Source organism: Amycolatopsis sp. NPDC004747 (assembly GCF_053601335.1).
The window spans coordinates 1-57,671 of the sequence record NZ_JBSGBQ010000028.1 but is presented as its reverse complement, the minus strand read 5'-3'; the positions used below and the strand labels follow the sequence as shown (position 1 = coordinate 57,671).

Below are 57,671 nucleotides of genomic sequence, written 5' to 3'. Positions count from 1 at the left end.
GCGGCTTCCAGCCGGTCCGCGGCCCGGCGGGCCGCGTCGCCGGCCTCCGCGGCCCCGGCCGAGAGGACGACGTCGGCCGCGGGCATGGTGCGGTCGTTGAAGCCGTGCAGCTGGACCTGGGGCAGGCCGCGACGGGCCAGCAGCGTGGTGACAACGTGGAAGACGGTCCGCGGGTCGTGCGCCGGGTCCTCCCGGTGGCGGTGCGCGCCGGCGACGGCCAGCACCGCGCCAGGCACCTGCCGGAAGAGCGCCAGGCCGATCAGGTCGGTCCGCAGGTCGGACGAGGCGTGCGGCACCTCGACGACCAGCGACGGCGGCGCGGACCGGTCGATCGCGTAGAGCCCCCACGCCCGCTCGGTGCCGGGCTCCTGGACGATGAGGTCTTCGTCCACGGAAAACCCCAGGTCGGCCAGGTGGTGGGGACGGCCGTCGAGCAGAGCGGCGAACCCGGTTCCGGCGATCTCGAGCTCGGCTGACGTGGGCCGTCGGTACGGCTGCCGGGTGGACTGGGCGGCGGTGAAGCTCCGGAGCAGGGATTCCAAGCCGCCAGGTTACCCGGGGCAACGTCACCTTGACGCGCCTCGACCGGCACCGGAGAGTGGGTGCGTTACCCACGCGTCGGCAGGTGGAGGAACCCGGTGGAAGTCCGGGGCGGTCCCGCCACTGTGACCGGAGACGGCGTTCTCCGGCAGCCAGGAACTCCGGCCGGCGCGCCCGTCGACCCGGGGCGCGGACCCCGAGGAGGAACCTCGTGATCCTGCTTCTGTCCACTTCGGACACCGATCTGCTCAGCGCCCGGTCCAGCGACCGCGAGTACCGGCTCGGCAACCCGTCCCGGCTCGGCGTCGCCGAGCTGCCGGGGCTGCTCGACGGCGTGCGCATCGTGATCGCGCGGATCCTCGGCACGCCGCGGAGCTGGCAGGAGGGCCTTGACACGCTGCGGGCGTCGGGCGCGCACGTCGTCGTCCTGGGCGGGGAGCAGACGCCGGACGCCGAGCTGATGAAGCTCTCCACCGTCCCGGCCGGGATCGCCGCCGAGGCCCACGCCTACCTCGCGCAGGGCGGCCCGGCCAACCTCACCCAGCTGCACCGGTTCCTCTCCGACACCCTCCTGCTCACCGGCGACGGCTTCGAGCCGCCCGCTCCGCAGCCCGCGTGGGGCGTGCTCGAGCGGCCCGCGAAGAGCGACGGCCCGGTCATCGGGATCCTCTACTATCGAGCGCACCACCTGTCCGGGAACACGGCGTTCGTGCACGCCCTCGCCGACGAGATCGAAGCCGCGGGCGGACGCGCGTTGCCGATCTACTGTGCTTCGCTGCGTACCCGCGAGCCGGACATGATGGCCGAGCTGGGGAAGGTCGACGCCCTGCTGGTCACGGTGCTCGCGGCGGGCGGCACGCGGCCGTCCGAAGTGGGCGCCGGCGGGGACGACGAGGCCTGGGACGTCGCCGAGATGGCCGCGCTCGACGTCCCGATCCTGCAGGCGCTGTGCCTGACCAGCGACCGCGAGACGTGGGCGGCCAACGATGACGGCCTCTCGCCGCTCGACGCCGGGAACCAGATGGCCGTGCCGGAGTTCGACGGGCGGCTGATCACGGTGCCGTTCTCGTTCAAGGAGCTGGACGAAGACGGCCTCCCCCGGTACGTGCCGGACGCGGAGCGCGCGTCCCGCGTCGCTCGCATCGCGCTGGCACACGCCCGGCTGCGGCACACCCCGCCGTCGGAACGCCGGATCGCGCTGATGCTGTCCGCGTACCCGACGAAGCACTCTCGCGTCGGCAACGCGGTCGGGCTGGACACGCCCGCTTCGGCGATCGAGCTGCTGCGACGGATGCGCGCGCAGGGCTACGACCTGGGGCCGGACGCCTTCCCGGGCGTCGACCCGACCGGCACCGACCAGCCCGACGGCGACGCGCTGATCCACGCGCTGATCGCCGCCGGCGGCCAGGACCCGGAGTGGCTGACCGAGGAACAGCTGGCCGGGAACCCGATCCGCGTCCCCGCCGCGCGGTACCAGGAGTGGTTCGACGCGCTGCCCGCCGAGCTGCGCGAAGGCGTCGAGGAGCACTGGGGGCCGGCGCCCGGCGAGCTGTACGTCGACAACGGCGACATCGTGCTGGCGTCCCTGCAGAGCGGCAACGTGATCATCATGATCCAGCCGCCGCGCGGGTTCGGCGAAAACCCGGTCGCGATCTACCACAACCCGGACCTGCCGCCGAGCCACCACTACCTGGCCGCGTACCGGTGGCTGGAGGAGGAGTTCGGCGCGCACGCCGTCGTCCACCTGGGCAAGCACGGGTCGCTGGAGTGGCTGCCGGGCAAGACCGCGGGGCTCTCGGCGTCGTGCGCGCCGGACGCCGTGCTCGGGAACCTGCCGCTGGTCTACCCGTTCCTGATCAACGACCCGGGCGAGGGCGCGCAGGCCAAGCGGCGGGCGCACGCGACGATCGTCGACCACCTGATCCCGCCGATGGCGCGCGCGGAGACCTACGGCGACATGGCGCGGCTGGAGCAGCTGCTCGACGAGCACGCGAACATCGCGGCGATGGACCCGGCGAAGCTGCCGGCCGTGCGCCAGCAGATCTGGACGCTGATCCAGGCCGCGAAGCTGGACCACGACCTCGGTGTCGAGGAACGGCCGCACGACGCGGAGTTCGACGACTTCCTGCTGCACATCGACGGCTGGCTCTGCGAGGTCAAGGACGCGCAGATCCGCGACGGGCTGCACGTCCTGGGTGCCGCGCCGACCGGAGAGGCCCGCGTCAACCTGGTGCTGGCGATGCTGCGCGCGTCGCAGATGTGGGGTGGCAAGCAGGGCGCGGTGCCGGGCCTGCGGTCGGCGCTGGGGCTCAAGGAAGACGCCCCGATGTCCGAAGTGGACGCGGTGGAGAAGACGGCGCGCGAGCTCGTGCGGACGATGGAGATGCGCGGCTGGGACCCGACCGCCGTCGCTTCGGTGGCGCCGGACGCGCAGGTCGCGAAGGTGCTTTCCTTCGCGGCCGAGGAAATCGTGCCCCGGCTCGCGGGGACGACCGCCGAGCTGGACTCGGTGCTGCACGCGCTGGACGGCGGGTACATCCCGGCCGGGCCGAGCGGGTCGCCGCTGCGCGGGCTGGTCAACGTGCTGCCGACCGGGCGGAACTTCTACACGGTCGACCCGAAGGCCATCCCGAGCCGGCTGGCCTGGGAAACCGGGCAGGCCCTCGCCGACTCACTGCTGAAGCGCTACCGCGAGGACACCGGCGACTGGCCGCGGTCGGTCGGGCTGTCGGTGTGGGGTACGTCGGCGATGCGGACGTCCGGCGACGACGCGGCGGAAGTCCTGGCGCTGCTGGGCGTCCAGCCGGTGTGGGACGAAGCTTCCCGGCGCGTCACCGGCATCGAAGCGATCCCGCTGGCCGAGCTGGGCCGCCCCCGGATCGACGTCACGATCCGGATCAGCGGGTTCTTCCGCGACGCGTTCCCGCACGTGATCACCCTCATGGACGACGCGGTGCGTCTGGTGGCCGGGCTGGACGAGCCTGCTTCGGAGAACTTCGTCCGGGCGCACGTGGCTTCCGACTTGGCTTCCCACGGCGACGCCCGGCGCGCGACCACGCGGATCTTCGGTTCGAAGCCGGGCGCGTACGGCGCCGGCCTGTTGCCGCTGATGGACAGCGGGAACTGGCGCGACGACAAGGACCTCGCGGAGGTGTACGCGGTCTGGGGTGGCTTCGCGTACGGCCGCGACCTGGACGGCCGCCCGGCGCGTGAGGACATGGAGAGTTCGTACCAGCGCATCGTGGTGGCGGCGAAGAACACCGACACGCGCGAGCACGACATCGCGGACTCGGACGACTACTTCCAGTACCACGGCGGGATGATCGCGACGGTCCGGGCGCTGACGGGCACGGCTCCGGCGTCCTACGTCGGCGACAGCACCTCCCCGGACGCGGTCCGCACGCGCACGCTGGGCGAGGAGACGGCCCGGGTGTTCCGCGCCCGGGTGGTCAACCCCCGGTGGCTGGCGGCGATGCGGCGGCACGGCTACAAGGGCGCGTTCGAGCTGGCGGCGACGGTGGACTACCTGTTCGGCTTCGACGCGACCGCGGGCGTGGTCGGCGACTGGATGTACGAGAAGCTGACCGAGTCGTACGTGCTCGACGAGGTGAACCAGGAGTTCCTGCGGCAGGCGAACCCGTGGGCGCTGCGCGGGATCGTGGAGCGCCTGAACGAGGCGGCGGACCGCGGGCTGTGGGCGGAACCGGATCCGGAGCTGCTGGAGAAGATGCGCGAGGTGTACCTGTCGCTGGAAGGCGACCTCGAGTCGGAGTAGAAACGCCCGGGAAATGCGGGCCGGAGTTGGGTGGCGGTCATGATCACCGCCGCTCCCCCGCGTACCCGCCCCTGGGCGCTTCCGCTCGTCTGCCTCGGCGCCGCCGTCCTCTACGCCTGGAAGATCGGCGACGGCCAGGTCGGGAACACCTACTACGCCGCCGCCGTCCGGTCGATGACCGGGAGCTTCACCAACTTCCTCTTCGGCTCCTTCGACCCCTACGGCGTCGTCACGGTCGACAAACCGCCGTTCGCGTTGTGGCCGCAAGCGCTTTCCGTGCTGGTCTTCGGCTACCACGGCTGGGCGTTGCTGCTGCCCCAGGTCCTCGAAGGCGCCGCGGCGGTGTTCCTGCTCCACCGCACCGTCCGCCTCTGGGCGGGCGAGAACGTCGCCCTGCTCGCCGCGGTGATCCTCGCGCTGACGCCCGTCACCGTGATCATCAACCGCGACAACAACCCCGACACCCTGCTCGTCCTCTTCCTCGTCGCCGCCGCGTACGCGCTCACCCGCGCGCTGCGGGACGGGCGGAGGTGGCTGTGGTGGTGCGCCTTCTTCGTCGGCTGCGGTTTCCTGACCAAGATGCTGCAGGCGTGGATCATCGTCCCCGCCCTGGTCGCCGCGTACCTCGCCGGGACGAGCGGGCCGCTCAAGCGGCGCCTGCTCGACGTCCTCGGCGCCGGGCTCGTGCTCGTCGTCTCCTCGTTCTGGTGGATCGCCCTGTACGACTGGTGGCCCGGCGCGAAGCCCTACATGGGCGGCAGCGAAGACGGTTCCGCGTGGGACCTCGTCTTCGGCTACAACGGCTTCGGCCGCCTCTCCGGCAACGGCGAAGGCGGCGGCATGATGATCATGCGCAACGGGCAGCAGACCGTGAGCTCCTTCGGCGGCGACCCCGGTCCTGGCCGGATGTTCAACGACGTCGTCGGCGGGCAGATCTCCTGGCTGCTGCCGCTTTCGCTGCTCGTGCTGGTCGTGCTCGGCCGCCGGTGGCGCGAGGCCGGCTGGCTGCTCTGGGGCGGCTGGCTGCTGGTGACGACCGTGGTCTTCAGCTTCGCCGGCGGCATCTGGCACCCGTACTACACGACGGCGCTGGCGCCGGCCGTCGCCGCGGTCTCCGCCGCCGGGCTGGCGCTGCTGTGGCGGCACCACCGGCGGACCCTGCTACCCCTGGCGATCGCGCTGACCGCGGCTTGGGCGTTCGTCCTGACGTCTCGCGACACGACGTTCCACGGCTGGACGCGCTGGGCGGTGCTCGGCACGGCTGTCGCGGCGGTCGCCTGGCTGCTCGTCGCACCGGATCGCCGGGCACTCGTCGCCGGGCTGGTGCCGCTGCTGCTCACGCCCGCCGTGTGGTCGTACGCCGCCGCGCAGAGCACCTCGGCCGGGACGTTGCCCGCCGCCGGACCCGCCACCGGTCCCGGGGCGCCGCCGGCCGCCGGACCCGCCACCGGTCCGGGGGCGCCGCCCCCGCCGCTGTCACCCGGTGGACCCCGGCGCCGGATCATGCTGTCCGGTGGCGACGGCACCGCCAGGCTGTCCGACGAGCAGCGGCGCATCCTCGACTACGCCCGCCGCGGCGGCACCGAGATCACCCTGGCCGTGAACGCCGAGGCCGGCGCGGTGGCGCCGTACCTGATCGACTCGGACGCGACCGTGATCGGCATGGGCGGCTTCGGCGGGCGGGATGATGCGCCGTCGGTGGCGCAGCTCGACCGCTGGCTCGCCGAGGGCAAGCTGCGGTTCGTACTGAGCAACGCGGGGCCCCGGCCGGGTCCGCCGCCCAGCCCGGCCCAGGCCGGACGTAAGCGCTGGATCGAGGCACACTGCACGACCGTCGACCCCGCGGCGTACGGCGGCGGGGGCGCGGACACGCTCTACCGGTGCCGCTAACGGCGAGGAAACACGGGCGCCGCGATCATCGGGGCATGCGGGTCCTGGTGGTGGAGGACGAGCCGATGCTCGCGGACGCGATCGCGGAGTGGCTGCGCGAGGACGCCCACGCGGTCGACATCGCCCACGACGGCGACGCGGCGCTCGAACGGATCGCCGTGCACGACTACGACGTCGTCGTGCTCGACCGGGACCTGCCGGTCGTGCACGGCGACGACGTCTGCCGCCAGGTCGTCGCGTCCGAGGCCGCGACGCGCGTGCTGATGCTCACCGCGGCCGTGGCGGTCACCGACCGCGTCGCCGGGCTCTCCCTCGGCGCCGACGACTACCTGACGAAACCGTTCGCGTTCCCCGAGCTGGCCGCGCGCATCCAGTCGCTGGGGCGGCGCTGCCGACCGGCCGCCCCACCGGTGCTGCGCCGCTCCGGCGTCACGCTCGATCCCGCGCGGCACGAGGCGTTCCGCGACGGGCGTCCCCTGTCACTGTCCAAAAAGGAGTTCGCCGTGCTCGCCGAGCTGCTGCGCGCGGACGGCGCCGCCGTGTCCGCCGAACACCTGCTGGAGAAGGTGTGGGACGAGCACGCGGACCCGTTCACCGGCGCGATCCGGCTCACCGTCCTGAAGCTGCGCCGGAAACTCGGCGACCCGCCGCTGGTGGAGACGGTCACCGGCGTCGGCTACCGGCTCCGGTGAACCTCCGGCTGCGGCTGACCGTCCTCTACGGCGGCCTGTTCCTGCTGGCCGGCGTGGCGCTGCTCGGCGTGACGTACCTGCTGTTCACCCGGCAGATCGGGCAGCGGGTCGCGGTGCTCACCGGCGACCCGCCGCCGGGCGCGCCGCCGCTGCCGTCCCTGGACGCCCTCGACGAGCAAGCCCGGCAGCTGCGCGCGGCGGCGACGACGTCGCTGCTGACGCAGGGCGCGCTCGCCCTCGGCGCGGTCGCGGTGCTGGCGGCCGGTCTCGGGTGGCTGGTGGCGGGGCGTGCCCTGGCGCCGTTGCGGCAGGTCACCGAGACGGCCCGGCGCATCGCCGCGGCGGCCGACCCGGGCGGGCAGGCGCGGATCGCCCTGCGCGGGCCCGACGACGAGGTGAAGAACCTCGCCGACGCGTTCGACGTGATGGTCGAGCGCCTCGACCGGTCGTTCGACGCCCAGCGCCGGTTCGTCGCGAACGCGTCGCACGAGCTGCGCACGCCCCTGACGCTGAACCGGTCGCTGGTCGAGGTGGCGATGCGCCGCGGCACCGACGTCCGGGAGCTCGGCGGGAAGCTGCTGCAGATCAACGCCCGGAACGAGAAGCTGATCAACGGCTTGCTGCTGCTGGCGAAGTCGGAGAGCGCGCCGACCTCGCGAAGCCCGGTGGACCTGGCGGCGCTGGCCGCGCAGGTGGCGCCGCCGGAAGCGGAGCGGTTCTTGGCCGAAGCGGTGACGAGCGGTGACGCCGTCCTGCTGGAGCGGCTGGCCGGCAACCTGGTGGAGAACGCGATCCGCCACAACGTGCCGGGCGGCTGGGTGCGCGTGACGACCCGGTCGGTGCCGGGGCGGGTGCAGCTCGAGGTGGCCAACAGCGGGCCGGTGATCCCGCCGGCCGAGGTGCCGGCGCTGTTCGACCCGTTCCACCGCCGGGCCCGGGTGGCGGCGGAAGGGACCGGGCTCGGGTTGTCGATCGTGCGGTCGGTGGCGCACGCGCACGGCGGCGACGTGACCGCGAGCGCTCGCGCGGACGGCGGCTTGGTGGTGGTCGTGTCGCTGCCCGCGGCGTGACTTTCCGCGTCGACACGGCTCGGGCCGTGGACGAATTTCGGATATTCCGGCGCTTTTCGCCCGCGCTTTCCGATTGACCGACTTTCGCGCCTTGACTTCGGCATTGGTCTAGTCCAATGATCTGTCCACCTCGATCCCCACCGGGAGGACAGCTCATGCGCAGGAGCAGACTGGCCGCCGCCGGGCTCGCCGCCGCCACTTTCGCCGCCACCGCCGTCAGCCTCGTGCTCGGCGCACCGTCGGCCACCGCGGCGTTGAGCAACAACTGGTACGCCGCGGCGCCGTACCTGATGCCCCAAAGCAACAACCCGCCGGACCCGATCACCGTGATGAACGCGACCGGGCTCAAGGCGTTCCAGCTCGCGTTCATCCTCGCGCCGAACGGCGGCGGGTGCAGCCCGACCTGGGACGGCACGTCGGCGGTCTCCTCCGACACCGCGGTCGCGAACGTGATCTCACGGATCCGCGGCGCGGGCGGCGACGTCTCGGTGTCCGTCGGCGGCTACGGCGGCACCAAGCTCGGCCAGACCTGCGGGACGGTGGCCGCGACGGCCGCCGCGTACCAGCAGGTCATCACGAAGTACTCGCTCAAGGCGATCGACTTCGACCTCGAAGAACCCGAATACGAGAACACGGCCGCGATCGCGAACGAGCTGGGCGCGGCGAAGACGTTGCAGGCCAACAACCCCGGCCTGTTCGTGTCGGTGACCATGCCGGGCACCGCGGCCGGCACCGGCTGGTTCGGCACGCAGCTGCTCGACCAGGCGAAGTCGATCGGCTTCGCGCCGAACAACTTCTCGATCATGCCGTTCGACGGCGGGTTCAACGGCGGCTCGTCGCAGGTGTCGGCCCTGGAAGCGCTGCACGGCCTGCTGATGTCGCACATGGGCTGGGACAGCGCGACCGCGTACTCGCACGAGGGCTTCTCCGGCATGAACGGCAAGTCGGACGCGGCGGAGATGTTCTACACCTCGGACTTCCAGACGGTGTACGACTACGCGACCAGCCACGGCCTCGGCCGCTTCACGTTCTGGTCGGTCAACCGCGACCGCGCCTGCGTCGGCACCACGGACAACGGCGTCTGCAGCAACGTCCCGCAGAACGACTGGGACTTCACGAAGTTCAGCGTCCGCTTCGCCGGCGCGACGCCGCCGCAGACGACGCCCCCGGTGACGACGACCCCGACCACGCCGGGCGGCGGCTCGTGCACCGCGGCGGAGTGGGACCGGACTAAGGTCTACGTCAAGGACAACGTCGTCTCGCACAACAGCCACAAGTGGACGGCGAAGTGGTGGACGCAGGGCGAAGAGCCCGGCACCACCGGCGAGTGGGGCGTCTGGGTGGACAACGGCGCCTGCTAGCGCCTCGTTGCGGGTCAGAAGTCGAGGTGGGTGTTCTCGCGCTGGACCTCCGGGGTCAGCGCGGGCACCTCGACCACGTGCCGCCCGGCCTGCCGCAGCAGCTCGGTGCCCTGGGCGTCGACGAACACCGCGGGCTCCCGCCAGGCGAACACCACCCGCGGGATGCCGGCGTCGAGGATGAGCTGGGTGCAGCTGCGCGGGTGCGAACTCCGGTGGCTGCACGGTTCCAGCGAGCTGTACACGGTCGCGCCGGCCAGGCGCGGGTCGCCGGCGCACTTGGCCAGCGCGGCCTCTTCGGCGTGGTTGTTCGGTTCGCCCTCGCCGGAATGCCCGGTGGCGACGACCTCGCCGTCGGCGTCGGTGATCACGGCGCCCACCCGGAAGGTGTGGCTGGGCGGGCACTCGGCGGCGAGCGCGATGGCTTCCTTGAGGCGCTGGACGTCCCGTCCGGTCGGTTCGGCGGCGGCGCGGTACTCGAGGATCGCCATGCCCTGCAGGGCGTTCGCGGCGGTCAGGACGAGCGGCCGCGGGTACCGGCCGGGCCCGGTGAACCGCGGCGCGTCCGGCTGGCCGACGAAGAACGGCGCGATCGCGAGCCGCAGTTCGTCGGCGAGGCCTTCGGTGAGGAAGCGCGTGTGGATCCCGCCGCCGCCCTCGACCAGCAGCCGCCCGATGCCGCGCGCGCCGAGGTCGTCGAGGATGCGCCCGAAGTCCGGCGGATTCCCCGCGTCGACGACGGTGGCGACGTGCTTGAGCCCGTCCGCGGCGCCGGGCGGGGCGTAGACGATCTTTTCGGTGTCCCCGACGGTGAAGAACTGTGCTTCCGGGTCGAGGCCGCGCGTGGTCACGGTGACCTTGACGGGTTGTTCGGGCTTTCCCTGGTCCAGCCGCCGCTGCCGCAGCTCGGGTGAGCGGACGAGCAGGCGCGGGTTGTCGGCCCGCACCGTGCCGGCCCCGACGAAGATCGCGTCGGCCTCGGCCCGCAACCGGTCGACGACCGCGAAGTCGTCCTCTGTGGACAGTACGAGCCGCTCGGGCGAGGTGTCGTCGAGGTAGCCGTCGAGCGACTGCGCGGCGGACAGCAGGACGTGCGGCCGGGAGATCACCCGGCCCAGTATGCCGTAACGCCGGGGGCGGTCTCCGCGTCCTACGACGTATCCCCCTGTCGTGCCCATTCCCCCGGAGCTGCCCAACATGACCACGCGAGGCTGGTACAAGGAGCGGACGCTCACCACGGTCGACACCGTCGGCCGGGAAGTGTCGGTGACGACCGGGCTCACCCGCGACCCCGAAGGCCGCCTGGTCGCGGCGATCGCGATCAGCGACGGACCGACGGCGATCTACCGGTATTCCAGCGACGCCGACGAGCGGACCGAGCTGGTCACCAACGCCGCGGAGACGGTCAAGGAGCTCCGCAAGCTGGCCGGCGTCCCGCCGACGCGCTGACCCGGTTTTCCGGCCGGTTCAGGCGGGCAGGACGGCGTACTGGCGGACGTAGAGGTCGGTGTAGGTCACCGGGCCACGGGGCCCGGGGACCTTGTCGAGGTTGATGCCGGTTTCCGGGACGGCGAGCAGCTTGAAGCCGTCGAGGAGCCGGGTCGGGGCGTTCCAGAAGACGCCGGTGCCGGTGTAGCCGTCGAAGAAGGCGTCGGCGGCCGACTCGTCCTCGGTGGTGATGCCCGCCGCCAGGCCGGAGGTGCGCTCATTGGCGATCTCGACGGCGTCGGAGAGCGAGCCGACCTTGGCGACGGTGACGGTCGCTTCGCGCTCGGAGTCCAGCGCCCACTCGTAGCCGATGGCGTGCTCGTGCGGGGCCAGCGACGGCGTGACCCCGCGCTCGGCGAGCGCGTCCGAGATCGCCGGCCAGGCGTCGTCGTGGATGTCCTCGTGGATGAGCAGCAGGTTCAGCCGGTTGCAGACGCCCAGCCGGTCGAGGCTGGCGTACACGAGGTCCCGCGCCTTGGTGACGTCCGCCCCGCGGTCGACGTAGAGGACACCGCCGCCATCGGCGTGGGCGAGGGTGCGCACGCCGTGGACGGCCGCTTCGGCGGCCAGGGCGCGGGTGCTGTCCCCGCTGCCGCGCAGGATCACCAGCGGCACGAGGCCGGGGAGCCGCACGAGCGCGGACGCGGCCTCGCGCTCCACGCGCGGCACGAGCTGGACGCAGTCGGCGTCGATGCCCGCTTCCGCGAGCGCCGGCGCGATGACGACCTCCCGCAGCCGCTGGGCCGAGCCGAGCGCGGCCGAGCCGGTGCGCAGCACGCCGGCGTTGCGCGACTTGACCAGCTGGGAGGCCACGTCGACGGTGACGTTCGGCCGCGCCTCGTAGTTCGCACCGATGACCCCGACCGGCCGCCGCCGTTCGACCAGCCGCAGGCCGCCGTCCAGGGTGGACACGTCGACGGACCGCTCCTGGTGCGGCGCGCCGGCGAGCAGCCGCAGCTGTTCGGCCATGCCGGTGAGCCGCTCCGGAGTGATGGTGAGCCGGTCGAGCAGGCCGGCGCTCATCCCGTCGGCCTTGGCCCGCTCGACGTCGGCTTGGTTCGCCTCGAGGATCTCGGACCGGTGCGCGAGCAGCCGCTCGGCCATCCCGCTCAGCGCGGCGTCGACGGCTTGGGCGCTCGCGGCAGCCAGCGACGGAGCAGCCAGCTTCGCCGCCCGTGCGCACTCCTCGACAGCCTTGGCGACCTCGTCCATCGTTACGTCTCCCTCTCCGCGCGGACCACCAGTTTGCCGCATGCGCCGCCGGGAGCGGCCAGGGGCTCCACCGCCGGTCACCGCGGTGCCGGGGTGCTCGCGCGCCCGCGCGGGAGGCCGTGGCTCGCGACCGGGGCGAGGTGGCACGCACCCACGCCGGACGCGTGACTCCCGACCGATGACCGCGGAGGCTGACCCGCCCGCGCCAGGCTCCCGACCGGTGTCGGGGTACTGCCGCGCCCGCGCCGGGACTCCCGACCGTGGCCAGGGTGGCGCGCATCCACGCCGAACGCGCGACTCCCGACCGATGACCGCGGACGTTGACCCGCCCGCGCCAGGCTCCCAACCGGTGTCGGGGTACTGCCGCGCCCGCGCGGGAGGCCGTGGTTTGCGACCGGGGCCAGGGGTGGTCGCGCGCCCGCGCCGGACGCGTGACTCCCGACCGATGACCGCGGAGGTTGAACCGCCCGCGCCAGGCTCCCGACCGGTGTCGGGGTGCTGCCGCGCCCGCGCCGGGGCTTCCGACCGGGGCCGAGGCGGCGCGCACCCGCACCGAACGCGTGACTCCCGACCGGTGACCGCGGACGTTAACCCGCCCGCGCCAGCCTCCCGAGGCCGCCGGCCGCGCCGGAGGCCGTGGCTCGCGACCGGGGCCGAGGTGGCACGCACCCTCGCCGGACGCGTGACTCCCGACCGGTGACCGCGGACGTTAACCCGCGCGCACCAGACCCCGAGGCCGGGCGGCCGCGCCAAGGGTCCCGTTGCCGGGCGGCCACGGGCGCCGCGGTTACTTGGCCACCGGCTCCAGGAGCCACAGCGAACCCGCGATCAGGCAGCTGATCGTGGCCACCGCGAAGACCAGGACCCACAGCACCGGCGGGACCGCCGTGAGGCGGCCCAGCTGGTCGGCGTCGGAGTCGCGGGCCTGGCCTCGGCGCCGCTTGATCTGGAGCTCGGCCACCGGCCGGATGCCCCCGAACAGCAGGAACCACGTCACCAGGTAGCTGAACGGCGCCTGCAGCTCGACCGGCGCGACGAACGCGATCAGCGCCAGCACCGCCGCACTGGCGACGACCGTGAACACCCCGTAGGCGTTGCGGACCATCACCAGCACGCCGAGCAGCAGCAGCGCGATCAGGACCAGCACCGTGCCGACCAGGTCGGCGCCCAGCAGGCCGGCGAACAGCAGCCCCAGCACCGACGGCGCCAGGTACCCGGCCATCGCCGTGAACGCCATGCCCGGCCCCTCGGGCTTGCCGCGCGAGACGGTGACGCCCGAGGTGTCCGAGTGCAGCTTGATGCCCTGCAGACGGCGTCCGACCAGCACCGCGGCCAGCGCGTGGCCGGCCTCGTGCACCATCGTCACGACGTTGCGCGCCCGGCGCCACGCCGTCCCGCCGACCAGCACCACCAGCAGGGCCACACCGCCGGCGACCAGGGTGATCACCGCGGGGGTCTGGGCCTGTTCGAGCAGCGAACCGGCCGGCGAGGTGTCAGCGGCGGCGGCCGCGCGGAAGGCCGACAGGGCGTCACCGGACTGGCCGCCTGGTGCGAGGGGAACGGGCGAGCTCACCCGGACACCTCACCACAGGCGATATCTGGCTACTGTGAGTCCCCACCGCTGTCCGCATCGCGGCTTCCGGTATCGGGTCGTAGCGATCTCCTTTCCGTGTTCGGAACCGCAGGGCAGTCGGGACGCGGGCCGGTCAGGTCATCGCGACTCCCGCATCCGGGCCTCGCCCTCGACCCGGAACAGGAACGACACCCAGCTCCGGAACGGCGCCCAGGCCTCCGCGATCTCCGCCAGCTCCGCGGCTCCCGCGTCCGGGAGGTGGTACGCGTCGCGCATGATCTCGTGGAGGCGGGTTTCGCCGCGGGGGAAGACGTCCGGGTGACCCGCGCCGCGGATCAGGATCAGCTCCGCGCTGAACCGGCCGACGCCCGGCAGCAGCTGCAGGTGCTTGAGCGCCTCCTCGGCCGGCATCGCCCGCAGCGCCGCCGCGTCCAGCATTCCCTCGGCCGCCGCCTCGGCGATGGCGCGCAGGCGCGGCAGCTTCGGGCCCGGCAGCCCCGGCTGGTACTCCACCTTCGCCAGCGCGGCCGGCGCCGGGAACGTCCTCAGCCTGCTGCCGCCCACGTCGACCTCGGCGCCGTAGCGCTCGGTCAGGCGACGGCGCAGCCGGACCGCCTGCGTCATCCAGATCCGGTGGCTCAGCACGGCCCAGCACGCCGCCTCGTACGGCGAAGCGAACAGGACCGGACGCAGGCCCGGGTGCAGCGCCTGCAGCAGCGAAACCACCGGATCGTGGGCGCCGGCCGCCGGGAACGCCGTGCCGTCGACGTCCAGGGAGCACATCCGCCGCACCTGCGCCACGACGGCTTCGGTGTGTTCGGGCGGGCCGTGGACCTCCACCGCGAGCTCCCCCGGCGATCTCTGCCGCAGCACCGCTCCCACCGGCGTCCACGCGCCCTCGAGCGCGAACGCCACCCGCAACGCGCCCGGCTCGGAATCCGGCTGCCCGGCAGGGGCGAAGCCGGTCAGGAAGCGGGCGGCCGCGGCCAGGTCGAACTCGCCGTGCACCGCGATCTCGCCGCAGGGACGGGAAATCGTCGTCATCTGTCCTCCTCGGATCGGACCGGAACCTTGCCCGCGACGTTAGGGAGGGGGTCCGACAATTCCGGGGGTCGAACGCCTGAGCCCGGATTTGTTCACTCGATCGAGTGGCCGGGAAGTTGGCATACTGCCGGTATCCGAAGTCGAGGAGAACCCGTGCCGACCAGCGCATCCGACCGCCTCGCGTCCCTGCTCGGGACACCGGCCGTAGCGGAAGACGGCTATCTCGACCTGCTCGGCGCCGCGGCCCAGGCCGGCCCGCCGACCGGGCTCACGCAGCGCCTGATGCGCACGACCCTGCTCCCGCGGGTCTACGAGCACTACTGGCGCCCTGCACTCGGTCGTGCGCTCAAGGGCCCGTCCGGACCGAGCATGGCGGGCGAAGTCCGGCTCGCCGGGGACCTCCTCCGGCTCGAACCGGGCGACACGGTGCTCGACGTCGCCTGCGGAACCGGCCGATTCACCCGCGCGTTCGGCGCGGCCGTCGGTCCGGGCGGGCTGGCGATCGGGCTCGACGGCGCCCGCACCATGCTCGCCAAGGCCGTCGCCGAAGGCGGCCCGGACACCGTCGCCTACCTGCGCGCCGACGCCGTGCACCTGCCGCTGAAGCCGTCCACAGTGGACGCCGTCTGCTGCTTCGCCGCGCTGCACATGTTCGCCGAGCCGGAGACCGCGCTGGACTCCTTCGTGCGCGTGCTGAAGCCCGGCGGCCGGATCGTGCTGCTGACGAGCGCTCGCCGCAACTGGCAACCCGCGCGCCTGCTCGAGACGGCAGGCGGGATCGTGAGCGGGCAGAAGACGTTCGACCGCGGCGAAATCGCGGCGAACCTGCGCGCTCGTGGCTGCACCGAGATCACCGAGCGGTACGCCGGTGTCACGCAGATCGTCGCGGGCCGGCTCGGCTGACCGCCGCGGATTGTCGGGGGTGCCGGTTAGCATCGCCCCATGACCCACGCCGAACCCGTCCCGCCCGACGACAGCTACCTGCGTTCCCTGGTCGAGGCCACCGCCGACGCCGTCGCGGCCGCCGAACCGCTGCCCTCGCCGCACGCCGGCGCGGACGAGGCGACGCGGGCCGAAGTGACCGCCGCGGTCGAACGCAGCTCACCCGATCTGGTGGCGTTGAGCCAAGATCTGCACGCCCACCCCGAGGAGGGCTTCGCCGAGCACCGGTCGGTGCGCGCGCTGGCCGAGCTGCTGCGGCGCCACGGCCACGAGGCCACGGTCGGCGTCGGCGGGCTCGACACCGCGCTGCGCGTCGGCACCCCGCAACGAGACGGCCCGCACATCGCCGTCCTCGCCGAATACGACGCGCTGCCGGGGCTCGGCCACGCCTGCGGCCACAACGTCATCTGCACCACCGCCGCGGGCGGCTTCCTCGGCGCCGCCACCGTCGCCGAACGGCTCGGCGGCCGCGTCAGCCTGATCGGCACGCCCGCCGAGGAAGGCGGGGGCGGCAAGGAGATCCTCGCCCGCGCCGGGGTGTTCGACGACGTCGACGCGGTGATCATGCTGCACCCGTTCAGCCACGACATCGCGCTGCACCCGTTCCTCGGCCGGCGTCAGCTGGAGATGGTCTTCCACGGCGTCGGCGCCCACGCGAGCGCCCAGCCCTTCATGGGCCGCAACGCGCTCGACGCCGCCGTCGCCGCGTACCAAGGCGTCTCGGCGCTGCGCCAGCAGCTCCCGCAGAGCGACCGCGTCCACGGCGTGTTCACCGACGGCGGTGCCCGGCCCAACGTCATCCCGGCCCGCGCCGCGCTGCTGTTCTACCTCCGGTCCCAGACCCCGGAGACGCTGCGCGACCTCGCCGCCCGGATGACGTCGATCGCCGAAGGCGCCGCGGCGATGACCGGCTGCGGCGTCGAGCTGACCTGGGACGCCCAGGCCGCCTACCTGCCGATCCGGTTCAACACGGCGCTGGCCGGGCGCTGGACGGCCAACCAGGTGATCACCGGCCGCAAGCCGCTCCCGCCGGGCATCGTGCCGGAGTCGCTGACCGGCTCCACCGACCTGGGCAACCTGTCGTACCGGATGCCGGCCCTGCACCCCATGCTCGCCGTCTCGGGTCCGACGGTGGCGTTGCACACCAAGGAATTCGCGGCCGCGGCCGGCTCGGAGACCGGTGACGCGGGCGTCCGCGACGGCGCGCTGGGCCTGGCCCTGACCGCCGCCGACTACCTCGGCGACGCCGAGCTGAGGCAGGCGGTGCACGACGAGTTCGAAGCGGCGGGAGGTGCCCTCGACGTACCGTCGTTCTTCGCCTGACGCCTGAGGATTACCTGAATTTTCTCAGCTGATTCTTCTCAGCAAAGCCTGAGGTATTTCCACAGGTTGTTCACAAGCGCGGGCGCGAACCTTGTCCCATGACCGAGAACGAGAGTCGGCCCGGCCCCGCCTCAACCGGTGGGCACCAGCCGCACCAGAGCACCCAGCAGTACGGGCCGTACGCGCAGTACGCCTACCAGCAGCAGGCCGCGCCGAACCCTCTGTTCACCCCGCAGCCGCCGCACCAGCAGGCGCCGGAGGCCCTGAAGGCCAAGCCGCGCAGGGGCGGTCGCGTCGCGATGATCGTCAGCGCGACCGCGCTCGGTGCCGCGCTGGTCGGCGGGGTCGGCGGCGCGGCGATCGTCGGGCTCACGACGAACTCGGCCGGCGGCGCGACGACGTCGGTGACCACGCCGGCGGCGAACGGGCAGCCGGTCTCGAACTCGACCTCCGGCGACGTCAGCGCCGTCGCGGCGAAGGTGACGCCGAGCGTCGTCCAGATCAACGTCACGACCGACCAGGGCGAGGCCATCGGCTCCGGCGTCGTCCTCACCTCGGACGGCCGGATCCTGACCAACGCGCACGTCGTCAACGGCGCTCAGAACGTCGTCATCACCACGTCCGACGGCAAGAAGTACCAGGCCGGCGTGGTCGGCGCGGACACCAAGGCGGACATCGCGGTGGTCCAGGCGAAGAACGCCAGTGGCCTGACCGCGGCGAGCCTCGGCGACTCGAGCAAGCTCGTCGTCGGCCAGTCGGTGGTCGCGATCGGCTCGCCCGGCGGCCTGCAGAACACCGTCACCACGGGCATCGTCAGCGCGCTGAACCGGAACCTGTCCGACATCGGGCAGGGCGAGCAGCAGCAGCGCTCGCCGTTCAGCCGCACGTCGAACCAGAGCGAGGACTCGCCCAGCTACACCGCCATCCAGACCGACGCGGCGATCAACCAGGGCAACTCCGGCGGCGCGCTGGTCGACGCCCAGGGCAACGTGATCGGCATCAACTCGGCGCTGTACAGCCCGAGCGCTTCGGCCAACGGGGCGGCGGGCAGCGTCGGGATCGGGTTCGCCATCCCGATCAACGACGCCAAGAAGATCGTCGACCAGATCGTGAACAACTAGGACGCGGACGGGCCGTGGTCGGGGCGGCCCGTCCCCCGCTTCGGGGAGCGGGAGAACACGCGAAGGCCGTTTCGAGAGTCAATCGGGGGCTCTCGAAGCGGCCTTCGCGCTGCTCAAAGCGTGTAACTGAGGGTGAAGTGGTGGTTCTTCCCCTCGTCGATCCCGATGCTCGCCGTCCCGCTGATCCCGGCGAGTTCGCCGAAGCCCGAGCCGGCGAGGATCTTCAGCGTCAGGCCGGAGTCGTCGGCCGTGTGGTGCAGGACGAAGCCGCCCTTGCGCCCGTCGACTGAGACCTCGAGACGCTCGAAGGCGACGTACGCGCGCGAAGTCGCGTTGGACGCCGAAAGCAGCTCGACGGTGCTGGTCCCCTCGACCGCGCCGGTGAACGTCTTGGCGATCGCCACCCGGGCGAACTCGGTGCCCGCGGCCTCGTCGGTCGCCTGCGGCTCCCACTTGTCGACGACGAACGACGCGGTGGCAGTGCTGGTCATGACTGGTTTCCTTTCGAAGGTGGCGCCAGCCTGCCAGCCATACCGGACAGCTTGCGTCAGGTATTTCAGCGCCGCCGGTTGCCGAACAGCCCGCGCGTGATCTCCCGGCCCAGCGCGCTCGCCGCGGACCGCATGAACGACTTCACGGCCGGGTTCTTCATCGCGGATTCGAGGAAACCCGGCTCGTCCTTCTCGGGCGCAGGTGCCGGCGTCTCGGGAGCGGGCGCGGCCTCCGGCGGGGGCGCGGCGGCGACCTTCGCGGCCAGCTTCTCGTAGGCCGACTCCCGGTCGATCGTCTCGGCGTACTTCGCGTGCAGGTCAGACGAGGACACCGCGGCGGCGACGGCCTCGTCCCCGATCGAGCCCATCTTCGACCGCGGCGCCCGCAGCCGCGTCCACGCCACCGGCGTCGGCGCACCCCGTTCCGACAGCACGGTGACCACGGCCTCGCCGATGCCCAGCGACGTCAACGCCGTGTCCAGCTCGTAGAACTTCGTCTTCGGGTAGGTCTTCACCGTCTTGGCCAGCGCCGCCTGGTCGTCCGGGGTGAACGCCCGCAGCGCGTGCTGGATCCGCGCGCCGAGCTGCGAAAGCACGGCGTTCGGGACGTCCGTGGGCAGCTGCGTGCAGAAGAACACGCCGACGCCCTTCGACCGGATCAGCTTCACGGTCTGCTCGATGCGCTCGAGGAACGCCTTCGACGCGTCGTTGAAGAGCAGGTGGGCCTCGTCGAAGAAGAACACGAGCTTCGGCTTGTCGAGGTCACCCTCCTCGGGCAGCTCTTCGAAGAGCTCGGCGAGCAGCCACATCAGGAACGTCGAGAACAACGCGGGCTTGGCCTGCAGGTTGTCCAGCTCCAGGAGCGTGACGACGCCCAGCTCGCCGGCCTGCCGCATGAGGTCGTGCACGTCCAGCTCGGGCTCGCCGAAGAAGTCCTCGCCGCCCTGGGCCTCCAGATTGGACAGCGCACGCAGGATCACCCCGGCCGTCGCGGCCGAGACGCCACCGATCCCCTTGAGGTCCTCCTTGCCCTCGTCGCTGGTCAGGTGCGTGATCACCGACCGGAGGTCCTTCGTGTCCAGCAGCGCGAGGCCGCGCTGGTCGGCCCAGTGGAAGATCAGCCCGAGCGTCGACTCCTGCGTCTCGTTCAGCCCCAGCACCTTCGACAGCAGCACCGGCCCGAAGCTCGTGATCGTCGCCCGGATCGGCGACCCCTTGCCGCCGGTGCCGAGCGACAGGAACTGCACCGGGAACGCCGTGCCCGCCCAGTCGTCGCCGAGCTCCTGCGCACGCTTGGTGACCTTGTCGTTCGCCTCGCCGGCCGCGGCCAGCCCGGACAGATCGCCCTTGACGTCGGCGAGCACCACCGGCACCCCGGCCGCGGACAGCTGCTCCGAGATCAGCTGCAACGTCTTCGTCTTGCCCGTCCCGGTCGCGCCGGCGACCAGCCCGTGCCGGTTGAGCGTCGCCAACGGCAGGCGCACGGCCGCCGCCGCGTCCACCTGCCCGTCGAGCACCACCGCGCCCAGCTCCAGCGCGGCACCCTCACTCGCATAACCAGCGGCGATCTCACTCGCCGGCGACCCCTGCTCGGTCACTCTCAGCTCCCCGATCATGTGTCCTGGACCACACCGGGAGCGTAACGCGCCGTACGCGCAGGTAACGCCCTTCACATCCCCGTGTCGGGTTAGGGTCACCAGGTGACCGACCGCCTAGTCTGGATCGACTGCGAAATGACGGGGCTCGACCTCGGCAAGGAAGCGTTGATCGAAATCGCCGCCCTCGTCACCGACGCGGAGCTGAACGTGCTCGGTGAAGGAGTCGACATCGTCATCCACGCCGACGAGGAAAAGCTCGCCGGGATGCCCGAAGTCGTCCGCGAGATGCACGCCCACTCCGGCCTCACCGAAGAAGTCCGCCGCTCCACGGTGACGCTCGAAGAAGCCGAACGCCGCGTCCTCGACTACCTCCGCGAGCACGTCCCCGAGCCGGGCACGGCACCCCTCGCCGGCAACTCCATCGCCACCGACCGCGGCTTCATCGCCCGCGACATGCCCGCCCTCGACGCCCACCTGCACTATCGGATGGTCGACGTCTCCTCCGTCAAGGAGCTCGTGCGGCGCTGGTACCCGCGCATCTACTACGCCAAGCCCGAGAAGGGGCTCGCCCACCGCGCGCTCGCCGACATCCGCGAATCCATCGGCGAACTCGACTACTACCGGCGGGTCGCCTTCGTCCCGCAGCCCGGCCCCACCAGCGACGAAGCCAAGGCCGCGGCCGCTGAAGTGCAGGAACACCACCAGAGGTGACCCCCTGAAAGGCGGTCGAGGGCACCCGCTACGATTACTGCAAGCGAGGTGATCGCAAGCGGATCCCTCGGCGATGGTGGGCGTAGCTCAGCTGGTAGAGCACCTGGTTGTGGTCCAGGAGGTCGCGGGTTCGAAACCCGTCGCTCACCCCATCACCCCAGTTTGGATCTTCGGTCCGAGCTGGGGTTTTTGCGTTCCACCGTTCGTGGTAACCCTCACGACCGGATGGCTCAGCGTGCGAGCGGCCGGATGCCGGTGCACGGTGTTCTGGTGGCACGTTCAGCACCGAAGATCCGGAGTCGCAAGAAGAAGCTGCGGTACGAGGACATCACCGTCGTCGACCAGTCGTTGCTCAAGCGGGCGGTGGGGGCCGCCGCGCTCGGCAATGCCATGGAGTGGTTCGACTTCGGCGTGTACGCCTACATCGCCGACACCATCGCCGAGGTGTTCTTCCCGCCCACCGTGTCTCCCGGCGTCCGGCTGATCGGGACCTTCGGGGCCTTCACCGCCGCCTTTCTGATGCGGCCGCTCGGCGGCCTCGTCTTCGGGCCGCTCGGGGACCGGATCGGGCGGCAGAAGGTGCTCGCCGTCACCATGATCATGATGGCCATCGGGACCCTGTGCATCGGGCTGATCCCGTCGTACAGCTCGATCGGCGTCTGGTCGCCCGTCCTCCTGGTGCTGGCGCGGATGGTGCAGGGGTTCTCCACTGGCGGCGAGTACGGCGGCGCCACCACCTTCATCGCCGAGTACTCACCCGACAAGCGGCGGGGCTTCATGGGGTCCTGGCTGGAGTTCGGGACGCTGTCCGGGTACGTGCTGGGCGCGTCCGTCGTCACCGGGATGAAGGCCTGGGTGCCGCACGAGACGTTGCTCGACTGGGGGTGGCGGGTGCCGTTCCTGGTCGCCGGGCCGCTCGGCATCATCGGGCTCTACATGCGGCTCAAGCTGGAGGAGACGCCCGCCTTCCAGAAGCACGCCGAGGAGGCCGAGAAGCGGGGACGCTCCGGCGAGCCGTTCTGGAAGATGTTCACCGAGTACTGGCCCGCGCTGCTCATCTGCGTCGGCCTGGTGCTCGTGTTCAACGTCACCGACTACATGCTGCTGTCGTACATGCCGACGTACCTGTCCGAGCAGCTGCACCTCGACGCCACCCACGGCCTGCTGCTGATCATCGTCGTCATGGTCGTGATGATGCTGATCATCCTGGTCGGCGGGCGGATCACCGACCACGTCGGCCGCAAGCCCGTGATGATGGCCGGCTGCCTCGGGTTCCTCGTGCTGTCCTGGCCGCTGATGCTGCTCGTGCACGACGGCGGCCTCGTCCTCACCTTCCTCGGGCTGATGGGGCTCGGCCTGCTCCTGCTCTGCTTCGAGGTGTCGATGCCCGCGGCGCTGCCCGCGCTGTTCCCGACCGCGATCCGGTACGGCGCGCTGTCGATCGCGTTCAACATCTCGGTGTCGCTCTTCGGCGGCACCACCCCGCTGGTGATGCAGTCGCTGATCTCCACCACCGGCCACGACTTCTGGCCGGCTTGGTACCTGATGGCGGCGGGCGCGATCGGCGCCGTCGCGGTGTACTTCAGCCGCGAGACGGCGAACGAGCCGCTGTGGGGCTCGGGACCCGCGGTGTCCACCGAGGCCGAGGCGCGGGAGCTGGTGCGCGACTCGGGCTAGTTGGCCGCCGTCCGCCACTCGTCCCAGGACAGCTGCCAGAAGCTCCAGCCGTCGGTCGGCTCGAGCTTCGGGCCGCCGCTGTTCTGCACCGTGACGATGTCGCCCTTCTTGGACGTGTCCATCAGCCACTTCGTGTTCTCGGTGGACAGGTTCAGGCAGCCGTGACTGACGTTGCTGTGCCCCTGCTGCCGCACCGACCACGGCGCGGAGTGGTAGAAGATGCCGCTCCAGGACAGGCGGACCGCGTACTGGACGAAGGTGCTGTAGCCGCCGGGCGCGTCTTCGGGCACGCCGTAGGTGGCGGAGTTCATCGTGTAGCCGTTGTGCTCGCTCATGACGGTGTAGGTGCCCCGCGGCGTGTTGTGGCCGGGCTTGCCCATGGAGGTCGGCATGGTCTTGACCTCCTTGTCGTTGATCGTGACGGTCATCTGGTGGGTCTGCCCGTCGGCGACGGCGACGAGCTTGTCGCCGACGGTGGCAGTGGCGCCCTTGTCCTCCCGGCCGTAGCTGCCACCGCCGAGCGGCTTGCCGTAGACGGCGGCGTCGACCTTGATCTTGGTGCCGCTCTTCCAGTAGTCCTTCGGCCGCCAGGTGACCTGCTTGTCGCCGAACCAGCGGAAGGCGCCCTCGGTGGCCGGCTCCGCGGTGACCTTCAGCGCCTTCTCGGCCGCGGCCTTGTCGGTGACGTTGCCGGTGAAGGTGAAGATCAGCGGCATCCCGACGCCGACGGTCTCGCCGTCGACGAGGTTGACCGAGACGTCGAGCTGCCGGGCGGGCTTGACGGTGCTGAAGGCCGACTCCGACGTCACCGGCTTGCCGTCCGTGCCGGTGGCGGTCGCGGTCAGCTTGTAGGACTTGTTGTAGCCGAGCGGCTCGGCGGAGTCCCACCCGGAGCCGTCGGCCCGCGCCTTGCCGGCGACGACCTTGCCATCGGCACTGGTGAGCGTGACGGCGCCCACCTTCCCGTCCTGGACGACGACGCTGACCGGCTCCCCGGGCGCGACGTCCTTGGCGTCCTTGGCCGGCGTGAGCGCCAGCACGGCGGGCTTCGGCGCGGGTTTGGGAGCACTGGCGCTCGGAGTGGACGTCGCCCGCGGCGGTTCACCCGAAGGGTTACTACTGCACCCGCCCACGGTGAGGCCGATCACCCCGGCGGCCACCAGCAGCCGCACCGTCATACCCCGCATGCCCACCCGCCCGTTTCGCCGTCAATGTCCGGCTACAGTGTGCCCGACCAGCCCCGACACCGGGGCAGCAACGCCGAAACCGGGTTGGGGGACCCCCCTGAAACCGGGCCCGGAGAGGGGTGCTAATCTTTTCCACGTCGCCGAGGGAAGCCTCCGGCAGACACCGGCGCCATTAGCTCAATTGGCAGAGCAGCTGGCTCTTAACCAGCGGGTTCGGGGTTCGAGTCCCTGATGGCGCACCTCCAGAGTATCGAAGCCCATCTGCGGGTTCCTCCATCGTGAGGATTCAGCGGGTGGGCTTTGATCGTGTGTGGGGTCTGACGAGGCAGCGCTTGCCGGCCGGGTTCTTCTTTTTCGGCCGCCGCTTCCTTCCTTCGGCGGCGCGGTAAGCCAGGCAGGGCAGGACGCTGGTGTAGGTGTCGGCTGTGAGCACGATGCCGGAGCGCCCGAGCGTCACCTGCGGCCACCGACAGGCTCGCGGCGCCTCCGCGACTGACCGCCTGAAGGTGTGCGTCACCTGCCCCGGGCGTAACGGGCCCGCCGTACCGGTTGGTGAACAGGTCTCACCCCAGCCGCCCGGCACGTTGGGTCGCCCCCGCGGCCGCGGGGCGAGTTCGCCTTCGGAGACCCGACACTTCGAGCGAGCGGGATGCCACCATCGACACCTCGACCCGGCTCACGGCCTATCGGGTCGAGGCTGAACGACTGGTTCGCGAGTCCGATCTGGACATCCATCGGCACCGGCAGCAGATCGAGGACGACGGCCTGGCGGGATTCGAGGACGCCGGGTTGCTGACGGCGCCCGACCGCCGGATCAGCGGTGCGATGACCCCGTTCAGTCGGCATCGCCGAGTCGGACGAGCATCGGCGACGACGGTGGATTTGCCCAACTGGTGGATCAGCGCTGGTGGATCGCCGACGGAGAGCGCGGTCGAAGCCTGCGCGCGCCCTACCTTGCCAGAGATATCCACGACAAGACTGACCCGCCGCCCACAGCGCCAGTGGGCGGAAAGTCCACGGCGAAGGTGGCCACCAGCCGGCGGTTGTGCCGGGCCGGCGGCCACCTGGACGGTCCTTCGGTCAGACCACCGTGGCCTTCAGCTCCACCGCGTAGAACTCGACCTCGAACGTCGTCGTGGAAACGGTGAAGCCCGATCGGCCTGTGTCGGCGGCGGTCCAATGGCCGATGCCGAAGAGGAGGGCGTGCCCGTAGCCCGGGTCGACGCCGGTGGGCAGGTACGGCTCGATGCGGATTACCTCGACCTCGCCGAACTCCAGCGAGATCGTGCGGCCGTCACCCGGTCGCTCGGACACGAAGTCGAACGCGATCGCCATGTGCCGCTCGCCGGGGGTGAACCTGATGCAGCCGATGTGTGCTTCGTTGCGCAGGTCGATGTCACCGATGCCGGCCACGGTGAAGTCGATCTGGCCGGAGACGTGACCGAACGGCTGAACCCCGGTAAACCTCACCGTCATCCGCGCTTCTCCCCTGACTTCGTCGTGGTCGTCACCGCAGGTGCCGGTAGACCCGGGCGAGGTCGCGCCACCGCATGCTCGAAACCGGCCCGTTCTTCCCCCGCCCGCTCGGCGCGCGGTGGTTGTGCGACTGCGTGAACTTGTGCGGTGTCGGAATCCACTTCTTCACCGTCTTCTCGTAGTGTGCCTTACCCGCCAGGTCGTATTTCGTCCACCCGCGGGAATGGGCGATCTCCACGCGGTGCTTCGTCCCGTTCATCGTCTTGGCCATCCACTTGCCGACCCGCGCCTTCGCCGCGTAGTTGACCTTGGGTGCGACCTTGGCGACGAACTTCGCCGCCTTGTACGCGCCCACGGCCAGTGCTCCGACGCCGGCCGTGATCGCGCCCAAGCCGTACATGATGGCCGCGCCCCAGTTGCCCTGGATGGCGTTGCCGACCGCGGCGACGCCGCTGGCGACCGCCCCGATCGGCCCCGGCAGGTTGGAGACGACCTCGGCCACCTTGGTGACCACCGAGACGATCGAGCTGAACCACGAGTTGCCGTCGAGGTCGGTGGCGTTGATCGGGTCGCCGGCCACGTAGTCGTAGTCGTTCGCCGAGCCACCTTCGACCGGGTCGACCGAAAGGAACCGGCCGAGCAGCGGGCTGTACGGCCGGGCCCCCATCTGGACCAGCGACAGGCCGCCGGTGTGCTCGTAGGCCCGCTGGTGCTCGCCGAGCCAGCCGTAGTCCATCGAGCCCGGCGAGTTGTCCGGCACGTTCTGGGTGTCGACCGCGCCCGAGGCGGCCAGTGGCTGGCCGTACGGGTCGAACGTGCGCAGCTCGCCGGCCTGGTGGCCGGCCGCGTCGGTGGACAGCACCAGGTCGCCGCGCACCGACGGGTGGTCGAACGACGGGGTGAACGCGCCGTCCGAACCCACCTTCGACGTGTACAGCACCCCGCCCGGCAGCGTCAGCGTCAGCGTGGTGAGCCGGCCGTCGGCGTTCAGCGTGAGATCCGCGCTGTCCCCGTCGCCGGTGTAGCCGTAGCGCACGACGGTGTTGTTGTCGCAGTCGCGCGGGTCACGCCGGACGATGCGGTTGGTGGCGTCCCGCGTGTAGGCGATGTCCGCCGGAGCCGCCCCGGTGGTCCGGGCACCGATGTTGCGGTCGGACCCGTCCCACGCCAGCGTCGTCGTGCTGCCGCCGGCCGCGGTCCAGCCCTTGGTGTTGCCGTCCGCGTCGTAGGTGAACCCGGACAACGCGGTGGCGCCCTCGGTGGACAACAGCCGGTCCGCCGCGTCGTAGCAGTACCGGGTTTCCGCCGTACCGGCGGCGGTTTCGTCCAGCAGCCGCATCCGGTTGCCGTTCAGCCCGGCGTTCGCCTGGGTGCCCGCCGGGCACGTCGCCGACGCCGCCGACGTGAAGTCGTAGGTGTAGTGGTGCCCGGCCACGTACGCCTCGGTCAGCCGGCCGACGCCGTCGTAGACGTAGTTCGGCGCGTTCGGGCGGGCGTCCGTGCCGGCGAGGGACTCGTCGACGATCGTGCCCGCGGCCGTGCGGCCGACCTTCGACACGACGTCCTTGCCGTCACTGGTCTTCCACCCCAGCGAGAGCAGCCGGGCACCGTTGTCCTTGGTGATCGACGCGAGCGACGTGCCGTTGCCGTAGGTGACCGAGGCGAGTTCGCCCGCGTTGTCGTAACCGACCGTCGCGACAACCTGGTCATTGAGCTTCTGGGTGAGCACCCGCCCGGCGTCGTCGTAGGTGAACGACACCGTGCGCGGCGGGTCCGCCGGGTCCGGCGGTGTCACCGTCGACGACGCCACCCGGCCGACCTGGTCGTAGCTCGTGCTGGTGCGCACACCGTTGACGTCGGTGTAGGCCACAACGCGGCCGAGCAGGTCGCTGACCGTGGTGACGGTGCCCTTGTCGTCGCTGACCGACGCCGTGAGCGGGTCGCCGCCGACCGCGTAGTCGTGCGTCACCGTCCGCGCCGGAGCGTCCTGGCTCGCGGGCACCTTCTCCCGCACCGGCCGGTCACGGCTGTCGTAGGTGGTGCACGTCCAGTCGCCGCCGGTCGCCTCGGCGACCACCCGCCCCGACGCGTCGTAGACCTGCTCGTCGACCCGCGCCGGGCCCGCCGCGGGCGCCGTCGAAGTGGTCAGCTTGGCCAGGCCGCCCTGGTTGACCGCGGCACTGCCCGGATCGCACGGGTTGCTGCGGCTTTCGTTGCCGCCGTAGTAGGCGTAGGTGGTGCGGGCGCCGGTGGCCATGGTCTTGCCGGTCCGGCGCAGGTAGCCCGTGCCCGGCGGCTCGTACGAAACCGAGCCCGCGACCTTCAGCCCGGTCGGGTTGGCCAGACCGGAGGTCGCCACGCCGTAGACGGGGTCGAGGCCGTTCTCGCCGAACTTGGTCGTGCCGGTCTTGTCCGCGACACCGTCGGATTCCGACGCCGTCGTCGACGTCTTCAGCCCGTAGCGCGGTCGCAGCTGCGTACCGGGCACCGGCTGCTGGGTGCCCGACGGCGTGGTCCAGTGCAGCTCCAGCTGGGCGGTCAGGTCGAATTCGTAGTAGTCGACGCGGATCCGCTTGGCCTGCCCGGCCGTGTCGGCGTGCACGACGCCTTGGCGCCACTTCGGCGTCGTGTTGATCCAGTCGTCGATGACCAGCTGGTCGTCGACCCAGACCCGCACCCCGTCGTCGGCCAGCAGCCGCAGGGTGTAGTCGCCGGCCGCCGGGAAGGCGATGTCCCCGGTGGCGCGCAGCGAGAAGTGGTCCGCGGGCAGATCGGTGGCGGGTGCGTCGCTGTTCCAGTTCTTCACGAACGAACCGTCGGCTGTGCCGAGCCCGGTCGTGAAGACCTTCGGCGAGCCGGACAGCTTGTCGTTGTCGTACCACGACACGGCCAGGCCGTTGATGCCCTCGTCGTAGCCGTTGTGGCCGTGGGCCATGCCGCCGGGGCAGGTGCCGCTGGGCAGCTGCCCGGTGAAGCAGGACGCGGGCGCCGGGCCGTAGGAGTCGACCGGGCGGTCGGCGTAGTCGTACACCGTGGTGGCCTTGCGGCCCGCCGGGTCCGTGGTGGCCAGCGGCAGGTCCTTGGGTCCCCACTCCTGCGTCGAGACGCGGCCTGCGCTGTCCGTTGTGGACAGTGCCCGGTCGGCCTCGTCGTAGGTCACCTTGCCGGAGAACCCGACGGCGGGCGAAAGCCCCGCGGTGTCCACGTAGGTCGTGCGGTTGGCCGGGTCGTAGCGGTAGCCGGTGGCCTCGCGGGGCTTGCCGACCGTGGCGACCGCCAAGCTGACGTTGGTGGCCTTCGGCTTGGCGCCGGTGTCGTAGGTGAGGACGGTGGTGGCCTGGTAGCCCTGGTCGGTGGAGCGGGTCGCCGGGTCCGCGGCGATCCAGTCGTTGGCCAGGCTGCCTCGCTGGCCGTTGAGCAGGCCCGCGGCGTTGTAGCCGTAGTCGGTGATCTCCGAGCCCGGGTCCTCGATTCGGCCGAGCAGACTGCCCCCGACGTACCACAGGCGGGTTTCGGTCCCGTCCCAGTAGGTGATGCGGCACAGCATCTGCGACGGCGGCAGCGCCACCGACCCCGCCGGCGGGGTGACACCGCCGTAGCAGTCGTCACCGGGACGGTTGTAGTGCAGCACGTGCGACCGGCCGGAGACCGGGTCCTTGATCTCCCGCAGCCGCGACGGCGTGCCGTCGTAGATGTACTGCAGCGCGGCGGGCTTCTTCGAATCGGTGCTCGCGGTCTGGCTTTCGAGCTTGCCGTCGGCGCGGAAGACGAACACGTCGCCGCCGTCGGTCAACGTGATCTTCCCGGCGGCATCGAGGCCCAGGAAGCCGTCTTCGTCCTGCGGCGGGGTGTAGCCGCCGGTGCTCTTCTTGGTCCAGGTGTGCTTGGCACCGGTGGCGTCGGTCAGGACGACGTTCTGGTCGGTGACCTTGGCTTCGGTGTAGCTCGAGCCGTCACCGTCCAGGTCCGCCGAGAGCCTCCAGCCCTGCGGCAGCACCGGCAGGTCCGAGGTGAACAACCAGTCGGCGGGGACGATCTGCGGGGCGACGGTGGTGTTGTCGGCGGTGCGGACGAACAACCGCATCTTCGCCGCGCCCATCGCCTCGGCGTTCTCCACCTTGATCGGCACCCGCTGCCCCGCGGTCAGCGACACATTCGTCGACTGCGTCCAGTTCAGGTCGCTCGCGTTGTTGACCTCGTAGACCTTGGCGCCGTTGATCCACACGGTGCCACCGTCGTCGTGCACCCCGGCGAACTGGTACGTCCCGGTCACCGGAGCCTGGAAGAAACCCTCCCAGCGAGCGACGAACCAGTCCGCGGGCAGCGCCGGAGCGAACGGCGAGTCGGTGCCCCAGTCGACGTTGACCTGCGGCTCGGTACGCACCAGCACCGGCTGCTGCGCGTCGTTGATGATCCCGTTGTGGCTCAGGTCGGAGAAGTAGGACGCCTTGAGCCCCTTGTTCTCCACCTGCTGCGAGTTGTACGTGAAGCTCAGGCCGGCGTTGCCGCCGACCGTGGTGAACGACGGCGTCTGCTCACTGGTCGATACGTTGCCGTTGGCCAGATTGACCGTGATGGGACCCGCGGTGTCCACCGGAGACGGACCGTGGTCGCCGATCCGCTGGTCGATCTTCAGATGCCCGATCCACGTCGGGGTGATCGTGGTGGCGCCGCTGTAGGTCATCGCCTGCCACGTGTAGGCGACCCCGTCCTGCAACACCCCCGCCGGCACCGTCCACGTCGGAGTCGTCAGGCAGCCGGACTCCACCACGACACCGGACTTGCCGTCCGCACCGGTGGCAATGCGGAAGCAGTACTTCACCGCATCGCCGTCCGGGTCGGTGACGGGAGCGACCGACAGCGTCGGCGTCAGCGACGTCGACACCGTGCCGTCCGCCGGGCCCACCAGCGTCGTCGCCGGAGCCGGGGAACCGGTGTCCACCGTCAGGGTGGCGTTGAGGTTCTTGTACGTCCACGTGCCTGCGTTCTCGGCACCGATCAGCATGAACGAGACGTTGCTGTCACGCGCGTTGACGCGCGCTCGCAGGAAGTCCGTGAAGGCCTGGCTGGAGAACGAACCCACGTCCCCCACCAGCGCACTGGCCAAGAACGGGCCGACACCGTTGAAGTCGTTGTTCGACGCGTGGTACAGGTTCGCGTTCCAGGTCTTCACCGACCCGACCACACTCGTGTTGCGGGTGACGTCCACGGTCGCGCCGACCACGGTCTTGCCCCACAACGGCGCATAGTCGAAGTGCGCCACCGACCGGTTGTAGGTGTCCCCCTTGGCCTGGCTGTTGCCGATCCGCAGACCGCAGTTCGTGCAGTTCGTGCCGTCCGAACGGTAGGCGAAGGAGTACTGGACCCCGAACGTCACGGTCGGGTCGACGACCACCGGGTACACCCGCTTGGGGTCGCGCAGCCAGTTCGGGTCGACCGCGACCGTCAGCCACCAGTCCGCGCCGGCCTTTTCCAGGGCGTAGGTGCCGCCAGTCATCGCCGGCGCCGTCACCCCGCCGCCCGCGGAATCCCACGTCTCGATCGGCGGCAGCACGAACTTCGCCGCACCGGACTTGTCGGCCAGGGTGACCGAGCCGTCGCCGTCCAGCTTCGGCGTCAGATCACCGGTGGTCAGCTTGAACTTCCACGACGACCGCCCATCCGACGGCGGCCGCTTGAGCTTGATGGACTCCTTCACCGCGCCCGGGGTGACCTCGTAGTCCAGGTCCGTGCCCGCGGCGACGTCGGAGTAGCTGACCGAGTCACCCTTCACCGCGGCCGCGGCCGGGGCCGCCTGGTCGAGGGTGAGCCCTGCGGTGTGGCCGCCGGACTCGACCCGCAGCACCGCGGCGTCGTCGGCCTTGGTCGCCAGCGACGGGCTCAGCGGGTGGTGGTCGGCGTCGGCGCGCTTGGTCGCCGGGTCGGTCGCGAGCGTGGTCTGGACCGGCTGCCACCGCCCCTGCTCGTCCTGGACGTTCAGCGGCTGGTTCGACTGCCGCACCGAACGGGTGCCATCGGGGTTGACGTACTCGGTGGTGAACATCGTCCGCGCCACCGGCGTCGAGCGCTGCGGGTCGAAGTGCGTCCCGGCGCCGCCGTCGAGCCGGCTCTGCGTGGCGAAATCCGCCTTCGACGGCGCCTGCGGCGCGACCGGCGCCCGTGACGCGGAGGACAGCAGCCCAACGTCACGGGGGTCGACCGGCGCCGGCCGGTGCGCCGGCGCGGCGACCGCCGCCACGCCGCCGGCGAGCAAGGTCATCGTGAGCGCGAGCACAACGGCTCTGACCCAACGAACCAGTTGGACAGGGCGCGACAATCGCAGCACGGCCAGTTCCTCCCCTGGCAACCCGGCACTCCGCCGCGGTTGCCCCCAATCGACCCCGCGGGCAGAGCTGCCGCCGCGGGTGGTGCCGGCAGCCGGCGCGCACTGCGCGGACTGCCCGGGGTGGGGAATCTTCCCTCACCCCGCACCCTGCATCGGCGGAACCTCACACAGCCGTTACACAGCTCGAAGGAGACGAACAGCACGCTTGCCAACCGGCCTCCGCTCCAGTAGGGCAGCTGGATCGGTGCTCCGGAGAGAAGTACCGTGGTACCACCTCCCTCCCGGCGATGACGACCGCAGTACGACGAAACGGGGCAGGAGCGGGCCTAGCTTTCAGGCTATGACGAAACCTGACAGTCCACTGCGGAGGTTCGGGGCGGGCGCCACGGCACTGGCGATGGCGTTCGCTGTCGTCGCCTGCGGGGCGAACGCCGGCAACGGTGCGGCGCCGCCCGTCGTCGGCGCGCACGGTGCGCACGCGGGTCAGCCGGCGGCTCCGCCGCAGCCGCTGCGGGCCGGCGAGCGGTTCGTCGACCTGAAGATGGCCGAGGCCTACACCCCCGCGCCGCCGGAGGGGGGCGGTACGGACGAATACCGGTGCCAGGTGATCGATCCGGGCCTGACCAAGACGGCGTTCCTGACCGGGACCCAGGTCACGCCGGAAAACGCCGCCCTCGCGCACCACGCCATCGTGTACGCGGTGCCGCCGAGCGGCGCTGCCGCGGTGCGTGCGCAGGACGCGTAGTCCCCCGGCCTCGGCTGGCAGTGTTTCGGCGGGACCGGCGTCGACGGCGCCGAAGTGGAGAAGGGGGAAGCGGCGTGGGTGGACACCTGGGCGCCGGGTGCCTCGGAGACGCTGTTCGACCAGGACGCCGGCTTCAAGCTGGAGCCGGGCACCCTGATCATCCTCCAGATGCACTACAACCTGCTCGCGACCGAGGGCAAGCCGGCCGGGCCGGACCGCTCGGCGGTGCGGCTGCGGCTGACGGACGGCACGCCGCAGACCCGGGAATTCGACACCTTGCCGCTCGACGCGCCGACCGACCTGCCCTGCGCCGCCGACGAGCCGGGCCCGCTCTGTGACCGGGCGGCCTCGATCGCGGACGTGACGAAGCGGTTCGGGGCGGAGGTCGGCGGCACCGCGGACCAGCAGCTGGCGGAGTGCGGCCAAAGCGCGCCGAAGCCCGGCAACACCCAGACCTGCGACCACAAGGTGCCGTCGCCGATGACGTTGTTCGCCGGTTTCGGCCACATGCACCTGCTCGGGCGCGCCATCAAGGTCGAGCTCAACCCCGGCACGCCGAACGCCGAGGTCGTGCTGGACGTACCGCAGTTCGACTTCGACAACCAGCGGCTGGTGAAGCTGCCGTCGCCGGTGGACATCGGCCCGGGCGACACGCTGCGGGTGACGTGCACGCACGATGCGGGGCTGCGCAAACAGCTGCCACAGCTGAAAAAGCTCCCGCCACGCTACGTCGTGTGGGGCGACGGCACCAGCGACGAGATGTGCACGGGCATCATGACCGTCTCACCCCGCAAGTCCTGACGAAGCATCCGACGTGCGTGAGCGCACCGGAGTTCCGCTGCGCTGTGCGGCGCAGGTCGTCGGGGACGGGCAGGTCACCACCGCGTGGCCGGTACCGGTCCCCGCGGGTGCCGGACGGCTTTGGAAAGAATCGGCGCGGTGGCGATGAGACCGAACAACACGCCGCCCACCACCATGGCCTGCGTTTCGCCGAACGCGCCGGCGAGGGGGGCGACGCTGAGCTGGCCGATGGGGATCGCGGCGTACGAGACGAGGTCGTCGTACGCCGCGATCCTCGAAAGCAGCTCGTTCGGCACGTGGTCCTGCAGCGAGGTCTCCCACGTGATCGCCATGATGCCGAGGCCGACGCCCGCGACGAACGCGACACCGATCAGCAACGCCGCACTCCCGTGCAGGCCGAGGACGATCATGGGGAGCGCGCCCGCGGCGTAGCACAGCAGTCCCCACGCCAGGGACCGCGCTCGGTTGACGCGGTACATCGCCGCGGTCGCCACCAGCATGCCCGCGGCCCGGGCGCTGAGCACGATCCCCCAGAACACCGCGCCGACGGACGTGCTGGCGATCGTCGGCCCGAGCACGCTCCAGACACCGACGTAAATGCAGTTGGTGGCCGCGAAAGCCAGCACGACGGCGCAGACCCAGGTCATCGAGCGGAATGCGGTCCACCCGTCGCGCAGTTCACGGAAGAACGCCTGCGAAGCCTTCGTGACCGGCTCCGGCATGCGCACCTTGGCCAGGCAGAACGCCGCGATCAGGTAGCTGACGGCGTCGATGCCCATCGCCCAGCCCCCGCCGAAGGCGACCACGACCCCGCCCGCCACCGACGGGCCGACGATCGAGACGAGGTTCTTCGACGAACCCAGCAGCGAATTGGCCCGCTGCCGCTGGTCGGCGTCGACCAGCTGAGGGACGATTCCCCGCAGTGCGGGCGAAGTGAACGCCGTCAGCGTGCCGTTCACGAACTCCAAGGCGACGATCGCGGCGAGGTGGAAGTTCCCGGAGATGAACAGGGTGGCGGCGAGCCCCTGCGACAACGCCGCGCCGGAGTTCGACACCAGCAGGACCGTTCTGCGCGAGAACCGGTCCGCGACGACGCCGCCGACGAGCAGGAACAGCAGCATCGGCACGCTGCGCGCGGCCAGGATCAGGCCCAGCGCGCCCGCGCTGTGCGTCGCGTCCAGCACGGCGAAGGCGAGCGCCACCGGTGCCATGGAGCTGCCCGCGAGCGAGACGACGCGCCCCAGGAAGAACCACCGGAATCCGGTGTGGCGCAGGGGGCCGGGTGTCGTCGAACGCTTCGGCTCGTCGTCGGTCACTTGCCTCGCGCTTTCGTCGGCATGGTCAGCACCTCGATCGTTCGGTTTCGGGGGCAGGCACGGAATTCGGCCGTCGGGAAACTGTTCTCACCATACCGGCACGGCTGTCACCCGACATTCAAGCCTCCGGGATCTCGTTCGGCTGAACGTGGTTCGCCATCGCCAGCAACCGTTCCAGCAGGGTGGCGTTTCTCATGAGGCCGTTGTGGTGGAATTCGCCGGTCGCCAGCACCTGTGTGTTCCCCACCTTTTCGGTCGTGCGCAACTGCAATTCCACCGGGGTGTAGAGGTCGCCGTCGTACACCAGCGCGACCAGCGGCACCTCGTTGGCGGCCAACCGGTCGAGGTCGTAGAGGGCGGGGAAATCCGCCGCTCCGGCCAGCAGATCGGCGGCCTCCGCGAAGGGGCGGAGTTCGCCGAACTCCTCGAACATCCACGGGTAGATCATCTCGCCGATCAGGAGCAACGGATCCGCGCCGGCGCCGAATTCCGGCAGCTTCGCGAGCGCGCGGTGCGCGGCCCAGCCCGTTGGCCGGCCCGGCCCCGCGTAGATGAACTCCTGGAGCGCGTACAGCTGCATGTCGACGAAGCCGGTTTCGGCCACGACAGCCCGGCGGAAGGAGTCGGAAATCCCGTCGCCGTCCCACGCTCGGCGGACGATGTCGTGGACGCGCTCGAACCCGTGGCTCATCCCGAGGTTGCGGCCGAGCAGGCGCAACCGGCGGCTGGTCAGCCGGTCGCCACCGGGCAGCCGGACGTCGTTTTCGTCCAGATACGCGGCCAGGCGCCGGATTTCGACGGCGTCCCCGGGGTATTCCGCGTAGTACGCGGCGTTCTTCCGCACCAGCTCGGCGTAGGTGTGGTCGTACACCTCGTCGACGGACGCCTCGATGCCGGGAACACCACCCGAGACGAACGCGGCGCTCAGTCCCCCGGGCGCCAGCGACAAGTACGTCAGCGCGATGAACCCGCCGTAGCTCTGCCCGAGGATCGACCACGGCCGGCCGCCGGCCAGCTTTCCCCGCAGGATCTCCGCGTCCGCGACGACGCTGTCCGCGCGGAAGTGACGCAGGTAGGCGGCGAGCTCCGCGGGACTGCGGTTCGCCGCGGTCCGCTCCGTGACGGGGGTGCTGCGCCCGCCGCCGCGTTGGTCGAGCAGCAGGACGCGGTGGCCCTCGAGCGCGGTGGTCAGCCAGCCGCCCGCGGCCTCCGGTGCCGGGCACGGTGCACCGGGGCCGCCCTGGAGGAACAACAACCACGGCAGATCGTCGTGGGCCCGCTCCGCGGCGACGACCTCTTGGGCGTAAATCTCGATCGTGGGGCCGTCCGGCGCCGCATGGTCGAGGGGAACCCGCGTCCGGTGTTCGCGCACGACGAGGTCCGAACCGGCGGTCCGGAGGTCGTCGAACCGCGCGGGACACGTGCGCAGCAGCTCGCGGGCCGCGGCGTCGACCTCCGAGGTGCGCTCCGCCAGCGCCGAGGCGACGTAGTCCGCCCCGGCCGCATAACCGAGCGAAGGACACAACCCGTCCCGGCGAACGAGGGGCAGGAACGGGGTCAGTGCGTGGGTTTCGGCCGACTCCAGCAGCGTTCGCCGCCATTGTCCGTACCCGACGACCTGCACGGCGCGGCCGATGGACCGGATGCCGGACACGATCTCCCGCCAGGACACGGCTTGGTCCGCGACGACGCGTTCGGCACGACCCCGCCCGTTCTCGTCCAGCGCACCGGCCACCAGGGTGTCCGCCACGTGTTCCGCCGAGGCCACCGGGAACGCCAGGTCGAGGTCCGGGGCCACGCGCAGGGAAACGCAGGTCCGCACCATCGCCGCCAGGAACTCGTCGGCGACCGTGCCGTTCCGGGCCGCGACCACCTGACCGAGCCGGTACGTGCGCGTCGGGATGCCGCGGGCGGCGGCCTGGCGCACGAACCGCTCGCCCACCCACTTGCTCTGCCGGAGCCCACCCGCCGCGGGGTCCGGGCGGCCGGCGCCGAGGACCGAGACGAAATGGACGGTCTTGACCACCTCCGACGCGGCGAACCGCAGCACTTCCCGGGTCCCGAGGACGTTGCCCGGCGTCAGCTGCGGCAACGACGACAGGGGGCCGAAGCAGTCACCCACGTGCACGACCTGGTCGATCACGCGCTCGAGCCGGCGGTACGTCTCCGGCCGCAGCCCCAGGTAGGGCTGCGTCAAGTCGCCGGGGACGGCGGTCAGCCTCTCCGCGTCCTCGGCACGCCACAGCCCGTGTGCCGCCATCTCGGCGTGGAGGCGCTCGGAAGCGCTCTCGACGTCCGGTGCCGCGACGACCACGTGCAGGGTCGTGCCGGGCCGATCCAGGAACTTCCGGACGACGAAGGGTTCGACGCACGACGCCGTTCCGGTCAGCAGCACCCGGGTGCCCGACGGACCGGCCGGCCGGGCGGAGCCGTCCGGCCGGACATCGGCGGGGAGCACGGCCAGCCGGGCCAGCTCGGCCGCCGCCACCGGGACCGGGTCGGCGCCACCGGCTTCCGCGGGCCGGGGAGCCCGGCCGGCGAGCCGCGCCAGCTGCCGGACGGTCGGATCGGCCAGGAACCGCGCCATGTCGAACGGGGCGCCACCGGCCGCGGTCCACCGGGCCGCCATCCGGACCGCGGTGAGCGAGGTGCCCCCGAGCTGGAAGAAATCGGCCTCGACGTCGATGTACGCCAACCCCAGGACGTCGGCCCACAAGGAACAGACCGCGGCCTCGGCGGGCGTGGCGGCGGGGCTTCCGGGCGGTGCGCCGGCCGTCGTCCCCTCGGGGCCGGCCGCGCTCAGCTGCGCGCGGTCGACCTTCCCGTTCGGGAGTTTGGGCAGTTCGTCGACCACCACGATGCGCGCGGGCGCCATGACGGGGCCGAGCCGCTCCCGGGCGTGCCGGTGGACGTCATCGCGCAGCGCCGCCAGCCGCCTCGTCCGCCCCGGGTCGTTCGCGGCCACCAGTTCGTCCATGCTGTCCCCGTCTCGGGCGGTCATCGGAAGGTGAGGTCGAGCCGGGTGGGGTCCCCGGACCCGGCCGGACGGACGTGGACGTCGAGGTCCCGCTCCCGGGCGATGCGGTGGACGACCGCGGGGTCGACGGCGTGCCCCGGGTCCGCCATCCACACCGACCGGGCGAGGTCCCAGGCCGTGGCCTCCGGCTCCGCGTCGTCGAGCGCCCGCAGCGCCGCCTGCGGCCGGACCAGCCGCGCATTGGGCACGTCGGTCACCTTGAGGCCGCCTCCGGCGCGGGCCCGATCCGCAAAGGCGGCGACGACGTCGAGGGCCCGCCCGTCCGGTTGCGGCCAGCCGGCGACCGGCAGGCCGGCCTCGGGCGCGGGAAAGGCCGGGTGCCGGGGCCCGAACAAGGTCACGTCCCAGCGGAACCGGGACATCTCGGTCCAGGCCCGGTCGGCGCGGCACTCGATCCGGACGGCGAAGCCCCCTCGGCGGGCCGGCAGCTCGTGGAAGAACCCGGGCGCTACGCACAGTTCGTCCTCGGCGCGCACGTGGTGGCCGACGAGCGTCCTGAGTTCGGCCGCGGGCATGAGGCGCGGGCTCCGCCGCACCTGGACGTCGGCGTGGAAGTGCCGGAGGAGACGCACGTCCCGCACGTCCCCGACGAACACCGCGCCCGCGGGACCGGCCACCCGGACGGCCTCGGCGATGACTTCCGCCAGGTAGCCGCGCCCGGGGAAGTACTGGATGACCGAGTTGAGCACGACGAGGTCCGCCGACGAACCGGGCAGCTCCGCGAGGGTGCGGGCGTCACCCTCGCGGAAGACGGCTCCGGCCGACGTGCCGACGGCCGCCTCGGCGGCCGCGAGCGCCTCGCTCGAGATGTCGATCGCGAGGTAGTGGTCCCAGTCGCGATCGAGCTCCCGCAGCAGCAGCCCGCTGCCCGCGCCGACGTCGACGATGCGGCGCGGCGCCAGCCGCCGGACCCGCTCGACGGTGGAACCGAGCCAGTCGCGCATCTCGCCGTCCGGGATGGGCGCCCGCGTGTAGCTGTCGGTCCAGCCCGCGAACGCTCCCGCGCGGTCCGGCCGGTACCTCGCGTTCCACACGTCACGCCAGCCGGAGTCGAGCCGTTCTTCGGCGTTCTCCGGACGGAAGCTGACGAAGGCCACCAGTTCGTCCCCACGGGTGGCGTGGTTCGCCACGACCACCGCGGCCGCCTCGACTCGCGGGTGTTCGGAGAGGACGTTTTCGACCTCGTCCAGTTCCACCCGGTGGCCGCGCAGCTTCACCTGCCGGTCGGTTCGCCCGAGGAACTCGAGCACACCGTCCTCGCGCCACCGGACGTGGTCGCCGGTCCGGTAGTAGCGGTCCTCCGGGCCGCCCGCGCCCGCCACGAACCGTTCCCGGTCGAGTTCGGGCCGCCGGAAGTAGCCGCGGGCCACGCCGGCACCGCCGATCCACAACTCGCCGGGAACGCCGATGCAGGCTTCGTTGCCCAGGCCGTCGGCCACTCTCGTGGTGGTGCGGCAGATCGGGCGGCCGACCGGGATGAGCTGCCCACGGACGTCGTCGGGCCGCAGGTCGTGGGTCAACGACCAGACGGTCGTCTCGGTCGGGCCGTACATGTTGACCACGCGTGCTCCCGGCACCGCCGTGACCAGCTCGTGCGCGAGTCCTCGCGGCAGGAGTTCGCCGCCGACCAGCAGGGCGCGGACACCGCCCAACGCGGCCGGCAGCTCCGGTTCGGACACCACCGCCGTGAAGAACGAGGGGGTGGCCTGGACCAGCGTGGGCCGGAACCGGCGGACGAGCTCCACCATGGAGTGCTCGCCGCGGGCGAGCCGCTCCACCAAGCGCGCCGGGCAGACCACGGTGGTCGCGCCGCGGGTCAGGGGCCACAGGAGCTCGAGCACCGAGATGTCGAACGCGACACTGGTCTGGGCCAGCACGCGGTCCACTTCGGACAGTCCGATCGCGTGGTCCATGCCCAGGAAGAAGTTCGCCAGGTTCCGGTGCGTGAGAACCGTGCCCTTGGGCCGTCCGGTCGATCCGGACGTGTACATCACGTACGCGACGTCCGCGCCGGTCGCCGTGTCTTCCGGTGGCGCGCCGTCACCGGCGCCCCGATCCTCGACGAGCACGAGCGGAACGTCGATCGGCGCCGGACCGACGCCCGGCCCGGTGACGAGGCAGACGACGTCGGCGTCCGAGGCGATGAACCGCAGCCGCGCCGCGGGGAATCCGGGATCCAGCGGCACGTACGCCGCGCCCGCCGCCAGCACGGCCAGCAACCCGACGACGAGATCGGCACCCCGGTCGACGTGCACCCCCACGCGGTGCCCCGGGAGCACCCCGTGCTCGCGGAGGCGGCGGGCCAGGCTGTCGACTCTCCGGCCGAGCTCCTCGTAGCTCAGGCTGCCCCGGACGTCGAGCACCGCGACGCCGTGCGGCCGCTGCCGCACCTGACGGCGGAACTGGGCGTGCACCGGTTCCGGGCCGGCTCCCTCGAGAACCGGCCCGGTCCCCCACTCCCGCACCGCCTCGCGTTCTTCCGGGGCCCGGATGTCGGCAGCGGTGGCGAGCGCGTGGGGCTCGGCCACGATCGCGGCCAGCGCTGTCCGGTAGTAGCCCGGCAGGCGGCCGGCGATCCCGGCGTGCACCCGGGTCCGATCACAGTGGACGTCCAGCGCGACGGTTTCCCCACCGGCACCGACGGTGAACCGGGCGACCAGCGGGAAGTCAGCCGTGCTGTCGTGGCGGGCCGGGTGCTCGGCGACGTCCACCCGGCTGTCGAGCACCGGTTGCGGTGCCCGGCCCGCGAAGCGCGCATCGCCGACGGACTGCGCGGCGGCCCACCGTTCCAGCCGGACCACCTCCCGGGCCACCTCGGCCCAGGTGCGCCCGCGGAGGTCGATCCGGACCGGCACGAGGTGTTCCGGTGCGACGGCGACGGCGGTCACCACCTCCGCGGCCGACGTGACCGACCCCAGCACCCGCAGGTGCGCCGCCACCAGGAACGCCCGCACCGGCAGCTCGCACGCCCCGGCGAGGCGGGCGAGGGCCGGCCCGACCGCCTCGAGGCCCGGGACGTGGGCGTCCGGTACGACCTCGACGGCACCGCACCCGCCGACCGGTGGTGGGAGGGGCCGGGAATCGGCCCCCGCCACCACGGCAGTCCAGTGGTCGACGTCCGGCCCGGTCCGCTCCGCAGTGCGTGTCACCACCGTCCCCTTTCGGTCTCGTGAGCCGGCTTCCGGTCAAGCGCTCTTCCGGTCGTGCAGCTCGTGGGTGAGCTGGACGGCCTCGTCGATGCGCCGCTCGCAGGTCGCGATGTCGCCGGCTTCGATGAGCGCCAGCGCCACGCAGTAGGTGCTGTAGAGCATTTCGCCCATCACCTGGCCGACCGGGACGTTCACCTGCACCTCGCAGACCCCGGGCAGGGCCTCGATGTCGGCACGCGTCACGCCGTTCACGGCACCGGGCTTGACGGGCAGGCATACGAAGCCGTAGACGGCGTCCCCGGTCGCGGCCGCCTTCGGTGGCTCGTCGCCCGCGAGGAGCCGGGCGTGCGCGGCCCAGGGGTTGATGCCGATGGTCCGCTCGGCCGTCTGCGGCGCGAAGACGCCGGCCGGCCGCCAGGCCAGTTCGCCCGCGACGAACTCGTCCGGTTCGCCGAACACCTCCAGGTGGAAGACACCCCAGCGGCCGCCGAGAGCGGTCACGGCGCGTTGGGCGAACGCCGTGGCCGTGGCGTAGAGCCCGGGGTGCGCGGCGACCGGGTACGCGACCGACCGCAGCGGCGACCCGTTCTTGGTCTCGCGAAGCGGCGCCAGGTACCGCGACACCATCAGGTGCACGACCTGCCCGTCGACCACGCTGCCGTCCAGGTGCCACTCGCGGCCGTCCTGCAGCTCCTCGACCACCGCGTGGCGCAGCGCGGGGGTGCTGGTGAGCACCTCGTACAGCTCTTCGGGATGCCGGCACACGTGCACGTCCCGGCTGCCGCCCCGCGACGGCGGCTTGACCACGAACGGGGCCGACAGGCCGGCCACGACCTCGTGCAGCTCAGCCGGGGAGCGGGGGGTGCTGGTCACCGTCGCGTACCGAGCCGTGGGTACGCCGTGCTTCGCCCACAGGGACTTCTGGTGGGCCTTGTCCCGCCCGGCCATCGCGGTCGGCAGGTCGATCCGCGCCGTGGCCGTGCACCCGAGCAGGTCGTTGAGGAAGCCCGCGGTGACCACGGCGAGCTCGTGGCACGGGAGCACGAGGTCGACCTCGCCGGTCCGGCCGAGGTGCAGCAGCACCGACCAGGCCAGTTCGGGGATGTCGAAGTCGGGTACGTACCCGATGTCCGCCACGCGGTCCGCGTACTCCTCGGCGGTCCGGCGGTCCCCCTTCGAGTGGAGCAACGTCAACGTGTGACCGAGGTCGAGCAGTTCGGTCAGCACTTCGGCTCGTGCCCCCAGCAGGACGATGTGCACGGCTGTCCCCTTCGCTTCTCTTGTGGTCTGGCAACTCCGGCGGCACGCCGTGTGTTCAGGTGAATCCGGTCGTCTCGAAGACGAGGTCCCGCATGAGTTCGCTCGCCCCGGCCGTGATCGTCCCGGCCGCCGCGTCGCGGTGCACCCGCGCGACCGCGGAACCTTCCCGGTACCCGCGGGCACCGTGGTACTGCGTGCACGCCCGGGCCGCCGCCACGGCGAGTTCGGTGGCGCGCAGCTTGAGCGTCGACGCGGTGCCGGTGTCCAGCCGCCCCTCGCTGTGCAGCATCGCCGCGAAGTAGCCGTACGTGCGGACCAGGTCCAGCTCGGCCGCGAGGTCGGCCAGGGTGTGCCGGACCGCCTGGTTCGCCGCCAGCGGCGCGCCCTTGACGTGGTGCCCGCGGACGAACGAGCCGGCCAGCGCCAGGCTGTGCGCCGCGCCACCGACCGCCAGCAGGCCCGCGACGAGGCGCTCGAAGTCCAGCGCCGCCATCAGGTACGACAGCGTGTGGCCAGCTTTCCCGAGCAGGCGCCCGGCCGGGACGGGCACGTTGTCCAGGGTGAGCTCGCAGACGTCGGCGGCGTGCCACCCCACCATCGGCTCGGCGGTGGCGCTCACCCCGGGCGCGTCGGCGTCGACGAGGAGCAGGCCGCACCCGGCGAGCGACCTCGGCCGGGACGCGACGGTGCGGACCCTGGCCAGGCAGAGGAAGAAGCCCGCTCGTGAACCGTTGGTGACGTGCGCCTTCCGGCCCGACACCCGGTACCCGCCCGCTCCGTCGGGTTCGGCGCGGGTGGTGATCGCGTGCAGGTCGGTACCGGCCTCGGATTCGCTCAGCGCGAGGGCCGCGACGCGCCTTCCCGCGCGGACGTCCGGCAGGTGGGCCGCCTGCTGGTGCGGTGATCCGAACCGGTCGAGGTAGAAGGCGGCCATGTACGCGTGCACGGCGACGGCGGCGCGGACACCCGCGTACCCGGTGCGCCCCAGCTCCTCGAGGAGGATGGCGCTCTCCGGGAATCCCGCGCCGGCCGTGGGCCGGTCGAACAGACCGGCGGCGGCCAATGCCCGCCATCCCCGTCGCGGTATGCCGCGCGCGCTCTCCCACTCCTCCGCGTGGGGCAGCACGGTCTGCTCGAGTGCCGCGCGCACGCGGCTCCGGACCGGGTGGGAGGCGGCCAGCAACGACGGCAGGCTGTCGTTCTTCATGTGGTTTCCAGCAGCTCGTGGCCGCCCGGCGCCGCGGTGGCGGTTCGCCCGGAGATCAGGGCGCGGCGGTCCACCTTGCCCGTCGCGGACAGCGGGAGCGCCGGACACAGGTGGATCTCCGACGGCACCAGGTATGCGGGCAGCCGCGCGGCCAGGTAGCCGCGAACCGACTCGGCGGTGCAGTGCGGACCGGCCGGCACCACGAACGCGACCAGCACCCGCCGGCCGGGGTGCACGTCGTGCGCGCAGACGACGTTCTGCCGGACGTCCGGGTGCCGGTCGAGGTGGTGGGCCACTTCGCCCGGCTCGACCCGGAAGCCGTTGATCTTGACCTGGTCGTCGAGGCGGCCCGCGAAGACCAGGTGCCCGCGAACATCGAGGTAGGCCAGGTCGCCGGTCCGGTAAAGGCGCTCGCGCAGCCCGTCGACGTCGTACTCGGCGAACCGCTCGGCCGTGGCCTCCGGCATGCCGACGTAACCGACGGACAGGCCGGGGCCGGCGATCAGGAGCTCACCGATCTCGCCGGGCGCGCACAACCGGTTGCCGTCCACCACGTAGACCCTCGTGTTCTGGATCGGCACGCCGATCGGGACCGGGTCCTCTTCGGACGGCACGGCACCCAGCGGGTGGTACGTGGCGTAGGTCGTGCTCTCGGTCGGCCCGTAGACGTGGACGACCCGGCCGGGGCCGTAGCGCGCCACGGCGCGGCCGATGTGCTTCGGGGAGCAGGCTTCCCCGCCGGTGAGGATCCGCCGCACCGGGTCGAGGACGGCAGGCGCCTCGTCCACGATCGAATTGAACAGCGCCGTGGTGAGGAAGACGGTGGTCACCCTTTCCTCGACGAGGATGCGTTCGAGTTCCGACAGCCGCAGGAAACCCGGCGGGTAGAGGACGCACGTACCGCCGTTGAGCAGCGGGCCCCAGATTTCGAACGTCGCCGCGTCGAACGCGACGGGCGCGAGGTGCAGCACGCGGGTGGTCTCGTCCAGTCCGGTGTAGACGGCGCCGCAGACCAGCCGGAGCACGGCGCGGTGCTGGATCAGCACCCCTTTGGGCCGGCCTTGGGAGCCGGAGGTGAAGTTGACGTAGGCCACCGCGTCCGCCGGGATCCGGCTCGGTCCGGCCGGGCGGGGCTCGTCCGGCTCGGCCGTCCCCGCCTGGACCGGCACCGCCCGCAGAGCGGGAAACCGGCGGGCCAGGTGCTCGACACGATCCGTCAGGACGATGGTGCAGCCGGTCTGCGCGGCCAGGTCGCGCACCCGCTCCTCGGGCCACGACTCGTCGAACGGCAGGTAGGCCGCGCCGCACTTCAGCACGGCCAGCAGCGCCGCGATCAGCTCGGGGCTGCGCCGGACGCACACCGCGACGACGTGCCCGGCTCGCACGCCGGCGTAGACGAGCCGGGCCGCGAGGACGTCGGAACGGCGGTCCAGGGACCGGTAGCTCAGCCGCCGCGTCCCGCAGACGACCGCGATCTCGTCCGCTCGCTCGGCGACGCGACGCCGGAAGACGGCGGGGATGCTGTCCCCGGCCGGGTAGGGGACATCGGTCGAGTTGACCGCCTGGTGAGCCTTCGCCGCGCTCGCACCGGCCTCAATCGTGTCCATGGTCCCTCCCGATCCGGGCGTCGATGATCGCCAGCAGGTCCGCGCGGTGGGTGTCGGGGAAGAAGTGGCCACCGGGTGCCTCGACCACTTCCGTCCCCGCACCGCCGAACGAGAGCCAGCCCCGCATCGCCTCGTGCGTGTCGTTCGCGTCGTCCCGTCCGTAGATCGCGGTGATCGGCGCGGACAGGGCGCGCCCGGGCGCGCCGCCCCACAGCTCCGCCAGGCGGATCTCCGCGCGAACGGTCGGGAGCACCACGTCCATCACCGACGGGTTGCCGAGCACCTCCGGTGCGGTGCCGCCCATCGCCCTCAGCGCGCCGAGCAGCTCCGCGTCGGTCAGGTCGTGCAGGAACGGCCGGCACTGGGGCCAGTCGGGACTCCGGCACCCCGAGACGAAGACCCGGGCCGGCTCGGTCCGGCGGGCCAGTTCGTAACCGACTCTCGCACCGAAGCTGTGCCCGTAGAAGGCGTACGGCACCGACAAGTGGTGCGCCAGGACCGCCGACGCGTCGTCGACGAGTGCTTTCCACTCGGTGTACGGCCGCTCCCTGAGCCGGCTGTCGTGCCCGGGCAGGCGAAGCGCGAGCACGTCCACGTCGGCGGGCAACTCACCCGCCCAGGAGCGGAACAGGTGCGGGCTCCCGCCGGCGTAGGCGACGCAGACCAGGGTCAGCCGGGGAGCACCCGGCGCGCTGCGCACCCGGACGATCCACTTGTCGTTGTCGGGCACGAACTCACCGCACCTCGGCGCGCCGCGTCGCCTGCCCGCTCGCCAGCTCCGCGACCGCCCCGGCGTGGCGCGCGATCAGGCCCGCGATGCCCCGGATCGTGCTTTCCTCGTACAGCTCGTCGGGCGGGAGGCAGTCCTCGCCGTAACTCTCCTCCGCGCGCGCGACGAGGCGGATGACGCTCAGCGAGGTGCCGCCGATGGCGAAGAAGTCGTCCGACGGGCTCCGCGCCGGCAGCCCCAGCGCGACGCAGGCGTCGATGACCCAGCTCTCCACAGTGGACTGGTTGCCGCCGGTCCCGGTCACGAAACGACCCCCGGCGCCCGGACGGGGAAGCGGAACCCGTCCACCGTCTCCTCCGTGTAGCGGTTGTGGTGGAAGGTGTCGGTGCCGGACACGAGGACGTTGCCGAACCGTTCGAGGCTCGCGCTGCCACCGAACTCCTCCAGCTCGTCCGAGTACGGGTAGACCCGGACCGAAGTCGGCAGGTAGCGCGCCGCGTAGCCCAGCCGCATCCGGTCCGTCAGCCCGCTGTGGGGGTGCGAGGCGTGCATGAGGGTCGACCAGAAGATGATGAACTGCCCCTGCCGCATGACCTGCGACACCGCCGCGGACTCGTCCGGCGCCCAGTCGGGGTCCTTCTGCAGCGCCCGGTAGTCGTACCCGAAGAAGCCCCGGCGCACACCGGCCTTTTCCGTGGCGTTGATCGACGACTGGTCGTAGACCATGGTCTTGGACTCGTCGTAGTTCATCACGTCGTGCGTTCCCGGGATGAACTGGAGGCAGCCCATCTCCACCGGTGCCGGGGTGAACGCCGTCCACACCGTGATCGTCCCGCCGAACTCGGCGTCGTTGGGCCATTCGATCTGCGGCTGCTTCGACCCCGCCACGTTGGCGAAGTTGTCCGCCTGGTGCCAGTCGGTCCCCTCGTCACCGGGGTACTTGGGGAAGAACTCGCTTCGCCAGCACAGCACGTCCGGCCCGAGGATCGAAGCCACCCGGTCCACGATCTCCGGCCGGGCGATGTGCCGGGCCAGGAACTCGACGTCGAGGTGCCGGTCGTAGTTGGCGAGGTTGGTGACGCCGGAAACCCCCTTCCCCCCGCCGTAGACCGCCCGCTTGGTGTTGAGCAGCCTGGGCCGCAGCGCCCTGAGGTTCTGCTCCATTTCCTCGGGCTCGTAGAGGTCGAACGGGCCGATGAAGCCGTCCCGGTGGAACTGCTCCACCTGTTCCGGGGTCAACGAGAAACCCCGCTCTTGTTCTGCCATCACATTTTCTCCTACTTGACTCAGGACTTGCCCGGCGCGGTCGCCGCCGTCATCACTTCCGCTTCCGGGCGGCGGCGCAGTTCCGCCCGGTCGATCAAGCCCAGCAGCGGCCCGGTGAGCGCGGTCGTCACCAGCGCCATCACGACCAGGGCCAGGAACAACGGCGCGGTCAGAATCCCCAAGCCGTAACCGAACTGGAGCACGATCAGCTCGGTCAGGCCCCGGGTGTTCATCAGCGCCCCGATGCGCAGGCTGTCCCACCTGGACTGTCCGCCCAGCCGCGCACCGAGGTAGCTGCCGAGCAGCTTGCCGGCGGCGCCGAGCACGACGGCGATGCCGATCAGCAGCACCGGCACGGCGCCGAAGTCCTTGGTGAACACGGTGATCCCGGTGACCACGAAGAAGATCGGCACCAGCGCCCGGCCCAGCGTGCTGACCTTCTCGACGGCGTCCTCCCAGTGGCCCCCCGCCCCCGCGGGAACGGCCATTCCCGCCAGGACCGCGCCGAAGATCACGGTCAGGCCGAGCTGTTCGACCGCGAGGGCCATGCCGACGGCCAGTACCCCGACCAGGGCACGCGTCCGGCCCGGCCGGGTCGCGCACCACCGGTCCACCGCCGGCTTCCGCAGGAGGCCCCGGACCACCAGCGCCGTCAACGCCGCGCCGGCCAGCACCACCAGGGAGCGGACGACCTCCGCCGGCTGCCCGCCGGCCAGCCCCGCCGCGACGGGGAGGAGCAGCCAGCAGGTCGAATCGACCACGACCGCCGCGCCGAAGGCCACCCGGCCCGACGGCGTCTCCGTCATCCGGCGGTCGGCGAGGATCCGGGCCAGCACCGGCACCGCCGTGACGGACAGCGACAAGGCCAGCATCACCACCAGCGACGCGGCGGACGCCGAACCGCGCACCGACGGCGGGCCGGCGAACAGCACGTAGCCGGCCAGGAGGACACCGGTCGCGGCCGGGACCACCGAACCGGCGACGGTCCAGCCGATCGCCCCCGCCGAGCCACCGGCCGGGCGGAGCCGGAGCTTGTGGATCGTCCCCACGAGGAACAACGCGAGCGCGGCGTGGGTGAGGAGCTGGAGACCGGCGAGCAACCCGCCCGGCAGCACCGCGGCGAAGCGGGCGGGCCCGAGCAGCCACAGCGCGACCGGCCCGGCGAGCAGCCCCACGGTGATCTCGCCGACGACCTTGGGCTGCCCGAGCCGGTCCGCGGCGAACCGCCCGAACCCGATGATCACCGCGATCACCCCGAGCACGGCTGCGACGTGCCCCACGCCGAACAGCAGATCCGAAACGAAGTCCATGAGATTCCCCCGGGATGCGTCCGGTCGCTTGGCAGACCGGGTTTTCCGGCGCGGGTTGCGCCTACGCGACGGTCAAGAGACCGGCGTTGTGCAAGGTGCCGATCGCGGAGACGCAGAGCGCGCGCTCCGACGAACCGGCGCCCAGTCTTTCGACGATCTCCCCCACCGTCGCCCGCCCGTCGACGGCGCCGATCAGCTCGGCCATGAAGCTGCCGTGCTCGTAAGCCGGCCGCACCGTGCGGTTGCGCCGGTGTTCCAGGACCAGGCCGGGCGACACGAGTCCCTTGTGGAACACCAGGCTGTCCCGGCAGGCCACCTCGTCGGCCAGGCGCGGGACCGCCGACTCCGGGGTCTGCCCCACCGCGATGTCGACCCGGAAGTCGGCCATCTGGTCCGCGAGGGCCTGCGGTAGCCACAGCTCTTCGTTGGCCTGGGCCTTGAGGAAGAACTTGGCTCCCACCGCGCCGAGGTGCCGGCAGATCGCCGCCGCTTCGTCGCGCCCCACCCCGGAGAGGTCCCGGCGCCGCCAGAACTCCCCCCGGCCGGGGTGGACCCCGTACAGCACCTGCACGGTCTCGTCCACCCGGTGGTAGTGCCGCCGCATTTCGTCGTCGTACCACCGTGCGGCCACGTCGTCGGCGACCTCGCCCCCCAGCACGGCCACGAGGGCGCCGGCCGCGTGGCTGGCCGACATCAGCGCTCCGTGCACCCCGGTGGAGAACAACGGGTCCACGAACATCGCGCTGTCGCCGACGAGCACGTAACCCCGGTCCCACAGGGGGGCGTCGACGACGTGGTTGGTGTAGCGCAGCAACCGGCCGCGCCGGGCGACCCCCGCGTCCGACAGCAACCGCCGGACCAGCTCGGTCTCGCCGATCGCGCCGTCGAGGGACGCCTGGGGGTTCCGGTGCTCGATCAGGTCCGCGTCGGTCACCATGCCGACGCTGGTCAGGTCGTCGCTCAACGGGATGAACCAGAGCCAGCTGTTCTCGGCGGCCTCGGTGATGATGTCGTCCCGGCTCGGCCCGGCCGCCCGGCCCGCGCCCGAATAGTACGCACCGACCGCGGCCCGCGTGTGGCCGTCGTCGGCGACCGGGAGGCCGAGCGCCTTGGGGACGAACTGGAACAGCCCGCTGGCGTCGACGACGTACCTCGCGGCGAGGTGCCGGACCGCCTTGCCCTCCTGGGTGACCACGCCGTCGACCCGGCCGTCCGCGTCGAAGTGCAGCCGCTTCGCCCAGGTTTCCCGCAGTACCCGGACACCGGCCTTTTCCGCCTGGTTCAGGAGCAGGTCGTCGAACTTGTCCCGGGAAACCTGGAAGGCGTACCCCGGGTGCGGCATGCCCAGGCGCAGCTCTTCCTTCCGCCCACCCCAGCGGAAGACCGCGCCCGGCTTGCGAACGAAGCCGTCTTCTTCGACGACGTCCGCCACGCCCAGGTCGCGGAGGTAGGGCATCGACATGGCGAGGAGCGATTCCCCGATGTGCTCACGGGGGAACTTCTTGCCTTCCACCAGCGCGACCGAGACCCCCGACCGGGCGAGCAGGCCCGCGGCGCAGCTGCCCGCCGGCCCGCCGCCGACCACGAGCACATCGACACTTCCACCGGCTTCACTCATCGGATCCTCATCCACTTCAGCTCTTCTCGCCGCAGCACTTGCCGTGAACCAGCCGGCGGTCTCGCCGGGGGAGAGAGGCGCGCCTCCCGCCCCCGGCGATCAGTCAGCTCACCCGGGTCACGCCGGGTCCGAGTTGGTGTCGTACTCGGCCACGATCGTCACGTTCAGCTTCTCCATGAGCTCCTGCTCGCTGATGCCCAGAACCTTCTCCACAGCACACCCCCTTTCCTCGAGAAGCGAAATCAACCGCCGGACGGCGGTGGCACCGCAGAATCCGGTCACGCTCTTTCGAGCTGGTGAAATCCGGATTCGCAAATTGACATCGCTGCAACTGCGTGCGCAGCACCCCCAGGGGTTGCGCCATCGGCAGCGAAATACCGAAATATCACCGAGATTTTCCGAACCGCGGCGGGCCCCCCTTGGCCGCCGTGTTTCTTCACCGTAGTGATAACCATCCGGAAGTGTCAACGTGCGCACGGCGGTGCCGGGAAATCACTCACCTCGCGGACGCCATTCAGCCCGAAGCGGCACTCCGGTCGTCACGGCATTCGAGGCGCTCGGCGAAAACCCGCCACGCCAGTGCGCATTCATTCGCCAGCATGACGACCTTTTCCCGCTGGTGAACGGGCACCCGGTGCACCATTTCGGCCCATTGGCCGTCGTCGATCGAGGCGCACCCGATCAACCGGAGCAGCAACCGCCCGGACTCGCTGAACCGCAGCGACGGATCGCTGGTGAGGAGCGCGACGAATTCGGCGGACGAAGCGTCGCGCACACGCTCCCGGCCGGGGCCGGCGCCCCGGGCGCGCGGCCCGGCGAGCCGAGGCACGTTCCCCGGCGGCACCGCCGCGCGCGGTACCGGCTCCTGCGCGGCATCCCGTCTCCGCTGCTGCGGCGTCACGGGCGACTCGCCCCGGGCGAGCCTGGCCCGCACGTCCTTCGCGGTCGACGGCGAGATGTGCGCCGCCTTGGCGATCTGGCGCAGCGAAGCCTCCGGATTGGCCGCGATCAGCTCGGCGGCCCGCCGGCGTGCCTGGGATCCGTCCACCGGCCTGGTCCGGCCGTCCCGGCCGATCCGGACGTTCGACTGCTCGATCCGGTCGGTCGAACGCGCCCGGATCGTCACGATGGTGCTGGCGGCCAGGCCGGTGACCGCCGAAATCCGCCGGTCCGACCACGTCGGGTGGGAGCCGATGATGCGCGCTGCCGCGATCTTGCGGTCGGCGGTCGACAGCGGCAGCCCGTGCGCGTGGTTGAGCTCCACGGCGAGCACGAAGGCATCCGCGTCTTCGCCGGTGAAGAACAGCACGTCGACGGCGTCGTCACCGCGCAACACCGCCGCGCGCACGCGGTGCACCCCGTCGATGACCTTCATGGTCGGCCGGTGGACGACGACCGGCGGCAGCGGGGTCTCCACCGCGGCGAGCGCCTTGGTGTGCTCGACCTGCTCGCCGTGGACGCGCGGAGAGTCCACGATCACCAGCCGGGCGATGGACACCCGCTCCGGCACCGCGGACAGCAGTTCTCGTTCAGCAAGCAGTTCCTCCACCAGGCCCCCTCTTCGCGCCGACTGTGCGTGCGCCTCGCGCTCTCCGCGTCGGCGAGAACCCCGTTCCCGCCGGCTGGGGAACCATGACACGCCTCGCTACTCCCGCGGCACTCGTCGGCTACTCACGCCGAAGACCTACCGGGCGGCCGCCAGCCGCGCTTCCACCGCGGCGAGCTCGCCCTGCACGGCGATCAGGGTGGGCAGGGTCGTGTAACCGACTTCGTCGTTGACCCGGATCATGTGCGTGTTCTCGGCACCGGTGGTGGTGCTGATCCGCCGGACCTCCGGCGCCTCGGCCACCAGCCGGCGGAGCATGTCCGCCTTCACACACCGGCCCAGGCCGTTCCCCCGGTGTTCGGCCACGACCGCGGTGTCGCGCTGGTACCCCCAGTCCGGCCGGCGCGGGTGCACGCAAAGTTCCGTGAAAGCCGCGACCGCACCCGTGGCTTCGTGCACGGCGACCACCACACGCTGGCGGATGCCCTGCGCCCGCAGTTCCGCCTCGGCGGCCCGCACCCGCTCCACCGTGTATTCCGGCCAGCGGTAGTCCGAATCCCCCACCGGGGCGTCGTGTATCGCGCCGCGGGCCAGTGCGTAGGACGCGATGCGGTTTTCCGGAGCGGTTCCTTCCCAGTGCTCCAGCCGGTACCCGGCCGGCACCGGCACGTCCCATCGCCTCCGGTCGGCCGTCGCGGTGCTCAGCGCCTGCCGGACGACCCGGCGGACCTGCCGGAGGCCGACGGCCTCGGCCCACGGCTGCCCGGGGGTGCCCGCCACCACGTCCCAGTTCTCGAGCACGCGGCGCTCCTGCGCTTCCAGCTCGGGCAGGGTCGCGCGCAGCAGCGCGGAGCCGATCCCGCCGCGGCGGTGCTCCGGGTGGACCTTGACGTTGACCACCGCGATGTCACTGTTCTCCTCGTCGAGGAAGAACACTTCCGCGACCGCGACGACCTCGCTGCCCCGCAAGCCCACCCGGTACACCGCACGGCCCATGCCCGGCATGGGTTTCCTCATGCGGCCGACCAGCTCCTCCAGCGGGAGGACGGGTTCCCCCGGCCGGTCCGCGGCCTGGCAGGCCAGTACCACGTCGTGGTAGGCCGCGAAGCCGGCCTGGGTGGCCTGATCCGGCTCGAACCGCTCGATCACCAGGTCAGCGCGCACGCGCCTCCTCCTTCCGTTGTGCCCGCCACCGGCGCCCGCCCGCGGCCCCGGCCGGATTCGCCGCGCACAGCAGCAGCGCGATCATGATCAGCCCGAAACTCGGCATGCCGAGCAGCACCGCGATCGCCAGGTGCAGACCGGCACCGAGGACCAGTGCCAGCGCCCGCGACCTGCGTCCGCCCATGATCGCGATCACGATCGCGTACTGGACGCCGATCACGCTCCACGTCGCCACGGCGACCAGGGCGTCCGACGCCAGCAGCGGTTCGAGGACCGTGCGAACCGGCACCGGGAAGCCGAATTCGGGGTCGAACGCCACGATCCCGAGCGCGCGGCCGTGCACCCAGGCCGGATCGCCCAGCTTGGCCGTCGCCGCGACCAGGTAGATCACCGCGACCTGAGCCCGCAGCACCAGCGTCGCCGCCAAGGAACTCCCGCGCCACGAAGCAGGCAGCGGCTCCCGCACCGGGCTCCACTGCCAGCCGCGGTCGTCGGCCAGGCAGATCGGGATCAGCAGCAGCGCGGTGATCTCGGCGGCCCGGTCGCCACCGTTGGTCAGCGGGATGGCCGCCGCGAGACTGAAGTTGACGTACCAGTGCGGGATGCACGTCCACCGCGGTACGGCACCGATCAGGACCAGCACGAGGGTCGCGATGGCCACGGTGCGGGCGAGCACCGGGCCGCTGCCCTGCTCGCCCAGCAGGCACCACAGCGAGACCGACCGCAGGCCACCGCACCGCACACCGCCCGGGACCGCCGGTGAATCGGCGAACAGGGTCGCGTCCGAGTTGAACAGGAGAACGCCGAGCTGAGCGCAGGCCAGCAGGCTCCGGCCCGCCGCGAACAGCGCGCTTCGCGGTTCGTGGCGGTCGATGGCCGGGCCGAGACGGCTCCGCACGCTCACCGGTCCCCGCACCGCACGTTCACGGCCGCCGCCCGGCGGGGCAGCCACGGCCCGTCCGGGAGCCGGCCGGCTCCGGACGGGACGACGTGTTCCAGCGCGAGCACCAGCGCTCCGCAGAGCCGCGGCTGCGCGGAAAGCGCCTTCAGCGGGAACACCAGGGCCGGATCCGGCAATCGCTCACACCGCGCCTCGGGGGTGTTCCCGCACGATTGCCAATACCGGTCCGGTATCCGGCGCGCGATGTCCCACGCCTCGCTCGTGGCGACGTCGATACCGCGGTCGAGCCCGCCGCGTTGGCCGTCCCAGACCTGCCGTTCGAACCGGCGGCCCAAGTGGCCGTCCGCACCGGCCTGGTAAGCGACGACCGTGTCCTTGTCCAGGTTCCCGGTGAAGAAGACCCACTCCTGCGGCCACACCACCTGGTAGGCACCGAGCCGCGCGCGCAGATCGCCGAAGACGGGACCACCGCCGAACTGGACGAAGCACGAGACGGCGAAGCTGAACACCAGGACGACGGCGGTGAGCAGGAATCCGCGGAGACCGCGTTCGGTCTCGCCGCCTTCGGCGACACGGGCGCGACCGCGTCGTGACGGCCACACCGGACGACCTAGTTCCAGTCCCACCCCTGGGGCCCGGCACCGACCACGTCGTTCTGCGAGACCTGGTTCTGCTGCGGTGCTTCGCCGGCCGGCGTTCCGGTGGCGACCACGGCGACGAGCACCGCGACCGCACTCGCCGTTCCGATCACGAACGTCCTGATCATCTCTCCCCCTCCGATACTGCTGCAAAACACGCGCTGTCAACAAAGCGCATCGGACGGTAGCACCGCCCGCTACCCCGCCGCTACTTGTCCGCTACCCTGGGCGAAGATCTTGAAGCGCCGCGACGTCGGACGGCGAAACACCGCTCGACGACGCCGTGGCGACCGTCGGCCCGGGGAGGAAGCCGTGGAGTTCCGGATCTTGGGACCGCTGGAAATCCGGTCGTCCGGTCAGACGATCGAAATTGCCGGCATCCGTCAGCAAAAACTGCTCGCTTTGCTCGTCCTCAGCGCCAACCAGGTCATTCCGGACGAACGAATAGCAAACGAACTTTGGGAGACCCCGCCGCAATCGGCGCGGCAGCAGATTCACAACGCGGTCAGCAGCCTCCGCCGGAAGCTCGCCGCGACCGGAGTCGCCACCGAGGCCGGGATCCTCCGGACCGACGTCGGCTACCGCATGAACATTCCGTCCGATTCGATCGATTCCTACCAGTTCTTCCAGCGCACTGAGGAAGCCCGGGCCGCGGCCGCGAACGGTGATCTCCGCCAGGCCGCCGACCGCTACCGCGCCGCCCTCCGGCTCTGGCGGGGCGCCGCGCTGGCCGGTCTGCACGGGACCACGATCACCAGTGTGGCGGCGAGCCTCGACGAACAGCGGCTCACCGCCGTCGAGGAACTGATCGAGACGCGCATCCGAGCGGGTGAGCCCGCGGCCGTGGTGGGCGAGCTGTACGAACTGGTCGGTGCGAACCCGCTCCGGGAGTCGCTTCGCGGACAGCTCATCCACGCCCTCCACCTCGTTTCGCGCCAGGCGGACGCCCTCACCGTCTACGAGGAAGGGCGGCGGATCCTGGCCGAAGAGCTGGGGGTGGACCCGAGTCCCCGGCTCCGCCGGCTGCACGCGGCGATCTTGAGCGGCGAGTCCACCGGCGAACCCACCGCGGCGGCGGACGCCGGTCCCGCCGCGGTCCCGGCCACCACCGCGCCACCGCCCGCCGGCGCGCCGGCCCGCCGGTTCTTCCTCCCGCACGACATCAGGGACTTCTCCGGCCGGGCGGCCGAGCTGACCCGCCTGCTCGCCGCGGCGAAGGACACCGCGCCCACCGCGCTGGTGATCTCCGCGATCGACGGCATGGGCGGCGTGGGGAAGACCACCCTGGCGGTCCACCTCGCGCACCGCGTCGCCGACGACTACCCGGACGGGCAGTACTTCGTGGACCTCCACGGGTTCAGCCCGGGAGTGGATCCGGTGCCGGCCGAGCAGGCGCTCGACACCCTGCTCCGGGACAGCGGCGTGCCCCCCGAACTGGTCCCGCCCGGCCTGGACGGGCGCCGCGCCCTGTGGCGCTCGCACCTGGCCGGCAAGCGGGCCCTGCTGGTGCTCGACAACGCCGTCGACGCGGAACACGTGCGTGTCCTGCTGCCGGGTGCCGCGGGTGTGCTGGTGCTCGTCACGAGCAGGCGCAAGCTCACGGCGCTCGACGGCGCCGTCGCGATGTCCCTCGACGTCCTCACCCAGGCCGAAGCCGTGACACTGTTCACCCAGGTGGTCGACCGGAGCGCGGGCGACGACCTGGAGGCCGTGGGCGAGGTGGTCGAGCTGTGCGGCCGGTTGCCGCTGGCGATCCGCATCGCGGGTGCCCGCCTGCGCAGCAGGCCCATGTGGCAGGTCGCCGACCTGGTCCGGCGGCTCCAGGACCAGCGCCAGCGTGCCCGGCTGCTCGAGACCGAAGACCGTGGCGTGCTGGCCGTCCTCCGCGTGTCCTACCGCTACCTCCAGCCGGATCAGCAGCGGGCTTTCCGGCTCCTGGGTGCGCACCCGGGAACCGATTTCGACGCGTACCTGCTGGCCGCGGTGACCGGCTTTTCGGTCGACCACGCCGAAGACGTCCTGGAGTCGTTGTTCGACGACAACCTCGTCAAGCAGCGCACCGGCGACCGCTTCTACTTCCACGACCTCGTCAGGGACTGCGCCCGGCAGATCTTCGGGGAGTCCGAAGACCCCCGGGAGCAGCGGATCTTCTGGGAACGCCTGCTCGACTACTACCTCCATTGCGCGGCGAAGTGGTGCGAACTCCTCGACAACGACACCGCCCACGTCACGCCGCGGATCCAGCACCCGCCGGAAAACGAGAGAGCGGTCGGCTCCGCCGAGCAGGCCGTCGGCGCGCTCAACACCGAGTACAGCAACATCCTCGCGGCCGCGAGAGTGGCGGCGGACCAGGGTTTCCACGGGCACGCCTGGCAGTTCCCGTGCGTGCTGCAGCCGCTGCTCAGGCTGCGCAACAACTACGGCGGCGCTTCCCATTCCCTGTTCAGGGAGGGGTTGCGGGCGGCGCGGCTGTTGAACGACAGCCGCGCCGAAGCCGCCTGCCTCGTCGGGCTCGCGGCGATCTGCCGGGAACGCAAGTGGATTGCCGACGCGAAGGACTACATCGAGCAGGGGCTGAAGGCGTTCCGCGCGTTGGGCGACCACCACGGTGAGGCGGCGCAGTTCGTCGAGCTCGGCAGGCTCTGCCTCGACGACGACCTCCTGAAGGAAAGCCGCGACGCCTTCGTCGCGGCCGACCGGCTGCTGACGAACGTTCCCACGAGCTTCGTCCACGCCTCCGTGGCGAACAACCTCGGTGTCATCTACCGGGACCTCGGCCAGTTCGACCTCGCCCTGCAGCACCTGAACCGGGCCCTCGCCATCGTGGCGGACGACAACCATCCCCGCCGCCGGCTCCTGACGTCGTGGAACGTGGCGATCGTCCTCTACTACCAAGGCCGGCACGAACAGGCGGTCACCGAGTTCACCCGGATGCTGCACACGAGCACCGCGATGAAGTTCGACCAGGGCCGAGCGGCCGCGATGACCGGGCTGGCCGGCGTTCAGCGGACGCTCGGCTCACTGAGCGAGGCCATCGAGTCCGGGCGGGCCGCGCTTTCGCTGGCGCGGCAGTTCGGCTTCTGGAAGGTCGAATGCGAAGCGCTGAACATGCTCGGCGAAGCGAACCTCGCGCTGAACGAGCTCGATCAGGCGCAGCAGGTGTTCGGCCACGCGCGGGAGAAGGCGGTCCAGCTGGCGTCGAACCGGTATGAGGCCCGGGCCCTGGAAGGGCTCGCGCACGTGGCCATGGGCCGTGGTGACCGGGCTCTCGCGGAACACCACTGGGAGCAGGCGATCCGGCTGTACCCCGACGGCATGTACGACGCCGGGTTCGCTCGCCGTCACCTCGCTTCCGGTGCCGAGGAGGCCCGGTGCTTCCGCTGTGAGACCGCTTCGCTCCGGGTGTGAACCACCGGTCGCCGTCACCCGGTGCGCGACCATTCGCCGGCGTTCCACAGAACACCGTCGTACGACTGCAGGTAGACGCGGTCGATGCCCTTGAACGCCCACATGCTCGGCGGCTGGAACAGCGGCAGGGTCGCGTATTCGTCCGCGATCGCCTTGTCGGCGTCCTGGTAGGCCTGGACCATCGCGCTCTCGTCCGTCGCCCGCACGGCCCGGTCGAAGGCGTTGTCGATCTCGGGTGCGCAGAGCCCCTGGTGGTTCCGCTGTCCCCCGTGGGCGGGGCAGCTGTACATGCTGCTCAGCGGACCCTTGAACCGCACCGAGGTGCCGAACAGCGCCGCGTCGTAGTCACCGGTCGAGACGCGGCCACCCTTGAGGAAGCCGGCGTCGGTCTCGTCCTTGACCTCGATGCCGGCCGCCTTGGCCTGCGAGATGATGATCTCGACGGTCTGGCTGCGGCGCGCGTTCTGGTTGTGCG

General features: G+C 71.6%; 40 protein-coding genes, 2 tRNA genes, 1 pseudogene and 1 riboswitch (1 of these 44 running past the window's edge). Of the genes and pseudogenes, 16 read left to right on the top strand and 27 right to left on the bottom strand.

Features of this window, described 5'->3' with window-relative positions:
* Window positions 1–542: the 5' portion of a hypothetical protein gene (locus tag ACWEGE_RS35035; RefSeq protein ID WP_449664763.1), read on the bottom strand. Its footprint begins 184 nt before the window's first position; only the first 542 of its 726 coding nucleotides appear in the window; the start codon lies at window positions 540–542; the stop codon falls past the left edge of the window.
* Window positions 543–628: 86 nt separating this feature from the next.
* Window positions 629–702, top strand: a riboswitch (cobalamin riboswitch).
* Window positions 703–751: 49 nt separating this feature from the next.
* On the opposite strand from ACWEGE_RS35035, the gene cobN reads away from it, so the two are divergent.
* The 5 genes from cobN to ACWEGE_RS35010 all read left to right on the top strand — a co-directional run bounded on the left by cobN (window position 752) and on the right by ACWEGE_RS35010 (window position 9,328).
* Window positions 752–4,315 (top strand): cobaltochelatase subunit CobN, encoded by a 3,564-nt coding sequence (cobN, locus tag ACWEGE_RS35030; protein ID WP_449664762.1) that lies wholly within the window; start codon window positions 752–754, stop codon window positions 4,313–4,315.
* A gap of 39 nt (window positions 4,316–4,354) precedes the next feature.
* Window positions 4,355–6,205: an ArnT family glycosyltransferase gene (locus tag ACWEGE_RS35025; RefSeq protein ID WP_449664761.1), complete on the top strand. Its 1,851-nt coding sequence runs from the start codon at window positions 4,355–4,357 to the stop codon at window positions 6,203–6,205.
* Window positions 6,206–6,240: 35 nt separating this feature from the next.
* On the top strand, window positions 6,241–6,897 hold the full coding sequence (locus ACWEGE_RS35020) for a response regulator transcription factor (RefSeq protein ID WP_449664760.1): 657 nt from the start codon (window positions 6,241–6,243) through the stop codon (window positions 6,895–6,897).
* Window positions 6,894–7,967 (top strand): sensor histidine kinase, encoded by a 1,074-nt coding sequence (locus ACWEGE_RS35015; protein WP_449664759.1) that lies wholly within the window; start codon window positions 6,894–6,896, stop codon window positions 7,965–7,967. Before ACWEGE_RS35020 ends, ACWEGE_RS35015 begins: the two co-directional genes overlap by 4 nt.
* Before the next feature lie 155 nt (window positions 7,968–8,122).
* Window positions 8,123–9,328 carry a chitinase gene (locus tag ACWEGE_RS35010; RefSeq protein WP_449664758.1) on the top strand — a complete coding sequence of 402 codons (1,206 nt, stop codon included), beginning with the start codon at window positions 8,123–8,125 and terminating at the stop codon, window positions 9,326–9,328.
* 14 nt (window positions 9,329–9,342) lie between these two features.
* Here ACWEGE_RS35010 and ACWEGE_RS35005 read toward each other — a convergent pair whose 3' ends face one another.
* Window positions 9,343–10,434 carry a dihydrofolate reductase family protein gene (locus tag ACWEGE_RS35005; protein ID WP_449664757.1) on the bottom strand — a complete coding sequence of 364 codons (1,092 nt, stop codon included), beginning with the start codon at window positions 10,432–10,434 and terminating at the stop codon, window positions 9,343–9,345.
* A gap of 61 nt (window positions 10,435–10,495) precedes the next feature.
* Between ACWEGE_RS35005 and ACWEGE_RS35000 the strand changes: the two genes are divergently transcribed.
* Window positions 10,496–10,774, top strand: coding sequence for a hypothetical protein (locus ACWEGE_RS35000; RefSeq protein WP_449664756.1), 279 nt, complete (start codon window positions 10,496–10,498; stop codon window positions 10,772–10,774).
* An 18-nt stretch (window positions 10,775–10,792) separates the two neighbouring features.
* Here the strand turns inward: ACWEGE_RS35000 and ACWEGE_RS34995 are convergent, their stop codons facing one another.
* From ACWEGE_RS34995 to ACWEGE_RS34985, 3 genes are all read right to left on the bottom strand, one after another.
* Window positions 10,793–12,025, bottom strand: a complete 1,233-nt coding sequence (locus ACWEGE_RS34995) for an aldehyde dehydrogenase family protein (protein ID WP_449664755.1) — start codon at window positions 12,023–12,025, stop codon at window positions 10,793–10,795.
* 787 nt (window positions 12,026–12,812) lie between these two features.
* On the bottom strand, window positions 12,813–13,598 hold the full coding sequence (locus tag ACWEGE_RS34990; RefSeq protein WP_449664754.1) for a M50 family metallopeptidase: 786 nt from the start codon (window positions 13,596–13,598) through the stop codon (window positions 12,813–12,815).
* A 138-nt stretch (window positions 13,599–13,736) separates the two neighbouring features.
* Window positions 13,737–14,642, bottom strand: a complete 906-nt coding sequence (locus tag ACWEGE_RS34985) for a DNA-3-methyladenine glycosylase 2 (RefSeq protein ID WP_449664753.1) — start codon at window positions 14,640–14,642, stop codon at window positions 13,737–13,739.
* Window positions 14,643–14,795: 153 nt separating this feature from the next.
* Between ACWEGE_RS34985 and ACWEGE_RS34980 the strand changes: the two genes are divergently transcribed.
* From ACWEGE_RS34980 to ACWEGE_RS34970, 3 genes are all read left to right on the top strand, one after another.
* The gene (locus ACWEGE_RS34980) at window positions 14,796–15,545 is read left to right on the top strand and encodes a class I SAM-dependent methyltransferase (RefSeq protein ID WP_449664752.1); all 750 of its coding nucleotides are present in this window, start codon (window positions 14,796–14,798) and stop codon (window positions 15,543–15,545) included.
* Between the two features lie 39 nt (window positions 15,546–15,584).
* Window positions 15,585–16,907, top strand: a complete 1,323-nt coding sequence (locus ACWEGE_RS34975) for a M20 family metallopeptidase (RefSeq protein WP_449664751.1) — start codon at window positions 15,585–15,587, stop codon at window positions 16,905–16,907.
* Between the two features lie 98 nt (window positions 16,908–17,005).
* Entirely contained in the window at window positions 17,006–18,028 is a 1,023-nt protein-coding gene (locus tag ACWEGE_RS34970; RefSeq protein WP_449664750.1) for a S1C family serine protease, read from the top strand.
* A gap of 113 nt (window positions 18,029–18,141) precedes the next feature.
* On the opposite strand, the gene ACWEGE_RS34965 is transcribed toward ACWEGE_RS34970, so the two are convergent.
* Window positions 18,142–18,519, bottom strand: a complete 378-nt coding sequence (locus ACWEGE_RS34965; protein ID WP_449664749.1) for a DUF3224 domain-containing protein — start codon at window positions 18,517–18,519, stop codon at window positions 18,142–18,144.
* Between the two features lie 65 nt (window positions 18,520–18,584).
* On the bottom strand, window positions 18,585–20,117 hold the full coding sequence (locus ACWEGE_RS34960; protein WP_449664748.1) for a helicase HerA-like domain-containing protein: 1,533 nt from the start codon (window positions 20,115–20,117) through the stop codon (window positions 18,585–18,587).
* Between the two features lie 102 nt (window positions 20,118–20,219).
* Here ACWEGE_RS34960 and orn point away from each other — a divergent pair, with 102 nt between their 5' ends.
* The 3 genes from orn (at window position 20,220) to proP (ending at window position 22,505) form a co-directional block, all read left to right on the top strand.
* Complete coding sequence (gene orn / locus ACWEGE_RS34955; protein ID WP_449664747.1) at window positions 20,220–20,828, top strand: oligoribonuclease; 609 nt, start codon at window positions 20,220–20,222, stop codon at window positions 20,826–20,828.
* A 76-nt stretch (window positions 20,829–20,904) separates the two neighbouring features.
* A tRNA-His gene (locus ACWEGE_RS34950) sits at window positions 20,905–20,980 on the top strand.
* A 118-nt stretch (window positions 20,981–21,098) separates the two neighbouring features.
* Complete coding sequence (gene proP, locus ACWEGE_RS34945) at window positions 21,099–22,505, top strand: glycine betaine/L-proline transporter ProP (protein ID WP_449664746.1); 1,407 nt, start codon at window positions 21,099–21,101, stop codon at window positions 22,503–22,505.
* On the opposite strand, the gene ACWEGE_RS34940 is transcribed toward proP, so the two are convergent.
* Window positions 22,502–23,683 (bottom strand): L,D-transpeptidase, encoded by a 1,182-nt coding sequence (locus ACWEGE_RS34940; RefSeq protein ID WP_449664745.1) that lies wholly within the window; start codon window positions 23,681–23,683, stop codon window positions 22,502–22,504. The two genes, proP and ACWEGE_RS34940, sit on opposite strands and share 4 nt — an antisense overlap.
* Window positions 23,684–23,858: 175 nt before the next feature.
* Here ACWEGE_RS34940 and ACWEGE_RS34935 point away from each other — a divergent pair.
* Window positions 23,859–23,931, top strand: a tRNA-Lys gene (locus ACWEGE_RS34935).
* Window positions 23,932–24,772: 841 nt separating this feature from the next.
* Here ACWEGE_RS34935 and ACWEGE_RS34930 read toward each other — a convergent pair.
* Complete coding sequence (locus tag ACWEGE_RS34930) at window positions 24,773–25,168, bottom strand: hypothetical protein (RefSeq protein WP_449664744.1); 396 nt, start codon at window positions 25,166–25,168, stop codon at window positions 24,773–24,775.
* Window positions 25,169–25,199: 31 nt separating this feature from the next.
* Complete coding sequence (locus tag ACWEGE_RS34925) at window positions 25,200–31,427, bottom strand: PA14 domain-containing protein (protein WP_449664743.1); 6,228 nt, start codon at window positions 31,425–31,427, stop codon at window positions 25,200–25,202.
* 406 nt (window positions 31,428–31,833) lie between these two features.
* Between ACWEGE_RS34925 and ACWEGE_RS34920 the strand changes: the two genes are divergently transcribed.
* Window positions 31,834–32,238 carry a hypothetical protein gene (locus ACWEGE_RS34920; RefSeq protein ID WP_449664742.1) on the top strand — a complete coding sequence of 135 codons (405 nt, stop codon included), beginning with the start codon at window positions 31,834–31,836 and terminating at the stop codon, window positions 32,236–32,238.
* Window positions 32,239–32,292: 54 nt separating this feature from the next.
* Complete coding sequence (locus ACWEGE_RS34915; protein WP_449664741.1) at window positions 32,293–33,039, top strand: monooxygenase; 747 nt, start codon at window positions 32,293–32,295, stop codon at window positions 33,037–33,039.
* Window positions 33,040–33,113: 74 nt separating this feature from the next.
* Here ACWEGE_RS34915 and ACWEGE_RS34910 read toward each other — a convergent pair whose 3' ends face one another.
* The 16 genes from ACWEGE_RS34910 to ACWEGE_RS34835 form a co-directional block, all read right to left on the bottom strand.
* Complete coding sequence (locus ACWEGE_RS34910) at window positions 33,114–34,355, bottom strand: MFS transporter (RefSeq protein WP_449664740.1); 1,242 nt, start codon at window positions 34,353–34,355, stop codon at window positions 33,114–33,116.
* 118 nt (window positions 34,356–34,473) lie between these two features.
* Window positions 34,474–37,332: an alpha/beta fold hydrolase gene (locus ACWEGE_RS34905; RefSeq protein WP_449664739.1), complete on the bottom strand. Its 2,859-nt coding sequence runs from the start codon at window positions 37,330–37,332 to the stop codon at window positions 34,474–34,476.
* 20 nt (window positions 37,333–37,352) lie between these two features.
* Window positions 37,353–40,541 carry an amino acid adenylation domain-containing protein gene (locus ACWEGE_RS34900; RefSeq protein ID WP_449664738.1) on the bottom strand — a complete coding sequence of 1,063 codons (3,189 nt, stop codon included), beginning with the start codon at window positions 40,539–40,541 and terminating at the stop codon, window positions 37,353–37,355.
* A 36-nt stretch (window positions 40,542–40,577) separates the two neighbouring features.
* Window positions 40,578–41,801 carry an ATP-grasp domain-containing protein gene (locus tag ACWEGE_RS34895; RefSeq protein WP_449664737.1) on the bottom strand — a complete coding sequence of 408 codons (1,224 nt, stop codon included), beginning with the start codon at window positions 41,799–41,801 and terminating at the stop codon, window positions 40,578–40,580.
* A 55-nt stretch (window positions 41,802–41,856) separates the two neighbouring features.
* Window positions 41,857–43,008 carry an acyl-CoA dehydrogenase family protein gene (locus tag ACWEGE_RS34890; RefSeq protein WP_449664736.1) on the bottom strand — a complete coding sequence of 384 codons (1,152 nt, stop codon included), beginning with the start codon at window positions 43,006–43,008 and terminating at the stop codon, window positions 41,857–41,859.
* On the bottom strand, window positions 43,005–44,615 hold the full coding sequence (locus ACWEGE_RS34885) for an amino acid adenylation domain-containing protein (protein ID WP_449664735.1): 1,611 nt from the start codon (window positions 44,613–44,615) through the stop codon (window positions 43,005–43,007). Before ACWEGE_RS34885 ends, ACWEGE_RS34890 begins: the two co-directional genes overlap by 4 nt.
* Window positions 44,602–45,345, bottom strand: a complete 744-nt coding sequence (locus ACWEGE_RS34880) for a thioesterase II family protein (protein ID WP_449664734.1) — start codon at window positions 45,343–45,345, stop codon at window positions 44,602–44,604. The genes ACWEGE_RS34885 and ACWEGE_RS34880 overlap by 14 nt, the downstream gene beginning before the upstream one ends.
* Window positions 45,346–45,349: 4 nt before the next feature.
* Window positions 45,350–45,649, bottom strand: a complete 300-nt coding sequence (locus tag ACWEGE_RS34875) for an acyl carrier protein (RefSeq protein ID WP_449664733.1) — start codon at window positions 45,647–45,649, stop codon at window positions 45,350–45,352.
* Window positions 45,646–46,611, bottom strand: coding sequence for a chlorinating enzyme (locus ACWEGE_RS34870; RefSeq protein ID WP_449664732.1), 966 nt, complete (start codon window positions 46,609–46,611; stop codon window positions 45,646–45,648). The genes ACWEGE_RS34875 and ACWEGE_RS34870 overlap by 4 nt, the downstream gene beginning before the upstream one ends.
* Window positions 46,612–46,631: 20 nt before the next feature.
* Window positions 46,632–47,921 (bottom strand): cation:proton antiporter, encoded by a 1,290-nt coding sequence (locus tag ACWEGE_RS34865; protein WP_449664731.1) that lies wholly within the window; start codon window positions 47,919–47,921, stop codon window positions 46,632–46,634.
* Between the two features lie 61 nt (window positions 47,922–47,982).
* The gene (locus ACWEGE_RS34860) at window positions 47,983–49,539 is read right to left on the bottom strand and encodes an NAD(P)/FAD-dependent oxidoreductase (protein WP_449664730.1); all 1,557 of its coding nucleotides are present in this window, start codon (window positions 49,537–49,539) and stop codon (window positions 47,983–47,985) included.
* A gap of 514 nt (window positions 49,540–50,053) precedes the next feature.
* Complete coding sequence (locus tag ACWEGE_RS34855) at window positions 50,054–51,088, bottom strand: streptomycin biosynthesis protein (RefSeq protein WP_449664729.1); 1,035 nt, start codon at window positions 51,086–51,088, stop codon at window positions 50,054–50,056.
* A 135-nt stretch (window positions 51,089–51,223) separates the two neighbouring features.
* A complete protein-coding gene (locus tag ACWEGE_RS34850; RefSeq protein ID WP_449664728.1) occupies window positions 51,224–52,249 on the bottom strand; it encodes a GNAT family N-acetyltransferase in 1,026 nt (341 codons plus the stop codon).
* On the bottom strand, window positions 52,239–53,153 hold the full coding sequence (locus ACWEGE_RS34845) for a sporulation-delaying protein SdpB family protein (protein WP_449664727.1): 915 nt from the start codon (window positions 53,151–53,153) through the stop codon (window positions 52,239–52,241). The genes ACWEGE_RS34850 and ACWEGE_RS34845 overlap by 11 nt, the downstream gene beginning before the upstream one ends.
* Window positions 53,150–53,752, bottom strand: a complete 603-nt coding sequence (locus ACWEGE_RS34840; protein WP_449664726.1) for a hypothetical protein — start codon at window positions 53,750–53,752, stop codon at window positions 53,150–53,152. Before ACWEGE_RS34840 ends, ACWEGE_RS34845 begins: the two co-directional genes overlap by 4 nt.
* A gap of 8 nt (window positions 53,753–53,760) precedes the next feature.
* On the bottom strand, window positions 53,761–53,916 hold the full coding sequence (locus ACWEGE_RS34835) for a hypothetical protein (protein WP_449664821.1): 156 nt from the start codon (window positions 53,914–53,916) through the stop codon (window positions 53,761–53,763).
* On the opposite strand from ACWEGE_RS34835, the gene ACWEGE_RS34830 reads away from it, so the two are divergent.
* Window positions 53,852–57,196 (top strand): AfsR/SARP family transcriptional regulator, encoded by a 3,345-nt coding sequence (locus ACWEGE_RS34830; RefSeq protein WP_449664725.1) that lies wholly within the window; start codon window positions 53,852–53,854, stop codon window positions 57,194–57,196. The genes ACWEGE_RS34835 and ACWEGE_RS34830 overlap by 65 nt on opposite strands.
* A gap of 14 nt (window positions 57,197–57,210) precedes the next feature.
* On the opposite strand, the pseudogene ACWEGE_RS34825 reads toward ACWEGE_RS34830, so the two are convergent.
* Window positions 57,211–57,671 (bottom strand): annotated as a pseudogene (locus ACWEGE_RS34825) (ABC transporter family substrate-binding protein); the annotation flags it as partial.

Bases quoted from the DNA above. Each gene is read 5' to 3' on its own strand.
- ACWEGE_RS35025 (WP_449664761.1), top strand. From the start codon at position 4,355: ATGATCACCGCCGCTCCCCCGCGTACCCGCCCCTGGGCGCTTCCGCTC.
- ACWEGE_RS35020 (WP_449664760.1), top strand. From the start codon at position 6,241: ATGCGGGTCCTGGTGGTGGAGGACGAGCCGATGCTCGCGGACGCGATC.
- ACWEGE_RS35010 (WP_449664758.1), top strand. From the start codon at position 8,123: ATGCGCAGGAGCAGACTGGCCGCCGCCGGGCTCGCCGCCGCCACTTTC.
- ACWEGE_RS34995 (WP_449664755.1), bottom strand. From the start codon at position 12,025: ATGGACGAGGTCGCCAAGGCTGTCGAGGAGTGCGCACGGGCGGCGAAG.
- ACWEGE_RS34985 (WP_449664753.1), bottom strand. From the start codon at position 14,642: ATGACGACGATTTCCCGTCCCTGCGGCGAGATCGCGGTGCACGGCGAG.
- ACWEGE_RS34975 (WP_449664751.1), top strand. From the start codon at position 15,585: ATGACCCACGCCGAACCCGTCCCGCCCGACGACAGCTACCTGCGTTCC.
- ACWEGE_RS34970 (WP_449664750.1), top strand. From the start codon at position 17,006: ATGACCGAGAACGAGAGTCGGCCCGGCCCCGCCTCAACCGGTGGGCAC.
- ACWEGE_RS34965 (WP_449664749.1), bottom strand. From the start codon at position 18,519: ATGACCAGCACTGCCACCGCGTCGTTCGTCGTCGACAAGTGGGAGCCG.
- ACWEGE_RS34940 (WP_449664745.1), bottom strand. From the start codon at position 23,683: ATGACGGTGCGGCTGCTGGTGGCCGCCGGGGTGATCGGCCTCACCGTG.
- ACWEGE_RS34930 (WP_449664744.1), bottom strand. From the start codon at position 25,168: ATGACGGTGAGGTTTACCGGGGTTCAGCCGTTCGGTCACGTCTCCGGC.
- ACWEGE_RS34925 (WP_449664743.1), bottom strand. From the start codon at position 31,427: ATGACCTTGCTCGCCGGCGGCGTGGCGGCGGTCGCCGCGCCGGCGCAC.
- ACWEGE_RS34920 (WP_449664742.1), top strand. From the start codon at position 31,834: ATGACGAAACCTGACAGTCCACTGCGGAGGTTCGGGGCGGGCGCCACG.
- ACWEGE_RS34905 (WP_449664739.1), bottom strand. From the start codon at position 37,332: ATGGACGAACTGGTGGCCGCGAACGACCCGGGGCGGACGAGGCGGCTG.
- ACWEGE_RS34890 (WP_449664736.1), bottom strand. From the start codon at position 43,008: ATGAAGAACGACAGCCTGCCGTCGTTGCTGGCCGCCTCCCACCCGGTC.
- ACWEGE_RS34885 (WP_449664735.1), bottom strand. From the start codon at position 44,615: ATGGACACGATTGAGGCCGGTGCGAGCGCGGCGAAGGCTCACCAGGCG.
- ACWEGE_RS34870 (WP_449664732.1), bottom strand. From the start codon at position 46,611: ATGGCAGAACAAGAGCGGGGTTTCTCGTTGACCCCGGAACAGGTGGAG.
- ACWEGE_RS34865 (WP_449664731.1), bottom strand. From the start codon at position 47,921: ATGGACTTCGTTTCGGATCTGCTGTTCGGCGTGGGGCACGTCGCAGCC.
- ACWEGE_RS34860 (WP_449664730.1), bottom strand. From the start codon at position 49,539: ATGAGTGAAGCCGGTGGAAGTGTCGATGTGCTCGTGGTCGGCGGCGGG.
- ACWEGE_RS34835 (WP_449664821.1), bottom strand. From the start codon at position 53,916: ATGATCAGGACGTTCGTGATCGGAACGGCGAGTGCGGTCGCGGTGCTC.